The organism is Micromonospora sp. GCM10011542, from assembly GCF_042650685.1.
Classification (GTDB): Bacteria; Actinomycetota; Actinomycetes; order Mycobacteriales; family Micromonosporaceae; genus Micromonospora.
This window is the reverse complement of sequence record NZ_JBHSBO010000032.1, coordinates 1-57,671: the sequence shown is the minus strand read 5'-3', so window position 1 is coordinate 57,671 and position 57,671 is coordinate 1. Positions and strand designations below refer to the sequence as shown.

The window sequence follows — 57,671 nt, the reverse complement described above, 5'->3', positions numbered from 1 at the left end:
GGCGCCTCGCTGATCTCGCCCATGCACCGGGCCAGCTTCGTCCAGTCGTCGTCGGAGAGCTGCCCGCTGCGCAGCACGTGCAGCGGCACCCGCGCCTCGGCGGAGAGCAGTCGCATGACGATCTCGACCTTGCTCATTTCCAGCGAGAAGATGGCGGCCGCCTGGTTGGCCCGGATAGCGGCATTTCGAGCGAAGTCCATGCTTGCGGTGCTCTTACCGAGACCGGGCCTGCCGGCCACGATGATGAGCTGCCCGGGATGCAGGCCGTTGAGCAGCCGGTCGAGGTCGGTGAAGCCGGTCGGGACGCCGGTCATCACCCCACCCTGGGCACCGACCGCCTCGATCTCGTCCAGGGTCGGCTGGAGCATGTCGGCCAGCACCGCGAAGTCCTCGCTGACCCGGCGCTCGGTGACGTCGTAGACCGCCTGCTGGGCCAGGTCGACGACGTCGTCGACGTCGCGGCTGCCGCCGCTCGCGGTGCCGTAGCCGAGCTGCACGATCTTCGTGCCGGCCTCGACCAGTCGTCGCAGCACGGCCCGCTCGCTGACGATCCGTGCGTAGTAGGCGGCGTTGGCGGCGGTGGGCACGCTCGCGATGAGGGTGTGCAGGTAGGGCGCTCCACCGACGCGGACCAGGTCGCCGGAGTCGGCCAGCGCCGCGGCCACGGTGATCGAGTCTGCCGGCTCACCCCGGCCGTAGATCTCCAGGATGATGTCGAAGATGGTGGCGTGCACCGGCCGGTAGAAGTCGTTGGTCTTGAGGATCTCGACGACGTCGGCGATGGCGTCCTTGGAGAGCAGCATGCCGCCGAGGACGCACTGCTCCGCCGCCACGTCCTGCGGCGGGGTCTTGTCGAACCCGCCGTCGCGCTGCGCGGGCGGCTGCCCGCCGGAGCGTGGCTCTGCCCGCATGTCGTCGGTGACCGACACGGGTCCCCCCTCCACTGCGCCGGATCCAGTCCCAGCTCTACCGCCCGGGTGTGACACTTCCGTCCGACCGGGCCGGTCGATCGGGGGTCATCGCGCCGGCGGTCGGGGGCCAACCATACGGACCACGAGGTCAGCGACTCAACAAGGTCGGTGGACGAGCCTCGGGACAACCTGTGGACGCCGGTGGACGAGCATGTGCGCAGCGTGTGCACAGGCTGTGGACAACTCTTGGGGAATTCTCGTCGTTACGCCCCTGAGCTGCGGAAACACGGTCCCCAGCCTGTGGAGGGAAATATTTCGGTCGGGCCGACGACACGATCGTCCCGTACTATCTCCAGCGAACGGCTACACCTGGACAGCGGATTGCGCTTTCGGTTGAGAAGGGTCACGCTCCGGCCGTGAGTTACCGGGACTGGGGACGCGGGGAGGGCAGCCCGCGCGAGCGCCAGCCGATCCCCCCGTGGGGTGATCCCGCTGATCCACTTCCGGTCGACCCGTACGACGGCGGACGCTACCGCCCCTCCGGTCGCCGATCCGCTCTGGACCGGGGGCAGGACGAGCCGGTCGACGCGTACCTGCCCCGCTGGGCCCTCGAGTCGGGAGTGCGGCGCGCGGATGGCGGCGGCCGGCACGCCGCGCCGGACGACGACGAGCCCGACGAGCCGCGTTCCGTCGGCGAATGGCGCAGCACCGCGACGGCGAGCAGCTGGCAAGGGGGCCGCGGGGCCAGTTGGCGGGAGCCGTCGGCGATCGGCGCGGCACCGGAGTCGGAGCACACCCGGGAGTGGACGCTCGACCGCCCGCAGGAGCAGGGGTACGTCGGCAGCCGGCGTGCCGACGCGGTGGAGGAGGAGCCGGTCTCAAGCGCGGCCCCCGACCGCCGTCCCCGTCGCGCGCCGGCGGGGCGTCCACAGGTCGTCTGGTCGGGGGGCGAGCAGGAGTCGGCCGTCGACGAGCCGGTGTCGCGGGCAGCGCAGCGGCCCACCCGGCGCAGCCGCCGGGCGACCGAGGAGTCCCGGTCCTCGCCAGCGGTCGACCCCTGGTCGCGGGGGGCCGAGCCGGAGCCGTCGTACGCGCCCGCGGTGGATCCTTGGGACGCTTCCGGGCTGCACGCGTGGCCGCCGGCACCGGGAGGCGACCGGTGGGACCGGACCGAGGCGAGCGGGCAGTGGACGGCGCCGGAGAGCACCGGCGGTTGGGTGCAGCAGCCGGACCAGACCGGCCAGTGGGACCGGTACGCGGAGGACGACGACCGCTTGGATCGGACGGTGCCGCCGCGTTCGGGGCGGTCCGTAAAGGCGGAGAGCTGGCCGGTCCGGGAGAGCGGGTTCTGGTCCGGCACCCGGCTGGCCGACGACGACCCGCGGTGGATGGACCCACCGTCGGCGGCGCCCCGATCGCCGGTCGTCGCGTACACCGCTCCGCGCCCGCGCAGCACGGCCGCTCCACGGGTCGGGCCGAGCCGTAGGGCCGAGCCGGCGTCGACCGAGGCGGCGCGGCGGCGGCTCGCGACGGTGGGCACCGGCGGCTGGGGACGTCGGCTGGAGGACGATCTCCTCGACCCGGACCCGGGGGGTCCGTTCCGGCCGCTGCTATACACCGCCGCCTGCTACCTCGTGCCGGCGGTGCTGGTGTTCGTCTGGCTGTTGACACTGGACGGCCGGGCACCGGCCGGATGTGTCACCGACATCAGTGGTGGTGGCTGCGAGTCACCCCGGTCGCACGCGCTGGGGTCGCTCCTGGCCGGCGCGCCGCGCTTCGGCCTGGCGCTGGTGAGCAGTCTGGTGGTGGCGGCACTGCTGCGGAGGGTGGGTACCACCTGGCGCTCGGCCACCATCGCACTGGCCGCGGCGGTGGTGGGTGGCGGCCTTTCCACGGTGCTGGTCAGCGCGGTGACCGGTCAGCCGATCGGCTGACCGCATCGGTCGACGGCCCGCGAGGCGGGGGGCGCCGGGCTTCGGCGGTGGCGGCGGGTGCACGAGGGGCCCGCACCGATCGCTCGGTACGGGCCCCTCGTGTTGAAGCGTGGTGGCGTCAGCCCTGAACGACGTTCAGGTTGAACGACGCCGTCACCTCGGGGTGCAGCTTGATCTTCACCGGGTAGGTGCCGGTCGACTTGATGTGACCGGGCACCTCCAGCCGGCGCCGGTCGAGGACCGGACCGCCGGCCGCCTTGACGGCGTCGACGATCTCGGCCGGGGTGACCGAGCCGAAGAGTCGACCACCGTCGCCGGCGCGGGCCTTCAGGTTGACCTTCAGACCCTCGAGCTGACCCTTGACCTCGTTGGCGTGGTCGAGGTCGCGGATCTCACGGGCCGAGCGGGCCCGCTTGATGACCGTGACCTGCTTCTCCGCACCCTTGGTCCAGCTGATCGCGAAGCCCTGCGGCAGCAGGTAATTACGGCCGTAGCCGTTCTTGACCTCGACGATGTCGCCGGGGGCACCGAGACCGGAAACTTCCTGAGTCAGGATGATCTTCATGTCGGTGCCTCCTCTCAGCGGGCCGTGGCGGTGTACGGCAGGAGCGCCATCTCACGGGCGTTCTTGACCGCACGGGCGATCTGCCGCTGCTGCTGCGAGGTGACGCCGGTCACCCGCCGAGCGCGGATCTTGCCGCGGTCGGAGATGAACTTGCGCAGCAGCGCGGTGTCCTTGTAATCGATGTAGGTGATCCCGTCCTTGTCGAGCGGGTTCACCTTCTTCTTCGGCTTGCGAAGTGCCGCAGCCTTGGCCATTGCTCGTGCTCCTGGTTTGCGATCGCGGGCGCTCGGCGCCATTAGAACGGGGGCTCCTCGTCGAAATTGCCGCCCGAACCTGCACGCGCGGGAGAAGGTGCGGCCGAGGCCCACGGGTCGTCGAAGTTGCCTCCGCCGCCCTGGTTGCCACCACCGCCACCGGAACCGAACCCACCGCCAGCCCCGCCGGAGCGGGACATCTTCTGCACCTTCGCCGTGGCGTAGCGCAGCGACGGGCCGATCTCGTCGACCTCGAGCTCGATGACGGTGCGCTTCTCGCCCTCGCGGGTCTCGTAGGACCGCTGACGAAGCCGGCCCGACACGATCACGCGGGCGCCCCGCTGCAGCGACTCGGCGACGTGCTCGGCGGCCTGACGCCAGACCGTGCACGCCAGGAAGAGCGGCTCGCCGTCCTTCCACTCACCGGAGGCCTTGTCCATGAACCGGGGCGTCGAAGCGACCCGGAACTTGGCGACCGCGGCGCCGCTGGGGGTGAACCGCAACTCGGGGTCATCGGTCAGGTTGCCGATGACCGTGATGGTGGTGTCTCCTGCCATGACCATCTCCTCGCGCACTCAGCGTCTCGTCGTACAGGCTCGCAGAGCCGTATGACAGAGCCGCTGAGGCTGATCCGGGCGAACCGGGTTGAATGCTTAGCGCATCTCCGGCCGGATGACCTTGGTGCGCAGCACGGACTCGTTGAGCCGGAGCTGACGGTCCAGCTCGGCCACGGCAGCAGGCGTGGCCTGCAGGTCGACGACGGCGTAGATGCCCTCGGCCTTTTTGTTGATCTCGTACGCGAGGCGCCGGCGGCCCCACACGTCGGTCTTCTCAACCGAGCCACCCGCGGTCCGAATCACGTTCAGGTACGTGTCGAGCGACGGGGCGACGGTGCGCTCCTCGAGGCTGGGGTCGAGGATCACCATGATCTCGTAATGACGCAAGACGTGCTCACCTCCTGTGGGCTAAGCGGCCACGGTCCTTCCGTGGCAGGAGGTCGTGCGTCGCTGCCCGCACGTGCCGGGGGAACCCGGCCGGACGCGGACAACCGGACCAGAATACCCGGTCCGGACGATCATGCCCGCCAGTGGTCCGCCGACCCCTGGTGAGCATGCCGACGGGGGCCCACCGCCCGACCGTCACCGGTCGGTGGTGGGCCCCCGTCAACGAGGCCGCGGGGCGTCCCGTCCGCATTCCTTGGGTGGGACCTGGGGAGGAACGACCACACCGATGAGGTTGGACCGGAGACGCCCCGCGGAGCTTTATCGTGTTGTTACCTGACGATACAACGGCTCTCGTCACTTGTCGGGGGAAATGCCACAATTTTCCGAGATTATTCATCGGCGGGTCCGTTGTCCCGAGGGGCCGCCCCCACCGCGCCGGGCCGCGCGGCGGGGTGCCCTCGCTGTCGGTCCGTCGGCCACCGGCTGCCGTACGCGGCGCTCGCGCCGCCGGCTTACCGGAAGCTGGCCGTCGGTTCCATCCCATCAACGATCGTCGGTGCCTCCGGTGACGCGCGGCCGGCGGCGGGCGTCACCCCGCCCGTCGGGGTCGCGACGTAGGCTCGCTCGCATGCGTATCGGAGCCCACGTCGATTCGACCGACCCGCTGGCGGAGGCGGCCGCCCGGGCCGCGGACACCGTGCAGTTCTTCCTCTCCGACCCGCAGGGGTGGAAGGCGCCCAAGCCACGGGAGGACGCCGAGCGGCTGCGCGCGGCGGAGGTCGACCTCTACGTACACGCGCCGTACGTCATCAACGTCGCCACCCTCAACAACCGCATCCGGATCCCCAGCCGGAAGCTGCTGCTCGGCCACGCGAACGCGGCCGCGGCGATCGGCGCCAAGGGCCTGATCGTCCATGGCGGGCACGTCAACGCCGGCGACGACCCGGCGGTCGGCTTCGACAACTGGCGCAAGACCTTCGCGTACGCGGCCGACTCCGGCGGCTTCGGCGTCCCGGTCCTGATCGAGAACACCGCCGGCGGCGACAACGCGTGCGCCCGTCGGCTCGACGCGCTGGCCCGGCTCTGGGACGCCGTCGGCGACTACGAGGTCGGCTTCTGCCTGGACACCTGCCACGCCCACGCCGGCGGTGAGGACCTGCTCGGCCTGGTCGACCGGGTCAAGGCCATCACCGGTCGGATCGACCTGATCCACGCCAACAACTCCAAGGGCGCGTTCAACTCCGGCCAGGACCGGCACGACAACCTCGGCGGGGGGACGATCGACCCGGAGCTGGTGGTGGCGGTGATCCGGGCCGCCGGGGCACCGGTCGTGGTCGAGACCCCGGGCGGCGTGGCCGGGCAGAGCGCCGACATCGACTTCCTCCGCCACCAGCTCGGGACGGAGACCCCGGCGGCATGACGACCGGACAGCCCGGGACCGGCAGCGCCCGGCCCACCTCCCCCACCGACGAGGCTGACGCACCGCCGGCCACCCGGCCCGCCGTCGACAGCGCGGCCGACGCCGCCGAGGCGGCGGGCACGGACAAGAGCACGGACACGGGTACGGCCAGCGCTGACGCCGGCGCCCCGACCACCGGCGGCGCGGGCGCGGAGAAGGACAACGCCACGGACAGCGGCGGCACCCACGACGACGCCATGGGCGGCAACGCGACGGAGAGCGGGGCCGCACGCGACGGTGCCCGGAACGGCGCCGCAGCCAAGGCTCAGGACGACCCCACAAAGGGTGACCTAGCGAAGGGCGACCAAGCGAAGGCTGAGTCGTCGAAGACTGAGTCAGCCATCAGTGACTCCCCGAAGGCCGAGCGCGCAGTGGACGGCGACGGCACGGCCGACGCAGCGAAGGGCGACGCTGCCAAGGGCGACGCGGCCAAGGGCGACGCGGACGGTGAGCCGTCGGAGCCGGAGCGTTGGAAGGCGTTCGCCTCCACTCCCGAGCCGGCGCCCAGCCAGCTCAGCCGTGCGCTCCGGACGGTCGGCCGGTTCCTGGTCCACGAGTGGACCCTGGCGACGCTCGGGGCGTTGGCGCTGGCCGTGCTGATGACCTGGCCGACACTGCGCTACCCGCGCTACACGCTGCCGCAGGACTACTGGGACCCGAGCCTGCAGGCCTGGCAGATGGCCTGGTCCGGGCACATCCTACTGACCGACCCGGCGCACCTCTGGCAGTCCAACACGTTCTTCCCCGAGCTGTGGAGCTTCGCGTTCTCCGACACGCTCCTCGGCTACGCCCCAGCGGGCATGCTCGGCAACGGCCCCGAGGAAGCGGTGCTGCGCTACAACATCATGTTCGTGCTGGCGCACGCGCTCGCCACCTTTGGGACGTACGCGCTGGCCCGGCAGTTGGGCGCGGGCCGGATCGGCGCGGCGGTGGCCGGAGTGGCCTACACCTACGCGCCCTGGCTGCTGGCCCAGGCCGGCCACCTGCACGTGGTCTCCAACGGCGGCATCCCGCTGGCGCTGGCGATGCTGGCCCGCGGCCATGGCTGGTCGCTGCGGTACGGCTACCGGCCCGAGCGCCGGCACGAGGGCTGGGTCTACGCCGGCTGGCTGGTGGCGGCCTGGCAACTCAGCCTCGGCTTCGGCATCGGGCTGCCGTTCGCGTACTTCCTGGCCGGCGCGGTTATCGTCGCCGCCGTCACCTGGTTCGTGCGGCGGATCCGGACCGGGCAGGCCCGCCCGTTCGGCCGGCGGCTGCTCCTGGCCGACCTGATCGGCGGGGTGCTCTTCGCGGCGGTCGGCGTGCTGATGGCGATCCCCTACTTCAAGGTCACCGAGCTGCACCCGTACGCCGAACGCACGATCGGCGACATCGCCCTCTTCTCGCCGCCGGCGTCCGGCTTCGTGACCGCGCCTGCCGAGTCGCGGATCTGGGGCGGGCTGCACGAAGGGGCGCGGGCGGCCCTGCCGTGGCACCCGGAGATGACCCTGCTGCCCGGCTTCGTGCTGTACGCGCTGGCCGCCGGCGGTCTGTTCTTCTCGGTCTGGCGGTTGCGGCAGCGGCTGCTGCTGCTCGTCGGGGTGCTGGTGACCATGGTCTTCGCGATGGGCACCCGGTTCTTCGACGGCACCTTCACCTACGTCCCGCTCTTCGAGCACGCGCCGGGCTGGAACGCACTGCGTACCCCGGGCCGGCTGATGCTCTGGGCCACGCTGCTGCTCTGCCTGCTCGCCGCCGGCGCGGTAACCGCCCTCACCGACCGGGTACGGGAGCTGGCCGCGCAGCGGATTCCGTCCTGGCCGGGCCCGTGGCTGCGGCTGGCGACCCTGCTCCCGTTGCTGCTGGTCACGGTCGAAGGCCTCAACAGCACGCCGCATCCGGTGGTGCCGACCCAGCCGGCGGCGATGCGAACGGTGGGTGGTCCGATGCTGGTGCTGCCCAGCAACCAGAGCCTGGACCAGCACGTGATGCTCTGGTCGACCAGCCGGTTCCAGGACGTGGTCAACGGCGGCAGCGGTTTCACCCCCCGCCAGCTCGACGACGTCCGTCGGGTGACCCAGACGTTCCCCGACCAGCGCAGCGTCGACTACCTGCGGGTCCTCGGCGTCCGCAGGGTGGTGCTGCTGCGCGGCCAGGTGGCGGGCACGCCGTGGGAGTTCACCATCGACACGCCGGTGGACGCGCTGGGCATCACCCGTGAGGAGATCGACGGGGCAGTGGTCTACCGGCTCTGACGCGGCTGTCGCCGGGCGGGTCCGCGGGGGATCCCGCCCGGCATCAGGTGACGGGGACGGCCTGCTGGGAGGGCGAGGGGCGTCGCCAGCGGTCCAGCCACGGCGCGTCCGGCGCGCGGTCGAGCACGCCACCGTCCGGGTCGTCCGCGTAGGTGGCCCGGACCGCGTCACGCTCGGGGTGCAGGACCTCTCGGACGATCAGCACGCAGAGCACCACCACGGTGGTCAGCCGCAGCGTGGCGGCCAGCACGAACACGCCCTCCGGGAAGACCGGCCGGCTGGTGGCCGCCCCGAGCAGTTCGCCGTAGAAGGCGGCGAAGTAGCAGACCTCGGCGAGCTGCCAGGCGAGGAAGGCGCCCCATTTCGGACGGGCCAGCACCGCGAGGGGCAGCAGCCACAGCACGAACTGCTGGGACCAGACCTTGCTGAAGATGAGGAAGGCGGCGACGACCAGGAAGGCGAGCTGGGCCAGCCGGGGGCGGCGCGGCGCGCGTAGCGCCAGCACGGCCACGCCGAGGCAGGCCAGCCCGAACAGGGCGTACGAGAGCAGGTTGAGCATGCCGATGTTGACGTTCAGCCACTCGAACGGGCCGAGCCGGGTGGGGTCGTTGCCCACCTTGCCGTCGAGGTAGCGCCCGATGTACCAGAGCGTGCCCCAGTCGATGGGGCGGGTGCTGTTCAGCTCGAAGAACCGGTCCCAGTTCTCCGGGTAGCTCCACGCGGCCGGCAGGTTCACCAGCACGACCGTCAGCGCGGCCGCGCCGACCGACACGACGGCGTGCAGGATGCGGCCGGCGCGGATCGCGAGCACCAGGATCGGCCCGAGTATGAACAGTGGCCACATCTTCGCCGCGCCGCCGAGCCCGAGCAGCACCCCGGCCAGGCCGGCCAGCAGGACACCCGCCAGGTCCAGTCGGGTACGCGCCCACGCCAGCAGCCCGAACGCGCCCAGCCCGACGGCGAGCAGGTCCCAGTTGACGGTGGCGGTGAGCAGCAGCGCCGGCGCGAGCGCGAACAGCGCCGCGTCCCAGGGTCGTCGGCGACGGAGTGCCAGGATCACCGCCACCGTGGCCACCGCGAGCGCCCCGAGCACCAGGGCGTTGAGGTTGTAGAACCACTGACCCTGGTTGATTCCCGGGTCGCCGTCGCCGAGGGCGTGCACGGGCAGGCCGAGCGCCCCCATGAAGTACCCGGTCAGCACCGGGTACTCGACCGGGTGGTCGCGGTAGGGCACCTTGCCCTCGTTGAGCCCCTCGGCGTAGTAGAGGGCCAGCACGTCGGTGTAGCAGAACCGGGTGTACTGGACGTTGTTCTGCCAGGCGCCGTCCTGGCAGGGCGACTTCTGCACCCAGTGCAGGGCGATGGTCAGGCAGACCAATGCCAGCACGATCCGGGCCGCGGTCCAGAACCGGCGTTCCCCGCCCGCCGGCCGGTCCAGCGCCACGGCGTGGTCACCAAGCGGGCCGCCGATCACGCCGGAGATGCCGCGGACGAACCCGTCGGAACGCGACGGGTGGTCGGTGGTACCGGCGTCGTCGATGCCGGGCGTCGACTGGGTGCTCATGAAGAGGCATCCTGCCGTACGACCGGGGTGCGCGTCCCGTCCCGGCGCGCGGATCCGGGTACCGAAACGCCGCCGCCGGCCGGACACGTGGTCCAGCCGGCGGCGGCGTCGGGGCGCGGGGGTCAGTCCCGGTAGGTGGTCGGTGGCGTGCTCGGCAGCAGTCCGCCGCCGTTGCCGCCGCCGGGTCGACCTGGGTTGTTACCGCCACCGTTGTCGCCGTCGGTGCGCGGGCAGAACGGGTTGGTCAGCGGGTCGCAGGGCTGCTGGCCCGGCTGACCCGGCTGGCCGCCCGGCTGACCCGGGATCGGGGGTGGCGGAGCCGCCGGCTCCTTGCCGTTACCTGCCGTGGTGTCGCCCTCGCCGGTGACGCTGGGCAGCGGGATCTCGTCCTGGCCCTTGAGGGCGGTGTTCATGTACTTCTCCCAGATGGGACCGGGCAGGGTCGAACCACCGATGTCCTTGCCGCCGGCCAGCCGGATCTCCGGCTTCTTCGGGTCACGGCTGCCGACCCAGACCGCCGTGGCGATCTGCGGGGTGTAGCCGACCATCCAGGCGTGGGCGTTGTCGTCCTTGTCGTACTCCCAGGTGCCGGTCTTGCCGGCGGCCTGCCGGCCGTTGTCCAGCGAGAGCTTGTTCGGGCCGGGAATCTGCTTCAGCACGCCGGCCACCTCGTCGGTGACCTTCTTGTCGATCCGCTGCTGCGGCTTGATGCGCTCGCTGGCGACAACCTTCCACTTGCCAGTGTCCTGGTCCTGCTGCTCGACCTTGATGACGAAGTGGGCCTTGATGTACTTGCCGTCGTTGGCGAGCGTGGCCAGACCGTTGGCGTGGTCCAGCACGGTGATCGGGTACTTGCCGAACGCGACGTACTGGTCGAACGGGTTCTTCTCCTTGCCCGCCTTGGCCAGGTCGAACGCCTGGGGCGGGTCCACCCCCCACATCGTGGTCACGCCGGCCTTCGCAGCCATGCCGACCACCTTGTCCGCACCGATCTTGTCGGCCACGTGGTAGAACGGCACGTTGTACGACTGGATCGTGGACTCCTCGAGGGTGCACCACTTGCCGCACTTGAGGTTGGTGCGGTTGGCGTTGCCGATCTCGTCCCTGGCGTTCTCGGGCTTGAACGGCGTGGGGTCCCAGTGCGACTTGACCGAGATGCCGGCGTCGATCGCCGCGGCGAGAGTGTACACCTTCATCGACGAGCCCGGCGGGTGGCCGCCGGTGAGATCACCGTTCTTGTCGGTGTTCTTACCGGCGTAGTCGAAGTCGGCCCCGCTGTCGCCGCCGTAGTAGGCGAGCACCCGGCCCTTCTTCGGGTCGATGGACACGACGGCCGCCATCAGGTTCTTCGGCTGGTCGTTGAGTTCCGAACCCTTCTTCGACTGCATCGCGATGTTCTCGGCGGCGGTCTGCAGCTTCGGGTCGATGCTGGTCTGGATCCGGTAGCCGCCGTCGCGGAGCGCGTCGACACAGCTGGTCTTGCCCGCCGCGCCGGTGTCCGAGCAGAGGCCCATCTGGTCCATTTCCTGCCGGACATAGTTGACGACGTTGCCGCGGGGGCTCTTCACCCCGAAGCCGACGCCGTCCTTCGACGGGGGTTGAACCTTCGGGTACGCGGTGGGCGACTGAGGCCGGCCCGGGGCGTCCAGCCAGCCCTCCTTCTTCATACCGTCGATCACGTACTGCCACCGGGACTTGGCGTCCGTGGGGTTGACCGCGGGGTCATAGCCACGGTGGGTGTCGCTGGCGACCGGCTGCTTGATCAACGCGGCGAGGACCGCGCCCTCCGCGACCGTCAGTTCCTTCGCCGCATGGCCGAAGTACGTCTGCGCCGCCGCCTCGATGCCGTAGGCGCCCCGGCCGAAGTAGATCACGTTGAGGTAGTGCTGCATGATCGTCGGCTTGTCGTACTTGTCGTTGAGCTTGGAGGCGAGGATCGCCTCCTTCACCTTGCGGCCGTAGGTGTCGTCCTTCAGGTTCTCGAACGCGTTGCGGGCGTACTGCTGGGTGATCGTCGAGGCACCCTGCTTGTCGCCGCCGGAGACGTTGTTCCAGGCGGCCCGGACGATGCCCTTGTAGTCCACACCGGAGTGCCGGTAGAAGTTCCGGTCCTCCGCCGCGGCGACCGCGTCCTGCACGTGCTGCGGAATGTCCTTGATGGTGACGAAGGAACGGTTCTCGCTGCCGAGCTTGGCGAGCGCCGTCTTGTTGTCCTTGGCGTAGACCGTGGTGGACAGCGGCAGCGGCATCTCTTCCGGCATGACCACGTTGGTCGAGTAGTAGGTGAAGCTGACGACGCCCAGGCCCGCGAGCATGATGAAGACGGCGAACCCGGCGATCAGCAGGTTCATCCGCTTGCGCTTCTTGGCCCGCGCCGCCGCGCCCGGATCACCCGGACCGCGACCGCCTCGACCACCGCGCCCGGGGCCGTTCGGGCCACCGGGCCCGCCCGGCCCGCCGGAGACCGGGGACACGCTGGCCCGCGCGACGGCGGCCCGTCCGCCCACCGACGCCGAACCGACGCTCGCCCGCCCGGCCGAGGCCGCACCGACGGCCGCGGCGCCCACCGCGGCCCGGCCCGCCGGACCACCCGGTGCGGGTGACACGGGCACCGAGGCGCGTCCCGCGCCGGCCCGACCCGCGCCCGGAGCCGGCGACACCGGCACCGAGGCTCGCCCGGCACCCGCCCGCCCGGCCGCCGCCGAGCCGACGGAGGCCGAGCCGGCCGCGCCGCCACGCGGGGGGACGGCGGCGGAGCCACCGACCGAGGCGCGACCGCCAGCGGCGGCCCGCGGTGTCACCGAGGCGCGACCGGGGGACGCGGCGCCCGCCGGGGCCGACCAGCCGCTCCCACCGGAGTCACCGCCGGACCGGCGGTACACGTCGTCCGCCCCCGGTCCGGGGTCCCCGCCCGGACCCGGGATCTGGGCCCGCCCGCGCGAAGAACTGGAATCGCCGTACGAGTTCATTCCTCACACCCTGCCGGTCGCGGTGGGGCGCGACCGCGCCGCCACCGGGTTGCCGTGAGCTGGTTCACCCGCCACGCCGGCACGGGGGTGCCGGGGGGCGGGTGTCATTGCCGTATCAATCGGGCCAATCAGACCAACGAGCCGTCGGCCGTTCCGGGTCAGGTACGCGGCCCCGGAGCCGGTCGATCGAGCTGGGATCACCGTTGCGCCTCTCGCCTCCGTCGACCGGCCCCGCCGGTGCCCGCTGCGTCCTGCTCGCCGGTGCCCTCGGCGTCACCGGTGAGCCCGTCCCGGCCGAGCAGGTACTGCTCGACGAGATGGTTCCAGTCACAACCGAGGCACACCTCCACCACGAAGACCTGGAACTCACGCAGCGTCATCGCCAGCACGGGCAGCTCGGCGAGTGTCCGGGCCTGCCCGGCGGACTGCTTGAGTTCGTCGCCGTAAATGTAGTGGACGAGCGTCAGGTTCTCGCTCCGGCAGATCGGGCAGCGCCGTTCGGTCGGCTCGCCGTGGAACCGGGCCGCGTTCTTCAGGTAGGGCGACGCGTCGCAGACGTCGTACGTGCCGACCCGGCCGGCCAGGAGTTCACGCAGCACCGCTCGCTTCTGGAGCGAGTAGTCGACGACCTGGCGCTGCGTACGCATGCGGAGAAGGGTACGCGGTCCGGCCGGGCCAGGCGACCATGGTCACGATCCGTGACGGGAGGAACCCGGAACGGGGGTTTGCCCTGATCCACGCGAACCGCTAACGTGCGATGTATCGGTCCGATACATCGCGGCGGTTACCACTCCGCGCCGGGGGTAAAGAGAGGGCGGCGCAGTGCTCGAGTTCGCCATCCTCGGCCTCCTGCAGGAGTCTCCGATGCACGGCTACGAGCTGCGCAAGGAGCTGACCGCCAAACTCGGCGCGATCCGGGCGGCGATCAGCTACGGCTCGCTCTACCCGACCCTGCGCAGGTTGCAGGCGGCGGGTTGGATCACCGAAGCCGCCGAGACACCCGCCACCGCCGAGGAGGTTCCCGCGCTGACCAGCCGACGAGGTCGGGTGGTCTACAAAATCACCGCGGAGGGCAAGGAACGCTTCGCCCAACTGATCGCACAGGCGGGGCCCGAGACGTACGACGACACGGGCTTCGGTGTGCACTTCGCGTTCTTCGCCCGGACCGACCAGGCGACCCGACTGCGCATCCTGGAGGGTCGCCGCCGCAAGATCGAGGAGCGTCGCGAAGGGCTTCGTGACGTGCTGGGCCGGGCGGCCGAGCGCCTCGACGCTTACACCCTGGAACTGCAGCGCCACGGCCTTGACGCCTGTGAGCGTGAGGTCCGCTGGCTGGAGGAGCTCATCGCCAACGAGCGCTCCGGCCGAGCCCCGACGGTCCCGCACGGGACGGCCGGTGGCCGACGAGAAGACAACAGCCCGCCTCCGCCTGGAGAGACCAGGAAAGAGCGGCCGTGACAGAAAAGAAGGAGGCAGACGCTATGGGCTCCGTCCGCGTCGCCATCGTCGGTGTGGGTAACTGCGCCTCGTCCCTGGTTCAGGGCGTCGAGTACTACCGGAACGCCGACCCGAACGACCGCGTCCCGGGTCTCATGCACGTCGCCTTCGGCGACTACCACGTCTCCGCCGTGGAGTTCGTCGCGGCGTTCGACGTGGACGCCAAGAAGGTGGGCATGGACCTCGCGGAGGCGATCGTCGCCAGCGAGAACAACACCATCAAGCTCTGCGATGTGCCGCCGACCGGCGTCACCGTGCAGCGCGGTCCGACCTTCGACGGTCTGGGCCAGTACTACCGCGAGATCGTCGAGGAGTCCGACGCGACCCCCGTCGACGTGGCGCAGGCGCTGCGCGACGCGCAGGTCGACGTCGTCGTCTGCTACCTGCCGGTCGGTTCCGAGCAGGCCGCCAAGTTCTACGCCCAGGCCGCGATCGACGCCGGTTGCGCGTTCGTGAACGCCCTGCCGGTCTTCATCGCCTCCGACCCCGAGTGGGCGCAGAAGTTCACCGACGCGGGCCTGCCGATCGTCGGTGACGACATCAAGAGCCAGGTCGGCGCCACCATCGTGCACCGCGCGCTCGCGAAGCTCTTCGAGGACCGCGGTGTCGAGCTGCTGCGCACGTACCAGCTCAACTTCGGCGGCAACATGGACTTCATGAACATGCTGGAGCGTAAGCGCCTGGTCTCGAAGAAGATCTCGAAGACCCAGTCGGTCACCTCGCAGATCCCGCACGAGATGAGCAAGAGCGACGTGCACATCGGCCCGTCGGACCACGTGCCGTGGCTCGACGACCGCAAGTGGGCGTACATCCGCCTGGAGGGCCGCTCGTTCGGCGACACCCCGCTCAACGCCGAGCTCAAGCTCGAGGTGTGGGACTCCCCGAACTCGGCCGGCGTTATCATCGACGCGGTCCGGGCCGCGAAGATCGCACTGGACCGGAAGATCGGCGGCCCGATCCTGTCGGCCTCGTCGTACTTCATGAAGTCCCCGCCCGTGCAGTACGCCGACCACGACGCCCACCAGGCCGTGGAGGAGTTCATCGCCGGCGAGGTCGAGCGCTGACGCGCTGACCAGCGACATCGTCGAGGGCCGGGTCCGTTCGGACCCGGCCCTCGCGCGTTCGGCTCGACCCGGTCGACAGGTGCCTCCGGAGCTGCTCCGTCAGCGCCCTGTCCAGGCCTGTCGCAGCGCCACCCCGGCCTCCAGCTCCAGCAGCTTCACCTTGCGGTCCAGGCCCCCGCCGAAGCCGACCAGCTTGCCGCCGGCACCGACGATCCGGTGGCAGGGCACGAGCACCGGGACCGGGTTCCGGTTGCAAGCAACTCCCACCGCCCGAGCCGCCCCGACATCACCGAGGGTCTTCGCCACCTCGCCGTAGGTCGACGTCTCGCCGTACGGGATGCGGGTCATCTCGCGCCAGACGGCCCGCTCGAAGTCGGAGCCCCGCGGGGCCGAGATCGGCACGGTGAACTCGGTCAGCTCGCCGGCGAAGTACGCCCGCAGCTCGCCGACAGCCCGCTCGGCCACCTCGTCGTCCGGCTCCTCGATCGCCGTCCCGATCCGGCCGAAGTGCGCTCCACGGACGCTCTCCCCATCGGTGGCCACGGAGAACTCGCCGATCGGCGAGTCGAGCACGGTCCAGCGCATGGACCCCATTGTCGCTGACCGCGTTGTGGTGCTCGGTGGCCGTCCAGATCCTGCCGGCGCCGATGGTGGAGCCGCTGCCACTGTGTGGCCCGTCGCCGGGCGTCGAGCGTTGCCAATGCCCACTACCGTGCAGATCGTGGCCACGGGGACGCTCATCTTTCTGATCATCGGCGGCGCGGGCGTCGCGGTGCTGGCGCTCGCCCTGCTCGGCACGGAACTGCTCCAGTTCGGGCACGTCGACCTGGACGGCCCGGTGTCGCTGGAGACGGTCGCCGGCTTCGCCGGGGCGTTCGGCTTCGGTGCCGCGATCGTCAACGAACTGCTCGGCGGTGGTACGCCGGGCAGGATCGCGGCCGCGGCGGCCGGCGGCGTGCTCGCCGCGGTGCCCACCGGCTGGCTCGCCTCCCGGCTCAGCCGAGCGGCGCGGAACATGCGTACCGACGCCACGCCGACGCGCGACGACCTGGTCGGCGCGCTCGGCCTCGTGGTCACGCCGGTGCCCCTCAACGGGTACGGCGAGGTCCGGGTACGCGTCGCCGGTCAGCCGGTGAAGCTCAACGCCCGGGCGGACCACCCGATCCCGGTCGGCGCCCAGGTCTTCGTCGTCCAGGCGCTGAGCGAGACCAGCGTGCACGTCGAGACCTACTGACTCCTCCTCGCAGACAGGACACCTCCATGCCCCTGCTCATCGCCATCGGCGGCGCGGTCCTCCTCGTGCTCGTCCTGGTGCTCTTCGTGCTCTCCCGGATCAAGGTGGCCGGGCCGAACGAGGCGTTCATCGTCACCGGCCGCAAGGGCCGCACCACCCAGACCGCCGACGGCGGCCGGTCGACCGACATGTCCGGTCAGAAGGTGGTGCTGGGCGCCTCGGTCTTCGTCCTGCCCGTGGTGCAGAAACTGCAGTCGCTCGACCTGTCCAGCCGCCGGATCGACGTCGGCATCCGGGGTGCGGTGAGCAAGCAGGGCATCCGGACCGACCTGCACGGCGTGGCCATCGTCAAGGTCGGCGGCACCGAGGACGCGATCCGCGCCGCCGCCCAGCGGTTCCTGCATCAGCAGGACGAGATCGACAACTTCACCCGGGAGGTGCTGGCCGGAGCACTGCGCTCGATCGTCGGCCGGCTCACCGTCGAGGAGGTGATCCGGGACCGGGCGGCGTTCGCCAGCGCCGTCGCCGAGGAGGCCGAGCACTCGATGACCAACCAGGGTCTGGTGCTGGACACCTTCCAGCTCCAGGACATCCTCGCCGAGGGCTCGTACCTGCAGGACCTCGGCCGGCCGGAGGCCGCCCGGGTGCTCAAGGACGCCGCGATCGCCGAGGCGCGGGCCCGGCAGCAGGCCGAGCAGGAGCGGCTGCTCGCCGAGGAGGCCATCGCCGAGGCGAACCGGAACCTCTCCCTCAAGCAGGCCGGCATCCAGGCCGAGATCGACGCGGCGAAGGCGAAGTCGGCGGCGGCCGGGCCGCTCGCCCAGGCCGAGCGGGACCAGGCGATCCTCTCCGAGCAGCAGAAGGTGGCCGAGCGCAACGCCGAACTCAAGCAGCGCCAGCTCGACACCGAGGTCCGCAAGCCGGCCGACGCCGCGCGGTACAAGGTCGAGCAGGAGGCCGAGGCGGCCCGCAACGCGGCGGTGCTGCACGCCGACGCGCAGCGGCAGGCGGTCATCGCCGCCGCGCAGGCCGCCGCCGAGCAGGCCCGGCTCACCGGTGAGGGCGAGCGGGCCCGGCGGGCCGCGCTGGCCGAGGCGAACGCCATCGAGGGCGCCAAGGAGGGCGAGGCCGAGCAGCGCCGGCGGTCCGCGATCGCCGAGGCCGTCGAGCGGGAGGGCACGGCCGAGGCCGCGGCGATCCTGGCCCGAGGGCAGGCTGAGGCGGACGCGATGGCGCGCAAGGCCGAGGCGTTCGCCGCGTACGGGGAGGCGGCGGTGCTGGACCTGCTGGTCAAGGTGCTGCCGCAGGTGGTCGAGGCGGCCAGCGCGCCGATCGGCGCGATCGACAAGATGACCGTCATCTCGACCGACGGGGCGTCTTCGCTGACGAAGTCGGTGGCCGGCAACGTGGCGCAGGGCCTTCAGCTCGGCAGCGACCTGACCGGCATCGACCTGGCCGGCCTGCTCGCGCGGCTCGGTTCCGCGTCCACCTCGGGTGGCAACGGCGCGTCGGGCGGCAAGGGCACCCCGGCCATGGACGGAACGGCCGTCGAGACGCGCTGACCGAGACCCTGGAAGGCGTCGTCGCGGAGAAGCCATAGGGATCTTGGAGGGAAAATGCCCCTGGAGGGGCGCGTTTCCTCCAAGATCTTCCGCGGCGTCGTCGAGGGTGACGGCTGGCGGGCTACTCGATCAGGCCCTCGGCGCGGGCCCAGCGCAGCAGCTCGGCCTCGGCCTCGTCGCGGTCCAGCGGGCCGCGTTCCAGGCGCAGCTCCTTGAGGTACTTCCAGGCCCGGCCCACCACCGGCCCCGGCGGTACGCCGAGCAACTCCATGATCGCGTTGCCGTCCAGGTCGGGGCGGACCCGGGCCAGGTCCTCCTCGGCCGCGATCCGGGCGATCCGGTCTTCCAGCGCGTCGTAGTCGGCGGCGAGCTGCGCGGCCTTGCGCCGGTTGCGGGTGGTGCAGTCGGAGCGCGTCAGCTTGTGCAGCCTCGGCAGCAGGTCACCGGCGTCGGCGACGTACCGCCGGACCGCCGAGTCGGTCCACTCGCCCCGGCCGTACCCGTAGAAGCGCAGGTGCAGCGCGACCAGCGCGGTCACCTTCGCGGTGATGTCCTTGGGGTAGCGCAGCGCCTTCATCCGGGCCTTGGTGAGCCGGGCACCGACCACCTCGTGGTGGTGGAAGCTGACCCGGCCGTCCGGGCCGACCGACTTCGTCCCCGGCTTGCCGACGTCGTGCATGAGGGCGGCCATCCGCAGAATGAAGTCGCAGCCCTCCTCCTCGAAGGAGACGGCGTTGTCGACCACGGTGAGCGTGTGCTCGTAGACGTCCTTGTGCTGGGCGTGCTCGTCGATCTCCAGCTTCAGCCCGGTCAGCTCGGGCAGGAATCGCTCGGCCAGCCCGGTCTCCACCAGCAGCCGCAGCCCGGTGATCGGGTCCGCGCCGCAGAGCAGCTTGGTGAACTCGTCGCGGATCCGCTCGGCGGTGATCCGGTCCAGGTCGGCGGCCATCCGGCTCATCGCCGCGTGCACGTCCGGATGGACGGCGAAGCGCAGCTGGGCGGCGAACCGGGCGGCCCGCAGCATCCGCAGCGGGTCGTCGCCGAACGACTGGGCAGGGGTGCCGGGGGTACGGATCACCTTGGCGGCGAGATCGTCCAGCCCGCCGTGCGGGTCGGTGAACCGGTGCTCGGGCAGGCTCACCGCCATCGCGTTGACTGTGAAGTCGCGTCGCTTCAGGTCCTCGTCGAGGCTGGTGCCGTACACCACCACCGGGTTGCGGCTGACCTGGTCGTACGACTCGGCGCGGAAGGTGGTGACCTCCAGCCGGAGCCCGTCGCGCTGGGCGCCGATGGTGCCGAACTCCCGGCCGGTCTCCCAGATCGACTCGGCCCAGCCCTTGAGGATCCGCAGCGTCTGGTCGGGGTGCGCGTCGGTGCAGAAATCCAGGTCGTCACCGAGCCGGCCGAGCAGCGCGTCCCGCACCGAACCGCCCACCAGGTGCAACTCGTGGCCGGCGCGGGCGAACCGGCGGCCCAGCTCGTCGGCGACCGGGGAGACCCGGAGCAGTTCGGCGACGGCGTTGCGCTGCGCGGCGGTGAGTTCGCGGCGGTCGGCGGCGTGGGGAGCGGAGGCTTCGGACATGGGATCGCCAGCCTATCGGGCCGGGCCGGCATCGCGTCCGCCGGGCGCGGGTAACGACCACCGGTTGACTAAGGTCTGTGACGTGCGGGCCGGTGCCCGGCTCGACGTACCCCGGGGAGGCTGGAGATGAGCGGCGGGCTCTACCGCAGCGCGAACGCCGCTGAGGGCGGCGGGGCGGGGGGCGGGGGGCGGCCGGGAGACGGGGCCACCTTCATCTCCGCCGAGCCGCTCAACCAGCCGGCGATGGAGTCGGCCGCCCCGCCGCAGGAGCAGGTGGGTGAGGCGAGCGCCGCGACCAACAGCGCGGTGATGGCGATCGGCAGCCTGGTCAGCCGGGGTACGGGCTTCCTGCGCAATCTGGTGATCGCGGCGGCGCTCGGCGGCGCGCTGGTCGGTGACGCGTACACCACCGCGCAGATCCTGCCCGGGATGGTCTACGAGTTCCTGCTCGGCGGCGTCCTCACCAGCGTGCTGATCCCGGTGCTGGTGCGCCGCCGCAAGACCGACGCGGACGGCGGCCAGGCGTACTCCCAGCGGCTGCTCACCCTGGCGGTGTTGGCGCTGGGCGCGGCGGCCCTGCTGGCAGTGCTGTCGGCATCGTGGTTGACCGTGCTCTACGGCAGCGGCGAGTCGGCCGGCGAATATTCGAAGCTGGTCACGGCGCTGGCCCGACTGATGCTGCCGATGATCTTCTTCTCCGGGCTCAGCGCGCTGATCAGCGCGGTGCTCAACACCCGGGGGCACTTCGCCGCCCCGATGTGGGCGCCGATCCTGAACAACCTGGTGGTGATCGCTACCGCCGGCCTCTACATCGCCGTGTTCGGCGCCGAGATCGTCCGGCCGGACCAGATGACCACCGGGCGGATCCTGCTGATCGGCGGCGGCACGCTGCTCGGCGTGGCGATCCAGGCCGTCGGCCTGCTGCCGGCGCTGCGCAAGGTCGGTTTCCGCTGGAAGCTCCGCTTCGACTTCCGCGAGCTGGGCCTGCGCGAGCTGGGCCGGCTCGGGGCGTGGATGATCTGCTACGTCGCGGTCAGCCAGATCGGCCTGATCGTGCTGTTCAACCTGCTGAACCGGGCCGGCCGGGAGAACGCCGCCGGCCCGCTGATCTACAACAACGTCTTCCTGCTGCTGATGACGGCGCACGGCATCATCGCCGTCTCGATCATCACAGCGCTGATGCCCCGGATGAGCGCGGCCGCCGCCGACGGCCGGCACGCGGATCTCACCGCCGACCTGTCCCGGGGCACCCGGACGGTCACCGCGGTCCTCGCTCCGATCGCGGTCTGCTACGCCGTCCTCGCCACTCCGATCGCGTTCACGCTGTTCCGGTTCGGCGCCTTCAACGAGGACAACGCCACCGCAACGTCCGTGGTGCTGCTCGCCGCCGCGCTCGCGCTGGTTCCGTTCGCGGTCAGCCAGCTGTTCACGTTCGCCTTCTACGCCCTGCCGGACACCCGCACCCCGGCGCTGATCAACATCCCGGTGGTGGCGCTCCGCATCGGAGTGCAGATCATGCTCTACGTGGCCTTCTCGGCGAGCTTCGCCGGCGCCGGCATGATGATCGGCAATGCCGTCTCGTATCTGGCCGCCGCGGTCGCCTCCGCCTGGTTGCTGCGGCCCCGGGTCGGCCGGATCGGTCTCGGCGAGATCATGCGGACCGGCGGGCGGGTAGCGGTTGCGGCCCTCGGTGCGGCGGTGGTCGGCCTGATCGTGGTCAAGCTGCTGCCGGGTGACGACACGCCGACGCGCGCTGAGGCCATCGTGCAGCTCGTGGTGGGCGGCGCGGTGATCTGCGGGACGTACCTGGGGCTGGCCACGGTGCTGCGGATCGGTGAGATCACCGAGGTGATCGGCATGGTCCGCCGCCGCCTCGGTCGCTGATCGGCACCAACCCGACCCACGGTCGGTGCGACACACCGTGACTGCGGATCATCAGCCTGGGGATGCAGCTGTGGATAACTCCGCGATTCGCCGGTCATTCGCTGGATTGGCCTGTGGATAACCAGCCGTACGGCTGAGCGTGGTGGCCCGATCGGTGGGAAATCGCCGGCTCGGCGGGCGCACCACGGGGGTCCGGCCCCTGTGTCGGTCACTTGCGGTGAAGCCGTAGATTGGCTAGTACATGTGCCAGCAACGTGGCTGACAAGGGTCGTAACCGGACGACCTCTCCGACACCCGGCACCCCGGTGGGTACGGCGGGAAGATGACATGTCGGGGAGACGGGCAACCCGGGTAAGGTCGCTCTCGACGGGTACGGCAGGCGCCGGCGCTGGGCGTCGACACCGGTCGGCCGGTTCCTTCGACGGCAGAGCGGGAAGCCACATGCCCAGCAGCGCGGGTCCATCGATCGACACGATCACCGAGGGAGGACGGGTGACCCAGGTCGGCGAGGGTCAGGAGGCGGACGAGAGCGCTCCGCCGGTCATGACCTTCGGTGCTCCCACGGCCGGTGAGATCCTCGCCGAGCGGTACGAACTGGTCGAGCACATCAACAACGACAGCGCGGGTCGGCTGGTCTGGCGCGGGGTCGACGTCATCCTGCGTCGCCCGGTCGCGGTCGTGTTGCGCTACCCGGGTGGCGACTCCGCCACCGAGATGCTCCAGGCCGCCGTCGCGGCCAGCCGGGTCATCCATCCCAACCTGGTCGGTGTCTACGACGCCATCGACGAGGCCGAGCGGGCCTACGTGGTGCGCGAGTGGGTGGACGGCCAGTCCCTGCGCGAGCTGGCCGCCGAGGGTCCGCTGGACCCGGCCCGGGCCACCGCGATCGGCAACGCCGTCGCCAGCGCGCTCGCCGCGGTGCACGCCACCGACATGGTGCACGGCAACGTCCACCCGGGCACGGTGATGATCAGCGACGACGGCCGGGTGGTGCTGGCCGACGCGCGCACCGACGGCGCCGACAGCCAGGAGAACGACATCCGGGCGGTCGGCGGCATCCTCTACTTCGCCCTGACCGGGCACTGGCCGCACGCCGAGGCACCGCTTCACGGCGCCACGGCCGGCCATGGCCGTGCCGCCATCCCGGACGCGGTCCGTGACGCCGGCGGCGCCATCGCGGCGCCCCGTCAGGTTCGAGCCGGCGTGCCCGCGTACCTGGACGACCTGACCATGGACCTGCTGGACGCCGAGATCGCGCCGCCGTCCTCGGACGTGCTCGCCGCCGAGCTGGCGCGGCTGGACGTGCCGGCCGAAGATCACTACCTGGACAACAGCGGGCCGCTGCGCTTCACCGCTGACACCGAGGACGAGCCGTCGCCGCTCGCCGCTGCCGGCGGTCGCAAGGTCGCCATCGGCATCGCCGGCCTGTTGGCGGTGGCTCTGGTCGGGCTGCTGATCGGCATCAGCGCACTGGGCGACGACAAGGATCCGCAGAACTCCCCGGCCGCCGCGCCGACCACCAGCGCGCCGGTCGGTGAGGCCACCCCGGCCGCCGCGACCGTGCGGAAGCTGACCGTGAAGGGCGTCCGGATCATCGACCCGGACAGCAAGAACCGCAGCGAGCTCGACGACGCCGACAAGATCATTGACGGCGACGAGGACAAGGGCTGGGAGACCGAGACCTACAAGGACCGGCCCAACTTCGGCAACCTGAAGAAGGGCATGGGGGTCTGGCTCGACCTCGGCGAGCCGCACAGCGTCAAGTCGGTGCGGGCGGTGCTGTCGGCCACCGGCGCGTCCGCCCAGCTCCTCGCCGGCAGCGTCAACCCGCCGTCGTCCTCCAAGGGTGACAACGATCTGGTCAGGGACTACAAGACCCCCATCGGCCAGCCGTTCGAGGATCACGACGGCACCACCATGACGTTCAACGGCTTCGACGCCGACCAGAAGTACCGGTACCTGCTGTTCTGGATCACCGAGCTGCCCCCGTCCGACGGCGGCTTCAAGCTCGGCGTGCAGGAGATCACGGTCCAGGGGTCGTGAGCCGGGTACCTCCACCAGGGCACCGCATCCGCCGGACGTGGTGATGGACGGGCGCGCCGGCAGGACCGATCTGGAGCTGCTGCGCGCCCATGTCACCGGCGACCGGGACGCCTTCGCCGAGCTGTTCCACCGGCATCGCGACCGGCTCTGGGCGGTCGCTCTGCGTACGCTCGGCGACCGCGAGGAGGCCGCTGACGCGCTCCAGGACGCACTGCTCTCCGCGCACCGGGCCGCCGGCAGGTTCCGTGGCGACTCGGCGGTCACCACCTGGCTGCACCGGATCGTGGTGAACGCGTGCCTGGACCGGATCCGACGCCGGCAGGCGCATCCCACCGTGCCGCTGCCGGACGGCAGCCGAGCGCACGACGGCTCGGGCACCGGGGGCACGGAACCCGCCGCACCGGTCGAGGACCACGACACCGCGCTGGTCGTCCGGGAGGCGCTCGCCGCGCTGCCGATCGACCAGCGGGCCGCGTTGGTGCTGGTCGACCTGCAGGGCTACCCGGTCGCCGAGGTGGCCCGGATCCTCGGCGTCGCCGAGGGCACGGTGAAGAGCCGGTGCGCCCGCGGCCGCGCCCGGCTGGCGGTGCTGCTCGGGCATCTGCGCCCGACGCCGGCCCACCGGGGCGCCACCGCGACGGCCGGTGAGGTGCCGGGCGTCACGTCGGGGAACCCGCGACCGCCCGAAGGCGTCGGATCGGGGTCTGTGCGGTACCGAGGCGACGCCAACCAGGAGGACACGTGACTGCCGGGGGGTTCAGGGAGGTCGACGACGACCTGCTCGCCGACTACCTCGGCGGGGCGCTGGACGGCACGCCGCAGGAGGCGGAGGTCGGCCGGCTGGTCGAGGCGGATCCGGCATGGGCGCAGGCGTACGCGCTGCTGTCGCCGGCGGTGGCCGAGGTACGGGCCGACCTGGCCCGATGGGCGGAGCCGGCGCCGCAACTGCCGCCGGAGCTGGCCGGACGAATCGCGGCCGCGCTGGCCGGAGCCGACCCGGTGCCGACCGAGGATCCGGCCGACGCCATCTCCGACACCGTCGTCTCCGACACCGCCGTCCGCGATCCCGGTGGCCCGGCCGCCGCGGCGGTCGTACCCACGCAGAGCGGCGGCGGTCCCGGGCGCCGGCCAGCCAGCCCGGCCCTGGCGGATCCGGCCCGCGGCACATCCACCGGTCCGGGCCGGCGATCGCGCCGATGGGCCCGGCGGGCCACGCCACTGGCGCTCGCCGTCGCCGTCGCCGTCGCCGTCGTCGGGCTCGGGCTCAACCGGCTGGCGGACAGCAGCACCGGCACCGCGGCCCTGGACCAGCCGGCCAGCGCCCCGGAGGGCGCGTCGGCGGCCGCTCCCGTACGCACCACCGGCCCGTCGCTGCGCAGCGGGACGGACTACACCCCGCAGACGCTGGGGAACGCGTCGGCCGGGCCCACGACGAAGCAGCGGGTCACCAGCTCGTCGGCCGGGCAGCCCGGGGTGGACTCCGAGGGTGGTCGGCGGCCGGCTCCGGGCGGGCTGGACCAACTGGTCCGGTTGACCGACGAGGCCGCGCTGACCGCCTGCCTGGCCGATATCGCGGCGGAGCACGGCGCGGCCCCGCTCGTGATCGAGGTGATCGACTACGCCGCGTTCCGCGGTGAGCAGGCGCTGGTCATCCGGTTCACCGACGCGGAGGGCGCCCGTTGGGCATGGGTGAGCGGTCCCGAGTGTGGTGTGCCCGGGTCCGGCGCGGACACGCGGTATCAGGCGCGGGTAGGGTGAATCCGCGGTCATCGGGCGGTTGTCCGCCCGCGTGACCTGACCCACCGGATGCCCGGCTCGGGAATCCCCGGTTCGTACGATGAGTTCTGGATGTCAGCTGCCGACACCTCTCGGGCGTCGGCACTCGGATCGGCATCGGTACGCGCCGACGCCGAACACACACAACTCGGGAGACGGCAGTGGACGAGGTCCGCAACCTGATCATCATCGGCTCCGGGCCGGCCGGTTACACGGCGGCGGTCTACGCCGCGCGTGCCAACCTGAAGCCGCTGGTCATCGAGGGCGTGCAGTCGGGTGGCGCGCTGATGACCACGACCGAGGTGGAAAACTTCCCCGGCTTCGCCGACGGCATCCTCGGCCCCGAGCTGATGGACAACATGCGTAAGCAGGCCGAGCGGTTCGGCGCCGAGTTCCTCACCGACGACGTGACCCGCGTCGAGCTGAGGGACACCGGCGACATCGGTTCCGGCGCGGTGAGCACGGTCTGGGTCGGCGAGACTGCTTACCGGGCCCGCGCCGTCATCCTCTCCACCGGTTCGGCCTGGCGTCCGCTGGGCGTGCCGGGCGAGCAGGAATATCTCGGCCACGGCGTCTCCTCCTGCGCCACCTGCGACGGGTTCTTCTTCCGCAACCAGCACATCGTGGTCGTCGGCGGTGGCGACTCGGCGATGGAGGAGGCGAGCTTCCTCACCCGCTTCGCCGACTCGGTCACGATCATCCACCGGCGTGACTCGTTCCGGGCCAGCAAGATCATGGCTGACCGGGCGTTGCACAACGACAAGATCAAGGTCGAGTGGAACACCACCGTCGAGGAGGTCCTGGGCGCCGACGGCAAGGTCACCGGCGTACGGGTCCGCAACGTGCACACCGGCCAGACCAAGGTGCTCGACGTGACCGGTGTCTTCGTGGCCATCGGTCACGACCCCCGCAGTGAGCTCTTCCGTGACCAGGTCGAGGTCGACGACGAGGGCTACGTGAAGGTCCAGGCGCCCAGCACCCGGACCAGCGTGCCGGGCGTCTTCGCCGCCGGCGACGTCGTCGACCACACCTACCGTCAGGCGATCACCGCGGCCGGCACCGGCTGTGCCGCCGCGCTGGACGCCGAGCGGTTCATCGCGACCATTCAGGGCTGAACAACCGAACAATCCCGAGGAGGGGCATAGTGGGAGCAACCAAGGCGGTCACCGACAAGAGTTTCGCCGCGGACGTGCTGCAGTCCGACAAGCCGGTGCTGGTGGACTTCTGGGCCGAGTGGTGCGGGCCGTGCCGCAAGGTGTCGCCGCTGCTCGAGGAGATCGCCGGCGAAATGGGTGACCAGGTCACCATCGTCAAGCTGAACATCGACGAGAACCCGGAGACGGCGCGGGCCTACCGGGTGATGTCGGTGCCGACGCTCACCGTCTTCAAGGGCGGCCAGCCGGTGCAGTCGATCGCCGGCGCGAAGCCCAAGGGCGAGCTGGTGAAGCTGATCCAGTCGGCGCTCTGACCGACCGAACCAACACCAAACCCCGTACCCGGCGACCGGGTGCGGGGTTCGGTCTTTTTCCCAGCCCAGCCACCTCGCCGCCGCGGAACGCATAACCTCAGAGGCCGGGGCCGCCCGGCCAGCCAGCGTCGTGCAGAGGGGGTCGTGCGTGCGTCCGATCCGAGCCGGTGACCGGGGACCCGCGGTCACGGAGATCCGTACCGTCCTTACCGGCCTCGACCTGCTCGCCGGCGCCGACGCCGACGCGGACGAGTTCGACGTCGACACCGAGCGCGCCGTCCGGGCGTTCCAGCAGTCCCGCGGGCTCAGCGTGGACGGCCGGGTCGGCGCGGAGACCTGGCGGGCCCTGGACGCCGCCCGCTGGCGGCTCGGCGCCCGCACCCTCTACCACGCGGTGCCCGAACCACTCACCGGCGAGGACGTCCGGTCGCTCCAGGAGCGGCTGCTGGAGATGGGGTACGACGTGGGTCGCGCGGACGCCATCTACGGCATCCGGACCTCCCGCGCGGTGGCCCAGTTCCAGCGCGAGGTCGGGCTCACCCCGGACGGCTCCTGCGGCCCGCACACCATGGGCGCCCTGCGCCGACTCGGCCGCAAGGTGGTCGGTGGCCGCCCGCAGTGGCTGCGTGAGTCCGACGCGATCCGGCAATCCGGCCCGGCCCTGGTCGGCAAGACCGTGGTGATCGACCCCGGTCACGGAGGCACCGACCCGGGCGTGGTGGTGCCCGACGGCTCGCTGCGGTGGACGGAGGCGGACCTGGTGCACGACCTGGCCAGCCGGCTGGAGGGGCGGCTCGCCGCCTCCGGGGTACGGGTGCAGCTCACCCGCGGTCCCGCGCCCGACACCTGCCTGCCGGACACCGACCGGGCCCTGCTGGCCAACTCGCTCGGCGCCGACGTGTTCATCTCGCTGCACCTGGACGGGCACGCCAACCCGGACGCCGAGGGGGTGGCCACCTACCACTACGGCACCGACAACGGCGTGACCTCGGCGACCGGTGAGCGGCTGGCCGGGCTGGTGCAACGGGAGATCGTCGCGCGCACCGGGCTGCGCGACTGCCGTACCCACGCCAAGGCCTGGGACCTGCTCCGGTTGACCCGGATGCCGGCCGTCCGGGTCGAGGTCGGCTACCTCACCTCGCCGGCGGACCGGGCCCGGCTGGTGGACCCCCGGTTCCGGGACCGGGTGGTGGAGGCGATCGTGGCGGCGGTGCAACGCATGTACTTCCCGGTCGAGCGGGACGTGGCGACCGGCTCGATCGACGTCAGCGAGCTGCGTGCCGTGGTGGCCGCCGGCACCGTGGTGGACTGACGGGCGGCTGCCTCCCGCGTGCTCAGCCGCCGGTGGAGCGGGTGGCCGGTGCCGGCCGGACGGGCCGGAGCAGGGTCTCCGGGCTCATCGAGCCGAGCAGCTTCTCCAGCGCGTACTCGACGTCGGACTTCCAGCTCAGCGCCGTACGCAACTCGAGCCGAAGCCGCGGAAACCGTGGGTGCGGACGAACCGTCTTGAAGCCGACGGAGAGGAAGAAGTCGGCCGGAGCGACGCAGCCGCCCGCCGGGTCGTCCGCGTCGCCGAACTTGGCGTCACCGAACGCCTCGATCGCCTTGATACCCCGCTTGGTCAGGTCCCGGGCGACCCCCTGCACCAGCATCCGGCCGAGCCCGCCGCCGGCGAAGGCGGGAACCACGTTGGCGGTCATCAGCAGCGCCGCGTCGGCCGAGACGGGCGACGTGGGGAAGGCCATCGACCGGGGCACGTAGGCGGGCGGGGCGTACATCACGAAGCCGGCCGGCATGCCGTCGACGTACGCCAGCTTGCCGCACGAGCCCCACTCCAGCAGCGTCTGGGAGACCCAGGCCTCCTTCTCCAGCCCTGGATCACCAGCGGCGCAGGCCCGGTCGGCGGAGACCGGATCCAGTTCCCAGTAGACGCACTGCCGGCACGGGCGCGGAAGGTCTTCCAACGTGTCGAGGGTCAGGCTGACCAGACGTCGCGACATATGGCGCATCCCCACAATAGGCTCGGTGGTGAGAACGGCACGGAACGACAGCGCCGCCTTCCTGCCCCCGACGAGCGATCGTACGCCGCCGATCGACGGTACGGGAGGGGACGCGCACACCGGTCACCGGACCGGGGGACCCCGGTCCGGGATGTGGACGCTCGCGGCCGCAGCCTGCCCGGACGGGCGCGGGCGGACTAGGATCGACAATTGGTGTCCCCTCCGCCATGGTCGCCGGTGCGCGGGGTACCCGGGGCGGGAGCCACCCGAGCAGCGATCGAGGTGAGGTCATGACCGGTACGACGCTCGACGACTACACCGACCGGTACGCGCGTCGAGTACGCGGAATGACCGCCTCCGAGATCCGAGCATTGTTCGCGGTGGCCAGTCGACCGGAGGTCGTCTCCCTCGCCGGCGGCGCTCCCTACATCGCCGCCCTGCCACTGGACGCGGTCGGCGAGATGCTCGGTCGGCTCGGCTCCGAGCACGGGGTCACCACCCTCCAGTACGGCATCGGCCAGGGCACCCTGGAACTGCGCGAGCGGATCTGCGAGGTGATGGCGCTCTCCGGCATCGACGCGAGCTGCGGTGCCTCCCCGGAGGACGTGGTGGTCACCGTCGGCGGTCAGCAGGCACTGGACCTGGTGGCGCGGCTCTTCCTCGATCCGGGTGACGTGGTGCTCGCCGAGGGGCCGACCTACGTCGGTGCCCTCGGAGTCTTCCAGGCCGCCCAGGCGCAGGTAGCGCACGTACCGATGGACGCCGACGGGCTGATTCCGGAGGCACTGGAGGCGGCCATCGCCGACCTGGCCCGCGCCGGTCGCCGGGTGAAGTTCCTCTACACGATCCCCACCTACCAGAACCCGACCGGCGTGACGCTGAGCGAGGAGCGCCGGGAGCGGGTCCTCGACATCTGCGAGCGCGCCGGTCTGCTGGTGGTCGAGGACGACCCGTACGGCCAGTTGGGGTTCGAGGGCGAGGCGCCGGCACCGCTGCGCGCCCGCCGCAGAGAGGGCGTCTTCTACCTCAGCACCTTCTCCAAGACCTTCGCCCCCGGCCTGCGGGTCGGCTGGATCCTGGCGCCACACGCCGTCCGCGACAAGCTGGTCATCGCCAGCGAGGCGCAGATCCTCTGCCCCAGCGGCTACGCCCAGGCCGCCGTATCGACCTACCTCGGCACAATGCCGTGGCGCGAGCAGCTCAAGGTCTACCGCGAGGTCTACCGGGAGCGCCGGGACGCCATGCTCGACGCGCTCGCCGATCTGATGCCCACCGGGACCAGCTGGACCAACCCCGCGGGCGGCCTCTTCGTCTGGGCCACCCTGCCCGACGGTTTGGACTCGAAGGCGATGATGCCGCGAGCGGTCGCCGCCCGGGTCGCCTACGTTCCCGGCACCGGCTTCTACGCCGACGGCTCCGGCACCGGCACCATGCGGCTCAATTTCAGCTTCCCGCCCCCGGAGCGGATCCGTGAGGGCGTCCGCCGGCTGGCCGGCGTGATGGAGCAGGAGATCGCCATGCGCCGCGTCTTCGGTGCCGTGGGTGGCGCCAGCGCACGTCGTGGCCGGGCCGGGTCCGACGCGCCGGGGCCCGACTTGGCATGATGCCGGCATGGGTACGACCGTTGCCGAGCACTCCCTCGTGACCGATTCCGCCGTCACGGCCGACCTGCGGGTGCTGGTGCTCGCCGGAGGGCTCTCCTACGAGCGGGACGTCTCCCTGCGCTCCGGCCGCCGGGTGCTCGACGCGCTGCGCGCCGTCGGGGTGGAGGCCGAGCTGCGGGACGCCGACGTGGCACTGCTGCCAGCGCTGGCCGCCGACCCGCCGGACGCCGTGGTGATCGCCCTGCACGGGGCCACCGGCGAGGATGGCTCGCTGCGCGGGGTGCTCGACCTCTGCGGCGTGCCGTACGTCGGCTGCGACGCCCGGGCCTCCCGGCTCGCCTGGGACAAGCCCTCGGCGAAGGCGGTCCTCCGCGAGGCCGGCATTCCCACCCCGGACTGGGTGGCCCTCCCGCACGACCGCTTCTCCGAGCTGGGCGCGGTGGCGGTACTGGACCGGATCGTCGACCGACTGGGCCTGCCGCTGATGGTCAAGCCGGCGCAGGGCGGATCCGGGCTGGGTGCCGCCGTGGTCCGGGACGACGCGTCGCTGCCGGCCGCCATGGTGGGCTGCTTCGCGTACGACTCGACCGCGCTGGTCGAGCGGTACGTGCCCGGGATGGACGTGGCCGTCTCCGTGGTTGACCTGGGCGACGGGCCGCAGGCCCTGCCGCCGGTGGAGATCGTGCCGCGCAACGGTGTGTACGACTACGCCGCCCGCTACACCGCCGGCCGGACCACCTGGCACGCCCCGGCACGACTGGAGCCCGATGTGGCCGCCCACGTTGCCGAGGTGGCCCTCGCGGCACACACCGCGCTCGGCCTCCGGGACCTCTCCCGGGTGGACGTGATCGTGGACGCCGCTGGCCAGCCGCACGTGCTGGAGGTCAACGTCTCGCCCGGGATGACCGAGACGTCGCTGCTGCCGCTCGCGGTGCAGGCGGCCCGTCTGGACTTCGGCCGGGTACTCGGCTCCCTGGTGGCGCGCGCCGTCGCCCGCGCCTGACCGCGCCCGTCTTCACCCGTTCTTCCTCCGCAAGGCCATGAGGTGGCGGGCCGGGGTTCGTCAGCGCCCGCCACCTTCACGATCACCGCGTACGCACGGCTTGCCGCGACCGCCGTAGTCGGCCCTCCCTAGTCGGCCCTCCCTAGTCGGCCCTCCCTAGTCGGCCCTCCCTAGTCGGCCCTCCGTCAGTCGGTGGTCACGGCTCCGGTGGTGCGGCTTCCGGTGGACGTGCCGCCACCGTTGGTAGAGGTGCCGGCCGTCCCGTCAGCGTCGGAACCGCGATTGGCCTGCCGCGGTGTGGCGGCTGGTGTCTCGTTTTCCAGCTCGCTGTGGGCTACCGTTCCGGCTCCGGCTCCGGCTCCGGCTGCTGAGTCTGCTTCCGTTCCGGCGGTGGGATCGCTTGCGGGTCGCGGCTCGTCATCGGTGGTGCCGGTCGGTGATCCGGGTCCGGCTCCGGAACCGGGGAGGTCGGCCTCGGAACCAGTTGCCGGTTCCGGGATCTCCTCGGCCGCCTCGATCACCGAGGCGGCCTCCTCCGCAGCCGCGGCGGCGTCAGCGGCGGCCGACTGGGCCAACAGGCTCGAGGGGGCCTGCCACTGGATACGGGGCGGCTCGGCCAGCGGTCGGCCGCCGAATTCGGCGAGCCACGCTGCGACGAGCGCCAGGTTCTCCCGCCACTGGGCCTCAGAGATCGGCGGCAGGATCGAATCCCACAGCGACAGGAAGGTGCCGCGCAGCTGGAGTCGGCCGTACGGCCGGGCGAGGAACCACATGTGCAGGTGGGCCGAGCCGTCGCCCCACCGGTTGACGTGCACCCGGGCCACCCCGTCCAACGACCGGATGGCCCGCTCCAGCCGTACCGTCATCACGCCGAGTTCGGCGGCGAGCAGATTCGGCAGGTCGCCCAGGTCGAGATGGGACCGGGATTCGAGGATGAGCACCATGGGCAGCCCGGTGGGACGGTCCATGGCGCGGACCCGCCACCGCTCACCGACCCAGATGTAGGCGTCCTCGGGGGCGTTGCACGCGGTGCATTCCCGGAGGCCCTCGCCCTTGCGAGGCGGTTCGACCGGGACCGGATCATCGAGCTGCTTGACGCGGAGGTCGCCCTCGAAGGGAAACGAGGGCCACTGGGTGAAGTCCGGGACTGAGGGAGGGGTGTCGTGCACGACGCTGACCCTAACCGAGTCCGGCACCGCTGTCCCTACCCGTTCCACAGGTCCGCGCCGTCCGGTGCAACGTTGTCCGTCGATCGCTCCGCCCTCCAACGACGTACTGGCGGTGCGATATCCACAGGCTGGCGAGATCCCGAACACGGCCCGTCATCCACAGGTCAGCCCCCTGTTTCACGCTGGGTTTCACGTGAAACAGGGGGTGCCTGTGGAAAACCGCTGTGGATAACTTTTCGGCCCGTCGCTCGTTCATCGCGCGGCACGCCGTAGGCCTGCGGCGTGCCGAGCCCGTGGGCCTGGCCGTCGCCGTTCGGGCGGTGCGACGCCGGGGTTGATTCCTCCACCACTCGTCGCCGGCCGCTGCCTGCCGCCACCCTCAGGTCGACCCGACTCGGCGCCTGCCGCCTACCGTCGACCGCCTGTCCTGCCCCTGCCGAAGCGCTCCGGGCGCGAGCCTCAGTCGACGCCGTGGACGGCAGTCGTCCTCGGCCGGTGGGTGAGAGTCGACCTCGGGCCGATGGACGCCCAGCCGACTCCGGCCAGAGGGCGGCAGCCATTCCCGGCCGGATGAAGGCACCCTGACCTAAGGCCGCGCCGCTGTCCGAGGTGCTGGCCGCCGCCCCACCGGCCGGGACGAGCGCGGGCGCGCGGCCTCAAGTGCCAGAACCACTGCCGCAGATTGCGCACTGGTAACAGCCAGCCCTGCCCCAGAACGTCGCACGGGGTCGGAGCGGGAAACTCAACGGTCGCGATTCGCGTGGCGGGCGCTGCCGCTGCGGCCAGTCGGAGTCAACTCGCGCCCTCTCACCCTCCAGCCGGGAATGGCGCGCACCCATCGGCCAAGGTCGGCTCCCACTCTCCGGCCGAGGAGGCTCTCGCCCTCCGACCGGAGTCGGCGCTCACCCACAGGCCGGAGTCGATCCTCACCCACCAGCCGAAGGCGGCACTCATTCACCCGGCCGAAGTCGGCACGCACCCACCGGCCGGAGGTGGCACACTCACCCACCGGCCGAAGTCGGCACTCACCCATCGGGCGAATTCGGCACTCCTCCGTGGGGCGAGGAGGGCTATCGCCCTCTGGCCGGAGTCGGTTCTCGCCCTCTCACCCTTCGGCCGGGGATGACGACGCTTACCTTCGAGGGCGGCCGGCGTGAGAACACCCGTGGCGACCATGGGCGCTCGCCAGATCGAGCAACGCCGGGTTCGGGTGCGCCGCTGCCGGCGCCGGCCCTTGGAGGCCCCTGCTGCCGGCAGTCGGCCCGGTGCCACCGTGGGGTCGGCGGATCAAGGAAAGAGCCTCCAGGACGCCACCGAGTGCCTTCCCGGCCGTGGCGCGCGGGAGGCTCGCGGCCCGGCGGCTGTTCGCTGGTCTACTCCTACGGCCGCATGGGAAACGGCTGGCGCGCAACGAGCGGCGTCGAATTGAGTATCGCGACCACTTCGGCTCGCGGTAGGTGCGCGCGGACCGGCCCGCGCTGCCGCCCGAGTCAGCGGGAGGCCGAGGCCCGCCGAGCCGCGTTTCACGTGAAACCGAACGATGGCGGCAACGGAAAAGGCCGCGCTCCCCGGGCGGGGAGCGCGGCCTTTTCGCAGGAGGAGAAGCTCAATCCCCGGACTCCTCCTGTGGCACTCCGATGATGCCGACGATCCGCTCCAGGTCGTCCACGGTCGCGAACTCGATCGTGATCTTTCCCTTGCTCCGCCCGATGTCCACCTTCACCCGGGTGTCGAAACGGTCGGACAGCCGATCGGCCAGATCCGTCAGGGCCGGCGCGTGCGGCTTCGGTCGACGCTTCGCGGCCGCGCTCTTCGCCGGGCCGTCGTTCAGCGCCAGGGCCACGATCTCCTCGGTCGCCCGGACGGACAGTCCCTCGGCCACGATCCGCAGCGCCAACTGCTCCTGCGCCTCGGCCTCGTCGAGGCTCAGCAGCGCACGGGCGTGGCCGGCCGACAGGACACCGGCGGCGACCCGGCGTTGCACCTGGGCGGGGAGGTTCAGCAGCCGGATGGTGTTGGAAATCTGCGGCCGGCTCCGGCCGATCCGCCGTGCCAGCTCCTCGTGGGTGGCCCCGAACTCCTCCAGCAGCTGCTGGTACGCGGCCGCCTCTTCGAGCGGGTTGAGATTGGCCCGGTGGATGTTCTCCAGGAGTGCGTCGCGCAGCATGGCGTCATCGCGGGTGTCCCGGACGATGGCGGGAATGCTCTCCCGACCGACCGCCTGAGCGGCCCGCCAACGCCGCTCGCCCATCACCAGCTCGTACTTCTCGTCGTCGAGCTGGCGCACCACGATGGGCTGGAGGAACCCGACCTCCTGGATGGAGGTCTTCAACTCCTCCAGTGCGTCCTCGTCGAAGACCTGGCGGGGCTGCTTCGGGTTCGGCACGATCGCGTCGACCGGGATCTCGGCGAACCGGGCGCCCGGCACCGGGCTGAGCGTAGATTCCGGCGGCGGCGGCGGCGCAGCAGCGGCCACCGTCGGTGCGCCGGCGACAGCCTCCGTGCCCGCGGCCTCGCTCTCCGGCTCGGCCGTCAAGGTGCCGGTGCCCGACACCGGCCCGGTCGGGATGAGCGCCCCCAGGCCCCGACCCAGACCGCCCCGAGGACGGTTCTTCATGCCACGCCTCCCAGCGACTCGTCCGCACTACGCATTCCGGCTCACCGGCTCCATGACGCCCCGCTCGGCGATCTCCTGGGCGGCCTCGAAGTAACTCGTGGCACCCCGCGATCCGGGATCGTAGGTCATCACCGACTGGCCGTAGCTCGGCGCCTCGGAGACCCGGACGTTGCGGGGGATGACCGCCTGGAGGACCTTGTCGCCGAAGTGGTTCCGGACGTCCTGCTCGACCGCGTCCGCCAGCCGGGTACGGCGGTCGTACATGGTCAGCAGGATGGTGGAGACCTCGAGCTTGGGGTTGAGGTGCTGCCGGACCAGGTTGATGTTGTTGATCAGCTGGTTCAGCCCCTCCAGGGCGTAGTACTCGCACTGAATGGGGATCAGCACCTCCTGCGCGGCGACCAACGCGTTGACCGTCAGCAGGCCGAGCGAGGGCGGGCAGTCGATGAAGACGTAGTCGAAGTGCCCCGGGTACGCGGCGATGGCGCGATCGAGGCGCGACTCCCGTGCCACCACGGACACGAGCTCGATCTCCGCACCAGCCAGGTCGATCGTGGCCGGTACGCACCAGAGGTTCGGGATGCCCTCCACCGCCTGCGCCACCTCCGCCAGCGGGACGCTGTTGATCAGGCAGTCGTAGACGTCCGGCACCCCCGTGTGGTGCGGAACGTTGAGCCCGGTCGAGGCGTTGCCCTGCGGGTCGAGGTCCACCACGAGCACCCGGTTGCCGTGCAGGGCGAGCGCCACCGCCAGGTTCACGGTGGTCGTGGTCTTCCCCACGCCGCCCTTCTGGTTCGCGACGCACATGACCCGGGTCCGCTCGGGTCGAGGCATGGTCACCTCGCCGCTGGGATTCAGGATCTGCACGGCGCGCATCGCCTCCATAGCCAAGGGTGGGTCATCCTCTTCGCGCGTCGGGGTTTCACGTGAAACGTACGTGGGATCGGTCATGGCGGTCGCCGGCGACTCGGCCGACGGCGTCGGGGCATCCACGACGGCGTCGCGGACCGCCGCCGGAGTCGGTTGGTGCGGCACCGCCGGCTCGAAGCGGACGCTGGCCGCCGAGTTGCCGCGTCGGGCCGGCGCGGGTCGCACCTCGGCGGCGTTGCCCGGACGGGCCGAGCCGTCCGACGCGCGGCGTGCCGTCGCCGGCTCGGGCGTCTCCGCTCGCGCCGGCTGCCCGGGAGGCGGATCACGTCGGACCATCGGATCACCGCCGGGGGCCGACGGCCCGGACGGACCGCCGGGCGACCAGCTCGGGTAGTCGGTTTCACGTGAAACCGGGTCGCTGGTTGACCCGGTCACGCGTGGATCGTCGTACCTGCCGTCGTCATGCACCTGTCATCCCTGCCCGCTTCGGATGGTCGGTCCGCACCCGGTCAACTGGCCGCACCCGCGCTCGCACCCCGGAGCGTACGGCCCCTCGGGAGCGATCGGAGCCCCGTGTTCGCATCGCCGCCCGCTCCACACTATCGACGCGCGGTCAGCCTACGGCGGACGGGCGCGGCCGGTCCACGTCGGGTTCTCATCCCCTCGTTCCATCCGCACCGGTTCAACGAGGCAACCCACCGGCCGGACGCCGTTACCCCGCCACGAACGGCGGATCGGACGCCCCGGGAGGGGGATTCCGTCAGCGACGGCGGGGCCGCCCACCCCGGGACCGTTTGCTGGCCGCCGGACGGGCCGGACCGACCATCCGCTCGCGCACGATCTCGACCACCGTGGCGGGCGGGTCGATCACCCCAACTCCGCACAGGTGCACGGTCGGCTCGCCGCCGCCGAGCCGGGTGACCACCTCGGCGTGCTCGCTGATCTCCTCGGCGGCAGACGCGCCCTTGAGCGCCACCAGCCGCCCGCCTCGTACGGCCAGCGGCAGGCTCCAGGCTGCGAGTCGGTCCAGCGGGGCGACCGCACGCGCGGTCACCACGTCCCCGCTGATCGGTTCACGCCCGGTCGCTCCACTGGCCGCCTCGTCGGCCCGGCCGCGGAACACCCGGACGGACCGGGTCAGCCCCAGTCGCTCGACCACCTCGATCAGGAATGAGGTTCGTCGGGCCAGCGGCTCGATCAGTGTCACCGTCAGGTCGGGACGGGCGATTGCCAGGACCAGGCCGGGCAGTCCGGCACCGGAGCCGACGTCGAGCACGGTCGCGTCGGTCGGGATCCGTTCCGCGACGGCGGCGCAGTTGAGCAGGTGCCGATCCCAGATGCGGGGCGCCTCACGGGGGCCGATCAGCCCACGGACCACGCCGTCGGTGGCCAGCAGTTCGGCGTACGCCGCGGCCACGTCGAGCCGGTCACCGAACAGGGTGGCCGCGGCCGGGGCCAGATCGGGCGGCAGCGCCGCGTCGGCCGGCGACGGTGGGGACTGGGTCGGATCTTCGGGCCGGACAGCGGACGGCCCGGGCGGCGTGCCGCCCGGGCCGGTCGCGGCGCCAGCCGTGGTGTCGTCGTGGGTCACCCGGTCAGTCCGCCGGCCGGACGATGATGCGCCGGTTCGGCTCGACGCCCTCGGACTCGCTGGCCACTCCGGACATGGCGTTAACCACGTCGTGGACGCACTTGCGCTCGAACGCGGACATCGCCTCCAGCCGGACCGGCTCGCCGTACTCCTTGACCTTCTCCACCGCGTTCTTGGCGACCGCGGCGAGTTCCTTGCGGCGGTTCGCCCGGTAGCCGCCGACGTCGAGCAGCAGGCGGCTCGGCGTCCCGGTCTGGCGGAAGACCGCGAGTCGGGCCAGCTCCTGGAGTGCCTCCAGGGTGGCGCCGCGCTGCCCGACGAGGTTCTGCAGCTGAGCGCCGACCACCTCGACGACCGGACGGCCACCGGCGACCAGCTCGTCGATGTCGCCGTCGTAGTCGAGGATGTCGAGCAGCCCCTCGACGTAGTCGGCCGCGATCTCGCTCTGCCGGAACAGGTCGCCCTCGCTCGCGGGCTTCTTCTCCCGGCCGCCGGCCGCAGCTTCGGTAGCGGTGCCGTCGTCCTCGGTCTCGTCGTCCTCGGTCTCGTCGTCCTCGATGTCGCTGTCGCCGTCCACCGCGAGCTTGACGGTCTCCTCCTCGTCCAGGGACTGGTCAGCGCGGGGGATGCTGGTGTCGGTCACGGTCTCATCTCCGTACTCGCTCGGCCGGACCGTCGGGTCCGCTGGTTTCCCGCGGGCCGGCGGGAGGTCGCCGGTGCCCACGGGCACGTCTGTACGGGCAGTGTCGCCCGTGGCCGCGTCACGCGCGGTGGGTTCCGGCCCGGCGCCGGCCTAACGGCGGCTGCACGGAGTCGGAACGGGCCGTCGTCGGTTGCCCGACGACGGCCCGGGCGAGCTAGCCCTGCCGCTTGGCGGGACGGCTCTTCTTCGGGTTCATCGGCTTCGCACCGGGCTTCGGGGCAGCCACCTTCGGGGCGGTCGCCTTGACCGGCGCCTGCGGGGCGGTCTTGCCGCGGCCGAAGAGGCCGCCCGACTTGGCGGGCTGTACCGGGTTGCGGCTGGCAGCGGTGCTGGCGGCCTTGGTGGCGGTCACCGGCGGCGGGAACTTGCGCAGCACCCACTGCTGCTGCCCGAGAGTGAAGAGGTTGTTGGTGACCCAGTAGATGATCACGCCGATCGGGAAGATCGCACCGGAGATCAGCAGCGACAGCGGGATGCCGTAGAGCATCAGGCGCTGGATCATCCGCTGCTGCGGGTCCTCGGCCCAGCCGGTCTTGAGGATCATCTGACGGCTGGTGAGGTAGGTGGTGGCCATCATCAGCAGCACCAGCACACCGGCAATGATCTTCACGGTGGTGCCGTTGGCGCCGAGGCGGGCCAGCTCGTCGGCGGTGGAGCCGAACTTGCCGGCGATCGGGGCGGTGAAGAGCTTCGCCTGCGAGGCGCTCTCGAACTGGTCGACGGTCCAGCCGTAGAGGGTCTTGCTCTGCTTGGCCGGGTCGAGCCGACGCAGCACGTGGAAGAGGCCGAGGAAGACCGGGATCTGGAGGAACATCGGAAGGCAGCCCATGAGCGGGTTGGCCTTTTCCTTCCGGTAGAGCTCCATCATCTCTTTCTGGAGCGTCTCCCGGTCACCCTTGTGCTTCTCCTGGAGCTCCTTGACCTTGGGCTGGAGCGCCTGCATCGCCCGCTGCGACTTGATCTGCTTGACGAAGACCGGGAAGAGGATCACGCGGACGGTGACCACCAGGAACACGATGGCCAGAATCCAGGCGAAGTTGGTGCCGATCACCGCGTTGACCGGCACCCCGATGGCGTCCCAGGCGGAGTGCCAGGTCAGCAGGATCCACGAAATCGCGTAGTAGATCCAGTCGAGACTCAATTCGGAGCTCCAGTCACATCGGCACGGCGGCGACCGCCCGGCTCCGGTACCGGGTCATGTCCACCAGGGTGGAAGGGGTGGCAGCGCAACAGCCGCCGGACCGCCAGCGCGGCTCCCCGTAGCGCGCCGTGCCGGGCCACCGCCTCCTGGGCGTACGCACTGCACGACGGGTAGAACCGACAGCGGGCCGGCAGTGCCGGACTTATCCACCGACGGTACGCGATGATGGGCGCCGTCAGCACCCTGGCACCGGTCGAGGTCGGGCGCGGGATGCCGGGCCCGGCGCTCATCGGGACCGCCGCCCGCGCGGTGCCCGGGCACCCGCGATCGCGGCCTCCAAGTCGGCGCCGAGACGCGGGTACGACGCCTCGGCCGCTGCCGGCAGGGCCCGGACGACCAGCGTGCTGCCGGCGGGCAGTTCGGGCAACCGCTCCCGGACCAGCGCCCGGAGCCGTCGCTTGACCCGGTTGCGGACGACCGCGTTGCCCACGGCCTTGGACACGACGAAGCCGGCGCGGGCCGGTACGGAGGACTGCTCCGCATCGGTGTCCCGCGCCGGCTCCGGCGAGGTCGATGTCGTGGGGTCCGGGGTCACCGGCACGGTCAGGTGGACCACGACGGCACCCCGTCCGGCCCGTCGGCCACCGCGGACCGCTGCGGCGAAGTCAGTGCTGCGCCGCAGTCGTTGCGCGGCCGTCAGCACGACTGCCCCCGGACCGGACCCGGTCGGCCTCAGGCCGACAGGGTGGTGCGACCCTTGGAGCGACGGCTCGAGAGGATGGCACGGCCGGCACGGGTGCGCATGCGCAGCCGGAAGCCGTGGGTCTTCGCGCGCCGGCGGTTGTTCGGCTGGTAGGTGCGCTTGCTCACGTCAGGCTCTCCGTTTTCGTACGCGCCCCGCGCGACGGGATCGCCGGGGTCGTGTGGTGGTCCAGGCCACCTCGGCGGTGGCCCCCGATCGGTGCTGCCCGGCGGAGCGGAACCTCGGCTAGGCGGGGATGCGACCGCAGGCAGCAAGCACTCATCACCCTAGCAGAGGGCGAGAGAGCAGCCGCTCCAGCCTACGCAGGGGTGCAATGACCGTCAAACACCTCCACCGAGGCGGACAGGAGGACGCGCCCGGACCGAAGGGGCGGTTTTCACTGATGCCGAGAAGGAGTTGCCCGCGTCGCCGGTTGATGGCGCAGGGACAACGCTGTTACCGTGCCCGATTGCGGTGAGCGTCGGAGGGTCCGGTCGCCGCGCGAGGCAAGACCGGACAAGGTAGTGAGTCGTTCGGCACGGTGAACCCGCTTCAGCGCCCGTTCAGGCAGGGGCAGGTCCGACCCGCATCCGGCGGGCGGCCACAATCGGTCGGTACACAGGCTGTGGATAACTTGTGGACGACCACTGGTCGGCCGTCCGGGTGATGTTCCACCCGCGTACGCGGCGGGCCCGGAAAGGCCAGCCGGCAGACAGCCGCGGCCGGGAGCAGAGGCGAGGGGGTGGCACGACGGTGGCCGGTACGACCGACCTTGCCGCGGTGTGGACGGCGACGACCGACGAGCTCGCCGACGAGATCATCTCCGCCCAGCAGCGTGCCTACCTGCGGCTGACCCGGCTGCGGGCGATCGTCGAGGACACCGCGCTGCTCTCCGTCCCGGACGCGTTCACCCGGGACGTGATCGAGTCGCGCCTGCGTCCGGCGATCACCGAGGCGCTCACCCGCCGACTCGGCCGGCCGATCCAGGTGGCGGTCACCGTGCGGGTGGCCGACGACCCCGCCGGCCGCCCCGCGGGAACGGTCTACCGCAGCGCCCCGGAGCCGGGGCCGGTCGACGTCGCGGGTGGGCCGGCTGGGCTGCTCGACGACGACCCCGACGGCTTCGGCCGGCAGCAACCCCGCGAGGCGGTCATTCCCGAGCAGCCGCATCCGCAGCGAGCGCCGGAACCCGGCCCACCCCCGGCACCGGCCGGCCCGCCGCCGGCACCGAGCGTCGAGGACCACCGGCCGGGTCTGATCCCGAGCAGCAGGGACGGGCAGGAGGCGCTGTTCAGCGCCGCGTTCGTGGAACCGCTGCGGGCGCCCCGACCCGGGCCGGACCGGCGCGGCTTCGACGAGCAGGCCGCTCGGCTGGACCCGCCGGGCCCGGACACCCGCCCCTACGAGCCGCGCTACCGCGAGGACGCCGCGTCGCCCCGCGACCAGCACGTGATCCGGGCGCTGCCGCGCGACGGCGGTACGGACAGCGGGCCGGGCCGCGGCGGCGCGGATCACCGCCCGGGGGGCCGCGACGACCGTCGACTGCCCGGTGCGGACGGCGGCGGGAACCGGCTCAACCCGAAGTACATGTTCGAGACGTTCGTCATCGGCTCGTCGAACCGGTTCGCGCACGCCGCGAGCGTCGCGGTGGCCGAGTCGCCGGCGAAGGCGTACAACCCGCTGTTCATCTACGGCAGCTCGGGGCTGGGAAAGACCCACCTGCTGCACGCGATCGGGCACTACGCCACGACGCTCGGCAACGCCCGGTCGGTGCGGTACGTCTCGACCGAGGAGTTCACCAACGACTTCATCAACTCGCTCCGGGACGACAAGACCCAGGCGTTCCAGCGGCGCTACCGCGACGTCGACATCCTGCTGATCGACGACATCCAGTTCCTGGAGAACCGCGAGCGCACCCAGGAGGAGTTCTTCCACACCTTCAACACCCTGCACAACGCCAACAAGCAGATCGTGATCACCTCCGACCGGTCCCCGCGCCAGCTCGCCACGCTGGAGGACCGGATGCGGACGCGGTTCGAGTGGGGGCTGCTGGCCGACATCCAGCCGCCGGACCTGGAAACCCGCATCGCGATCCTGCAGAAGAAGGCGGCGCAGGAGCGGATGTACGCCCCGCCGGACGTGCTGGAGTTCATCGCCTCCCGGGTGTCGAACTCGATCCGGGAACTCGAGGGGGCGCTGATCCGGGTCACGGCGTTCGCGAGCCTGACCCGCTCGACGGTCGAGCTGTCGCTGGCGGAGGAGGTCCTGCGGGACTTCATGCCGGACGGCGGCGGGCCGGAAATCACCGCGGACCAGATCATGGTCTCCACCGCCGACTACTTCGGGGTGAGCCTCGAGGACCTGCGGGGGCACTCCCGGTCCCGGGTGCTGGTCAACGCCCGCCAGGTGGCCATGTACCTCTGCCGGGAGCTGACCGACCTGTCGCTGCCCCGGATCGGGCAGGCGTTCGGCGGTCGCGACCACACCACGGTCATGCACGCCGACCGCAAGATCCGCCAGCAGATGGCGGAGCGGCGCTCGCTCTACAACCAGATCGCCGAGCTGACCAACCGCATCAAGCAGAACACCTGAGGGGTACGCGGCCCACGCCCCCTTCCGAGCACGCCCGACCGGACGACCGGTCGGGCGTTCTTCGTTCCCGGTGAGCCTCCGGCTTGACCCTCGACATGGTGCAGGCCACAGGATCGACGCCGTGTCCGTCCCCAGCGTGGATCGTTGTCCACATCTCGTTGTCCACCGTCGGTGGATAACTACGGTCCGTCCGCCGCCGGTTACCCACAGGCTGTGGAGAAACCCTGGGGACAACGCTGTGGACGGCTGGGGACAACCCGTACGTTGTCCACCGGTGAGGGCGGGCCTGTGCACCGCCTGTTGAAGGTTCTGGGGACAAGCCCAATGATGATCTTCTCGGTCGTCCACAGGGATGGGGAGAAAGTCGGTGGATTACCGGTGGACAACCGGTGGACAACGGTGGACAACCAGCCGCCACGTCCGGGCTGTGGATCGCCGGCCAAGTTAGGCCCCCGGTTCTCCACAGCCAACCCACCGGTGGATAACCTGTCTGACCTGCGCGAACCCGAGTTCTCCACAGTTTGCACAGGTGCGATGAAGACTATGAGTTATCTCTTCTAAGAAAACAAAAACCAATCATCAGCGTTGGGCTTTCTGTGGATCGGGCCGGACGCTGCCGGATCAGCCGTCAGCACCGACACGATCCATGGGGTCGGGCGCACAGCCGATGCCTACGCGCCCTAAGGTGCGATGGGTACCCGCACGGTCGGGCGGGACGGTAGGCAGCGGTCGGCATGAGAGAGTTGTCGCTGACGTCGACGCGGAGGCATTGATGAAGTTCCGAGTAGAGCGCGACGCGCTCGCTGAGGCCGTGGCCTGGACCGCGAAGAGCCTGCCCAACCGGCCATCCGTACCGGTGCTGGCCGGCGTGATGCTCCGCGTCACCGACGGCAACCTGCGGGTCTCCGGGTTCGACTACGAGGTCTCCAGCCAGGTCACCGTCGAGGTGCAGGGCGACGCCGACGGCGCCGCGCTGGTCTCCGGCCGGCTGCTCGCCGAGATCACCAAGGCGCTGCCGGCCAAGCCGGTCGACATCGCCGCGGTCGGCGCCCACCTCGAGCTGGTCTGCGGCAGCGCGCGGTTCACCCTGCCCACCATGCCGGTGGAGGACTACCCCGCGCTGCCCGAGATGCCGCAGAGCGCCGGCACGGTCGACGCCGCCGCGTTCGCCACCGCGGTCGCCCAGGTCGCCATCGCCGCGGGCCGCGACGAGACGCTGCCGATGATGACCGGGGTACGGATCGAGCTCTCCGGCAGCACCCTGTCGATGCTCGCCACCGACCGCTACCGGTTGGCGCTGCGCGAGATCCAGTGGCGCCCGGACGACCCCGACGTGAGCATCAACGCCCTCGTCCCGGCCCGCACCCTCAACGACACCGCCAAGGCCCTCGGTCCGATCGGCGGCGAGGTCACCCTGGCCCTCGCCCAGGGCGCGGCGGGCGAGGGGATGGTCGGTCTCGCCGGCGGCACCCGCCGCACCACCAGCCGGCTGCTCGACGGCGCCAACTACCCACCGGTGCGCTCGCTCTTCCCGGCCACCCACAACGCCGAGGCACGGGTGTCGGTCAGCACCCTGATCGAGGTGGTCAAGCGCGTCGCCCTGGTCGCCGAACGGACCACCCCGGTGCTGCTGAGCTTCAGCGCCGACGGGCTGGTGGTCGAGGCCGGCGGCTCCGAGGAGGCGCGGGCCAGCGAGGCGATGGAGGCCGCCTTCACCGGTGACGCGCTGACCATCGGCTTCAACCCGCAGTACCTCATCGACGGCCTGGCCAACCTGGGCACCCAGACCGCCATGCTCTCGTTCGTCGACGCCTTCAAGCCCGCGGTGATTTCGCCCGCCGGCGAGGATGGCGAGGTCATCCCGGGGTACCGGTACCTCATCATGCCGATCCGCGTGTCCCGCTGATCGCGCCTCAGAAACCCCAGCACGGAGGTAGGAACAGATGCAGCTCGGCCTGGTAGGACTCGGCCGGATGGGCGGCAACATGCGCGAGCGGTTGCGCGCCGCCGGCCACGAGGTGGTCGGCTTCGACCACAACGCGCAGCTGAGCGACGTCGCGACCCTCGGGGATCTGGCGGAGAAGCTCGAGTCGCCGCGTGCGGTCTGGGTGATGGTCCCGGCCGGCGTCACCGACGCGACGATCGACGAGCTCGCCGGCGTGCTCGGCGAGGGCGACATCATCATCGATGGCGGCAACTCGCGGTTCAGCGACGACGCTCCGCGCGCCGAGCGACTGGCCGAGCGCGGCATCGGCTACCTCGACGTCGGCGTCTCCGGCGGCGTCTGGGGCCGGCAGAACGGCTACGCGCTGATGGTCGGCGGCGCCGAGGAGCACGTCGAGCGCCTGATGCCGATCTTCAACGCGCTCAAGCCGGAGGGCGAGTTCGGCTTCGTGCACGCCGGCCCGGTCGGCGCCGGGCACTACGCCAAGATGGTGCACAACGGCATCGAGTACGGCCTGATGCACGCCTACGCCGAGGGCTACGAGCTGCTGGCCGCCTCCGAGCTGGTCACCAACGTGCCGGGCGTGTTCAAGTCCTGGCGCGAGGGCACCGTGGTCCGCTCCTGGCTGCTGGATCTGCTGGACCTGGCCCTCGACGAGGACCCGGAGCTGGCCGAGCTGAGCGGCTACACCGAGGACACCGGCGAGGGCCGGTGGACGGTCGATGAGGCGGTCCGGCTGGCCGTACCGCTGAACGTCATCACCGCCTCGCTGTTCGCCCGCTTCGCGTCGCGGCAGGACGACTCGCCCGCCATGAAGGCCGTCGCCGCGCTGCGCCAGCAGTTCGGCGGTCACGCCGTCCACAAGCGCTGAGCGGTATCCACAGCCTGTGTACGTCCAGCGGCTGGAACTGGTCGACTTCCGTTCGTACGAGCGGGTCGGCGTCGACCTCCAGCCGGGGGCGAACGTCCTGATCGGCGCCAACGGCGTCGGCAAGACGAACCTCGTCGAGGCGCTGGGTTACGTGGCGACCCTGGACTCGCACCGGGTCGCCACGGACGCGCCGCTGGTCCGGATGGGCGCCACCTCGGCGGTGATCCGCTGCGCGGTGGTGCACGAGGGCCGGGAGCTCCTCGTGGGGCTGGAGATCGTGCCCGGTAAGGCCAACCGGGCCCGGCTGGGCCGCTCGCCGGCGCGGCGGGCCCGGGACGTCCTCGGCGCGCTGCGGCTGGTGCTCTTCGCACCGGAGGACCTGGAGCTGGTTCGGGGTGACCCGGCGGAACGCCGCCGCTACCTCGACGACCTGCTGGTCAACCGGCAGCCCCGGTACGCCGGTGTGCGGGCCGACTACGAGCGGGTGGTCAAGCAGCGCAACGCGCTGCTGCGGACGGCGTACCTGGCCCGCAAGACCGGTGGCTCCCGCGGCGGCGACCTGGGCACCCTGGCCGTCTGGGACACCCACCTGGCTCAGCACGGCGCGGAGCTGCTCGCGGGCCGGCTGGAGCTGGTCGCCGCGCTGACCCCGCACGTCGCCAAGGCGTACGACGCGGTGGCCGCCGGGCGCGGTGCGGCGGGCATCGCCTACCGGCCCTCGATCGAGCTGGCCGAGCCGACCACCGATCGGGCCGAGCTGGCCGCGGCGTTGACCGCCGCCCTGGCCGCGTCCCGCACCGCGGAGATCGAACGCGGCACCACCCTGGTCGGCCCGCACCGCGACGAGCTGGCGCTGACCCTGGGCCCGCTGCCCGCCAAGGGATACGCCAGCCACGGCGAGTCCTGGTCGTTCGCGCTCGCGCTGCGGCTGGCCGGGTACGACCTGCTGCGCGCCGACGGCATCGAGCCGGTGCTGGTGCTCGACGACGTCTTCGCGGAGCTGGACACCGGGCGCCGGGAGCGGTTGGCCGAGCTGGTTGGCGGGGCGAGCCAACTGCTGGTCACGTGCGCGGTGGACGACGACGTGCCAGCCGCCCTGCGCGGTTCGCGCTACCAGGTGGGCGAGGGGACGGTGCGTCGTGTCGGATGAACCGCAGCGGCCGAAACGGCCGGCCGGAGACGGTGCGAGCAAGCCCGCAGCCGGTGCCAGCACGGGTGGCGAGGGCGCCGGGCAGGAGGCCGTCGCGGGGCCCGAGCTGGCCCGGGCGGTGCTCGACGCCGCCCTGGCCCGCCGGCAGGCGGCGGCGCGCACCCGGCGTACCTCGGCGGGCGGCGGAAGTGGCGACGGCGCCGGCGGTTCGCAGCGGCGGCTGCGTGGCTACTCCGGCCCGGGGCCTGACCCGCGCGATCCGCAGCCGCTCGGTGCGGTGCTGAACCGGCTGATGAAGGCCCGTGGTTGGCAGCAGCCGGCGGCCGAGGCGACGGTCTTCGGCGCCTGGGAGCGGGTGGTGGGCGCGGAGGTGGCCCAGCACAGCCGTCCGGTCAAGCTGGAGGACGGCGAGCTGACCGTGGAGGCCCGCTCGACCGCCTGGGCCACCCAGCTGCGGCTGCTCGCCGGGTCGCTGCTGCAGCAGATCGGCCGCGAGGTCGGTCACAACGTGGTGCGCAAGCTGCACATCCACGGTCCGGCCGCGCCGTCGTGGTCGAAGGGGCCGCGCCGGGTGCGTGGCCGGGGCCCGCGGGACACCTACGGCTGACGGTCAACGGCCGGCGCGGCGCGCCTCCCGCTCGGCGCGCTTCCGTTCGCGCTGCTCAAGGCTCCACTGCTTGCGCCGCTCCAGGTCCTGCTTCCACCCCTCCCGGGCGTGGGTCGAGCCGCCCTGCACCGCGCCCTGCACCTCGGGAGGGCCTGCCAGGTTGCGGAACGCCCAGGCCATGAGTCGGCCGCCCTCACCGGGGCTTTTGGTGGTCGGCTTCTCGTCACTCATCGCCTCGCCTCTCCCGCACTGGCGGTTGGTGTGCAAAGAATTGGTACACCAATCATTGGTACGCTCGCAACACGCACAGGGAGGTCGACATTGTCCGAACAGCTCGGCGGGGATCCCCTCGCGCTGGAGCAGCAGGTGTGCTTCGCGCTCTCCGTGGCGGCGCGCAGTGTCGTCGCCGTCTACCGTCCGCTGTTGGAGCCGATGGGGCTGACTCATCCGCAGTACCTGGTCATGCTGGCGCTCTGGCAGCACGCGCCGTTGTCCGGCCGCGATCTCAGCCGCCTGTTGCAGCTCGACCCCGGCACGCTTTCGCCGCTGCTCAAGCGGTTGGAGGCCGCCGGCTACCTGCTCCGCGAGCGCGACGCCGCCGACGAGCGGAGCCTCGCGGTCACCCTCACGGCGAGCGGGACGGCCCTGCGCGCCCGCGCCGAGCAGATCCCGGCCGCGATCGTGCGGCGGCTCGGGCTGCCGGTGGAGGACCTGCAGCACCTGCACACCGTGCTGACCCGGGTGATCGCGGCAGCCAACCGGCCCGACGCGGGCCCGGCCCACCTGGCCGGATCGGCCACCGACCGGCCGCCCGGCCTCGACGACGTGCCCGGTCAGGCGTCGGCGTAGACGGCGAAGCCGCGGTCGGCGCAGCGCCGGTAGAAGGCGGCCAGCACGCCCAGCTCGGGGCAGGTGAAGTTCCACTGCGGCGGATCGCCGCTTTCGTCGCGCAGTGCGTCCAGTCGGCTGTCCAGCCAGCGCAACTGCTGCTCGGCGAGCCGGCCGTCGGCCATCAGCGACCGCAGCACCGTGCCCACCGACTCGAAGGTCACCGCCTCGCCGTACGAGCGGTGTCCGGCCACGAACCGCTCGATGCCGCCGGCGATCCAGGCGCAGCCGTCCGGGTCGATCACCGGGTCCTCGTCCTCCGCCGCAGCGTCTGTGGCGTAGAGCACACCCTCCAGGCCGAGCAGCAGGTCGACCAGCTCGGTGTACGCGGTGGCCCGGACCGTGCCGGTCTTCGCGATCAACTCGGCCAGCGCTGCGGTCGGCGCGGAGATCCGCGGCAGGTCGACGATCTCGCCGAAGTCGACGAACTCGGCCGGCGCGACCGGATCGTAGAAGCGGCCGGTCCGCGGCCAGTGCACCGCGACGTTGTCCAGCCCCATCTCGCGTCACCTCTTAAGAGCACGTGTCGGTTAGATCGGGTCGATCGTCCGGTTCCGGCCGACAAAGATCAAGCCCGCCGCCGGGGCGCCGCAAACGTACGGCACTCCCGGCCCGACGGCGACCCCCGACCCGCCCGAGCGCGGGTCGACCCGTCGGGCGGTGCCGCGTCCGAACACAGCCTGGCGTGTGGGGGGAGTCGCGGGCAGCGGGGTTCTGCCGGCTATGGAGTTCTCAGCCGCCCCGCGAGGGTGCCGAGTGGTGGTTCTGTCCCCCGCGCACAGTAGTATTGACAGCGAGACGAAGACCCGGTGCGGAGCGAGAGACGGGGCCCGGTGGGCCCACATCATTCTCCACGTCGGGTCGAGCCGATCGCGATCCGCGGGCAACCGCGGCGACCGGCGCGTTCGACCCGTCGCCCGGAGGTCTCCGGTGCCGGTCCGCGCGCCGACGTCGCGTCCTGTCCGCCGAACCCGCGCCCGAGCGCGCCCACCCGGCGCGCACGGCGCGAGAAAGTGGCCGAGGGTGGCAGCGCAGGAAAAGCAGGAGTACGGCGCAGAGTCGATCACCGTTCTCGAGGGGCTGGAGGCGGTCCGCAAGCGGCCCGGTATGTACATCGGGTCGACCGGCGAGCGCGGTCTGCACCACCTCGTTTGGGAGGTCGTCGACAACGCCGTCGACGAGGCGCTGGCCGGTTACTGCGACACCATCGACGTGGTGCTGCTCGCCGACGGCGGAGTCCGGGTCACCGACAACGGCCGTGGCTTCCCGGTCGACCTGCACCCCAAGCTGAAGAAGCCGGGCGTCGAGGTGGCGCTGACCGTGCTGCACGCCGGCGGCAAGTTCGACGGCAAGGCGTACGCGGTCTCCGGCGGTCTGCACGGCGTCGGCGTTTCCGTGGTCAACGCGCTCTCCACCCGGATGGCCGTCGAGATCCACAAGTCCGGCTTCGTGTGGCGGCAGCAGTACCACAACTCCAAGCCCGGCCCACTGGACAAGGGCGAGACCACCGACCGCACCGGCTCGGCGGTTTCCTTCTGGCCCGACCCCGACGTCTTCGAGACCGTCGACTTCGACTTCCAGACCATTTACCGGCGTCTGCAGGAGATGGCCTTCCTCAACCGTGCCCTGCGCATCCACCTGCTCGACGAGCGGGTGGCCGAGGAGGAGGACGGCCGGCAGCGCGAGGTGACCTTCCTCTACGAGGGCGGCATCGCCGACTTCGTCCGGCACCTCAACGCCTCCAAGAACCCGATCCACAAAACGGTGGTCGAGTTCGGGGCCGAGGAGGAGGGCATGTCGGTCGAGATCGCCATGCAGTGGAACGAGTCGTACGGCGAGTCGGTCTACACCTTCGCCAACACGATCAACACGCACGAGGGCGGCACCCACGAGGAGGGCTTCCGGTCCGCGCTGACCAGCGTGGTCAACCGGTACGGCACCGACAAGAAGCTGCTCAAGGGCGACGAGAAGCTCTCCGGCGAGGACATCCGGGAAGGGCTCGCGGCGATCATCTCGGTCAAGCTGGCCAACCCGCAGTTCGAGGGTCAGACCAAGACCAAGCTGGGCAACACCCCGGTCAAGAGCTTCGTGCAGCGGGTCTGCAACGAGTGGCTGGTCGACTGGTTCGACCGCAACCCGGCCGAGGCCAAGATGATCATTCAGAAGGCCTCCCAGGCGGCCCGGGCCCGCATCGCCGCGCAGCAGGCGCGCAAGCTGGCCCGCCGCAAGTCGCTGCTGGAGTCCGGCTCGATGCCGGGCAAGCTGGCCGACTGCCAGTCGACCGACCCGCGCGAGTCCGAGGTGTTCATCGTCGAGGGTGACTCGGCCGGTGGCTCCGCGAAGCAGGGCCGCGACCCGCGGACCCAGGCGATCCTGCCGATCCGCGGCAAGATCCTCAACGTGGAGAAGGCCCGGATCGACCGGGTCCTGAAGAACAACGAGGTCCAGGCGCTGATCACCGCGCTGGGCACCGGCATCCACGACGACTTCGACATGGAGAAGCTGCGGTACCACAAGGTGGTGCTGATGGCCGACGCCGACGTCGACGGCCAGCACATCCAGACGTTGCTGCTCACCCTGCTGTTCCGCTTCATGCGTCCGCTGGTGGAGCTGGGCCACGTCTACCTGGCCGCCCCGCCGCTCTACAAGATCAAGTGGAACAAGAAGGGCGACGACGCGCAGTACGCGTACTCCGACCGCGAGCGGGACGGGCTGATCGCACTGCGCCAGCAGAAGAAGCCGAACGCCAAGCCGGACGACATCCAGCGCTTCAAGGGCCTCGGCGAGATGAACTATCCCGAGCTGTGGGAAACCACGATGAACCCGGCGACGCGTACGCTGCGTCAGGTCACGCTCGACGACGCGGCCACGGCCGACGAGTTGTTCAGCGTGCTGATGGGTGAGGACGTCGAGGCGCGCCGGTCGTTCATCCAGCGCAACGCCAAGGACGTCCGGTTCCTGGATATCTGACGGATCGCGGCGGGTCGGCCGGTCAACCACCGGTCGGCCCGCCGATCCACAGAGTTATCCACAGCTTGGCCGGTATCCACAGCCGTTATCCACAGCACGAAAACGACTCTGAGTCTGATAAGGGTATACAGTGACCGATTCCCCCGAGTCCACACCGAATGAGCCTGAGGTCCCCGCCGAGGCCATCGCCGCCGTGGTGGCGCACGACCGGATCGAGCCGGTCGGGCTCGAGGTGGAGATGCAGCGCTCCTACCTCGACTACGCGATGAGCGTCATCGTGGGGCGGGCGCTGCCGGATGTCCGGGACGGGCTCAAGCCGGTCCACCGCAAGATCCTCTACGCCATGTTCGACTCCGGCTACCGGCCGGACCGCGGTTACGTGAAGTGCTCCCGAGTTGTCGGCGACGTGATGGGTCAGTTCCACCCGCACGGAGACTCGGCGATCTACGACGCGCTGGTCCGGATGGCGCAGCCGTGGTCGCTGCGCTACCCGCTGGTCGACGGCAACGGCAACTTCGGCTCTCCGGGCAACGACCCGGCCGCCGCCATGCGATACACCGAGTGCAAGCTCGACCCGCTGGCGATGGAGATGCTGCGGGACATCGACGAGGACACCGTCGACCTGCAGGACAACTACGACGGCCGGGCCAAGGAGCCCACCATCCTGCCGTCGCGGATCCCGAACCTGCTGGTGAACGGCTCCGAGGGCATCGCGGTCGGCATGGCCACCAAGATCCCGCCGCACAACCTGCGCGAGATCGGCGCGGCGGTGCAGTGGTGCCTGGAGCACCCGGAGGAGAACGAGGAGACCACCCTCGAAGCCCTGCTCGGCATCGTCAAGGGGCCCGACTTCCCGACCCACGGTCTGATCGTCGGCACCACGGCGATCCAGGACGCCTACCGGACCGGGCGCGGTTCGATCCGCATGCGGGCCGTGGTCGAGGTCGAGGAGGACAAGCGCGGCCGTCCGTGCCTGGTCGTCAGCGAGCTGCCCTACCAGGTCAACCCGGACAACCTGGCCGAGCGGATCGCCGAGCTGATCAAGGAGGGCAAGCTCGCCGGCATCGCCGACATCCGCGACGAGTCCTCCGGCCGTACCGGCATGCGGATCGTGCTCGTGCTCAAGCGCGACGCGGTCGCCAAGGTGGTGCTGAACAACCTCTACAAGCACACCCAGCTCCAGGAGACCTTCGGCGCCAACATGCTGGCGCTGGTCGACGGGGTGCCGCGCACGCTCAACCTGGCCCAGTTCATCCGCTACTACGTCGAGCACCAGATCGACGTGATCCGGCGGCGGACCGCGTTCCGGCTGCGCAAGGCCGAGGAGCGGGCGCACATCCTGCGCGGTCTGGCCAAGGCGCTCGACGCGCTGGACGAGGTGATCGCCCTGATCCGGCGCTCGCCCACCGTCGACGACGCCCGCCAGGGCCTGATCCGGCTGCTGGAGATCGACGAGATCCAGGCCACCGCGATCCTGGACATGCAGCTGCGCCGCCTGGCCGCCTTGGAGCGGCAGCGGATCGTCGACGACCTCACCAAGCTCGAGATCGAGATCGCCGACCTCAAGGACATCCTCGCCAAGCCGGAGCGGCAGCGGCGGATCGTCTCCGAGGAGCTCGGCGAGATCGTCGCCAAGTGGGGCGACGACCGGCGGACGCAGATCATCCCGTTCGACGGCGAGGTCTCCATGGAGGACCTCATCGCCCGCGAGGACGTGGTCGTCACGATCACCCGCACCGGGTACGCCAAGCGGACCAAGGTCGATCTGTACCGCTCCCAGCGGCGCGGCGGCAAGGGCGTCAGCGGCGCCACGCTGCGGCAGGACGACATCGTCAGCCACTTCTTCGTATGCTCCACTCACGACTGGATCCTGTTCTTCACGAACAAGGGCCGTGTGTACCGGGCCAAGGCATACGAGTTGCCGGAGGCCAGTAGGGTAGCCAAGGGCCAGCACGTGGCCAATCTGCTCGCCTTCCTACCGGACGAGCAGATCGCGCAGATCATTGAAATCCCGAACTACCAGGTGGCTCCCTATCTGGTACTGGCCACGAAGAACGGCCTGGTGAAGAAGACGCGGCTCGAGGAGTTCGACTCCAACCGTTCCGGCGGAATCATCGCGATCAACCTGCGCGATGAGGACGAGCTGGTCGGTGCTGCGCTGGTGGGGCCGGAGGACGACCTGCTGCTGGTCTCCAAGAAGGCGCAGGCGATCCGGTTCAACGCCTCGGACGAGGCGCTGCGGCCGATGGGTCGGGCCACCTCCGGCGTGATCGGCATGCGCTTCACCGACGACGACGTCCTGCTGGCCATGGAGGTCGTTCGGGAAGGTCTGGACGTTCTGGTCGCCACGAACGGGGGATACGCGAAACGTACCCCGATCGAGGAATACCCGGTCCAGGGCCGGGGAGGTAAGGGCGTGCTGACTGCGAAGATCACCGAGCGACGCGGTGGTCTGGTCGGCGCGGTGGTGATCGACCCGGACGACGAGTTGTTCGCGATCACCAGCAACGGTGGTGTCATCCGGACTCCGGTGAAGCCTGTACGCCGTACGCGTGACCGGAACACAATGGGGGTCAAGCTGATGGACCTCCCGGACGGCGTGACTATCGTGGCGATTGCTCGCAATGCCGACGAGCCTGACGAACAGGACTAGTTGAATGACGGAGACACAGGCGAAGTCGGGGAACACGGGGACCTCGGCCAACCCGGTCGACGAGGAGGCCGCCAAGGGCGGCACACCAGCGACCGGCCGCGCGGCCGTGGGCCGGGCAACCGTCCCCGCCGACGCGCCTGCCCCGAAATTCACCCGGGCTCCCGGCATGACACCCCCGCCGGACAAACCCGGCGAGGACGGTGAGTCGGAAGACAAGACCGAGACGTCCGGCATCGAGGCGCCGGCGGCCGCTGGCGCGTCCCCTGCGCCGCCGCCCGCCGCGCGTCCCACCACCACACAGCCGATCAACGTCCGGGCGAACCAGGCGCCGGCGACCGGTACGACCGGCACCCAGCCGCGGATCGTGCCCGGTGCGCCGCAGCCGGACGGTGGACGCCAGAACGCCGGTCGTCCGGCCAACGGTGGGGGCCTGCCGCCGGGCATCGGCGGTACGGCCGCCGTCGGGGCCGCGCGGGTCGGGGACGCCGTACGCGCCGCGCGATCCTCGGTCAGCTCGGCCGCGTCGCGCGGGCCGCGTCGGGCACGGCTGAACCTGAAGCGGATCGACCCGTGGTCGGTGATGAAGTTCGCATTCGCCGTCTCGGTGGTGCTCTTCATCGTCGTGGTGGTCGCCACCTCGGTGCTCTACCTGGCGTTGGACGCGATGGGCGTCTTCCAGAGCGTCAACGACAGCTTGACCGACCTGGTCAACGCTGGCGCGGGGCAGAGCAGCAGCGGCTTCCAGATCACGGCCAAGGGCGTGATCCTCAGCTCGGCGCTGATCGGCTTGGTCAACGTGGTGCTGTTCACCGCGCTGGCCACGCTGGGAGCGTTCGTCTACAACGTCTGCGCGGACCTAGTGGGCGGCATCGAGCTGACCCTCGCCGAGCGGGACTGAACGACCCGGGACGCCGGGGCACCGTGGTTGAGCGGTCGCCCCGGCGTTTCGTACTCGGGTAGGTTGTGGGGGCGACGACGGCCCGGCTCGCCGGCCGGACCCCGATTTGGGGCCGGGAGAGCGGATGGGTTAACCTTGCTCGTCGCAATGCGGGGCTATAGCTCAGTCGGTTAGAGCGCAGAGCTGATAACTCTGAGGTCGCTGGTTCGATTCCAGCTAGCCCCACCGCATGTCGTCCGACGGTAGTCGAGCGCGAGGGGTCGCCCCAATGTTCAAGAAGCTGCTGATTCTGGCCGGCGTCGTCGGCGTGGCCGCCGTCGTGTTCAACAAGGTCAAGGCCTCCAACGACGAGCGCGCCCTGTGGCACGAGGCGACCACCGCGCCCGACCTGCGCTGACGTCCGACCGGGCGGCGGGCATTCCGCGCCGGTCACCCACGGGGCCCTAGCTCAACTGGCAGAGCACTGCCTTTGCAAGGCAGGGGTTAGGGGTTCAAGTCCCCTGGGCTCCACCAATACTGCCTCTGACCTGCGGCGGGACACGCCGCAAGATCGTCGGGACCACATCGGGACCACGTTACCGATGGTCCCGGCGGCCGAGGGCGGCCCGCAGCACGTCACCCACGACACCGCGCCGACGCTCTCGGCGTGGCCAGAAGTGGACGTAGGTCTCCAGGGTGATTTGCAGCGTGCTGTGCCGAAGAGCCCGCTGAACTTCCTTCGGGTCCACGTGGTTGGTGATCAGCGTCGTGGCGAAGAAGTGCCGCAGGGCGTGGAAGCCGCCGTGCTCCTTGGGCCAGCCAGCCTTGTCCCGCCACTTGACCCACTCGGTCGACCAGGTGCGGTCAGTGAACGGGTTCTTGTGGGTGGTGGTGAAAAGCAGCGGGACGCGACGGCGCACCGGATTACCCGAGGTCACGTCGACTACGTCGACCTCGGTCGGTGGGTACTCCTGCACGTGGCGGCGCAGCGCGGAAGCGACCATCGGGTCCAGGTCCACGGTGCCGACCGAGCCACCCTTGGGGGTGCTCAGGTAGAAGCCGCCCTGGTACTCCTGCGGCGCGTACCGCAACTGCTGGACGATGTGCAGCTCGCCGTGTTCCGCGTCCAAGCAGCGCGGCCCATCCTCGAAACCGAGCGCCTCACTGATCCGCAGACCCGCGCCCGCCCCGAGCCACAGCAGCCCGTGATAGCGGTCGGGCACGGCATCGAACAGGCGGAGCACATCACTTTCATCCGGCACCCATTTCGGCGCGCGGCTGAGCCCGCGGAACACCTGCGACAGCTTGATCCCATCACACGGATTGTTCGGGATCACCTTGTCCGTGACCCGCCGCACCCATGATCGCGTCGAATAGCTCGAAGTACAGACGCAGACTGGACTGAGGCACACCCGCGCCTAGACGCTGGGCCAGCCACAGCAACACATCGGTCTGAGTAATCGAGCGGACGAGCCTGTTGCCGAACTCCGGGACCAAGTGCCGCCGCACGTTCGACTCAATGCGCCGCCGAGTCTCCAACGCCCATCCGATATTCCGGGCCAGACGCCAACGTTCCACGTACACGGCGAAGGTGACGTTCCGCTCGCCCTGGTCCAGCTTCACCTCAGGGGCAAGGCCGGTACGGGCAGCAAGGTCGAAGTCCTCGGCATCCTTCTTGCGCTGGAACACCTTGTCCCGCGTCTCACCAGCGGCATCGACGTACCGGACCCGCCACCGCTTGCCCCGGCCATGCTTCCCAGACTTAACCCTCTCACCGTCCGGACCAGGAGTGCTCAGGTACCACAGATCGTGGACCGCCACGTCAGCCCTCCCGTTCCGTGACCCACGCCCGGACCGCAGCCGGGTCGTAGCGCAGGTGACGCCCGACACGCGAAGCACGCGGCCCAGTGCGGCGGTGACGCCACTGATAGAGCGTGCCGACCGGGACACCAAGGAACGCCGACACGTCCTGAACAGTCCACAGCGGCTCGATCGTCGGCGCGGTCATCGATCCTCCAAAGGGGTCGCAGTTGCCGAAACGTCGGGCGGGTCGGCGGCGCGTCTGGCGGCGTCGAGCTGGGTGCGCCATTGGATCCGTTCGGATATCGCCCGCAGGACTCGGTGGCCGAGGGGCGGCACGTCGGGATCAGTCGGCTTGGCGAGTTCCCAGGCGTGCCGGAAGGCGTCGGAGCCGGCCGGGGCGGTGTCGGCGTCGGTGGTAACACCGAGCAGCGCCTTAACCCATTCGCGGCGGTCGGCCCGATGGTCGGCGAGGGTCTTGCCGGACCACTGGCGGGAGATGAGGACGCGTCGGCCGCCGATGCCGAGGGTTTCCCGCTTGTGAACCTTGTTCTTGCAGCTGCCCGGCTTCAACCCAGGCCGGGCCTTCTTCGGCTGGATGCCGTAGAGCAGCCAGTTGGCGCACCGCTCCGAGCACGGCGTGTGCCGTAGTTCCTGCCAGAGCCGTTCGAGGTGCGCTCGCTGCCGGCCGGTGGCGACCTCGTGGCAGTCGGCGGCCTGCTTGGTCAGGTACTTGGTGATGTAGCCGACGCACCGGTCGGCGTCCTGTACTGACCGAGCCGCTCGACAAGATCCGTGCCGGGCTACTCACGCCCGAGTCCGTTACCGTTCGCATCCTGCTCCCGGACACGGGAGAGCCCATGGCCCTGCCATGCCTGGCTGAGACGCAGGCCGACGATCCCGGCGTGCGCGAGCGCGCCGAGCGGATCACCCG

The 57,671-nt window shown here is 71.0% G+C and carries 51 protein-coding genes, 2 tRNA genes and 2 pseudogenes (1 of these 55 running past the window's edge); 29 read left to right on the top strand and 26 right to left on the bottom strand.

From position 1 onward, the window contains the following. Positions 1-929, bottom strand: partial view of a replicative DNA helicase gene (gene dnaB, locus ACFOW4_RS11365; RefSeq protein WP_377526903.1) — the 5' portion only. It extends 472 nt beyond the left edge of the window; 929 of the gene's 1,401 nt are visible here — the first part of the coding sequence; its start codon is at positions 927-929; its stop codon lies off the left edge, out of view. Positions 930-1,327: 398 nt separating this feature from the next. Between dnaB and ACFOW4_RS11360 the strand changes: the two genes are divergently transcribed. Further along, positions 1,328-2,845: a hypothetical protein gene (locus ACFOW4_RS11360; RefSeq protein ID WP_377526902.1), complete on the top strand. Its 1,518-nt coding sequence runs from the start codon at positions 1,328-1,330 to the stop codon at positions 2,843-2,845. 118 nt (positions 2,846-2,963) lie between these two features. On the opposite strand, the gene rplI is transcribed toward ACFOW4_RS11360, so the two are convergent. The 4 genes from rplI to rpsF all read right to left on the bottom strand — a co-directional run bounded on the left by rplI (position 2,964) and on the right by rpsF (position 4,608). Continuing rightward, entirely contained in the window at positions 2,964-3,410 is a 447-nt protein-coding gene (gene rplI / locus ACFOW4_RS11355; protein WP_377526901.1) for a 50S ribosomal protein L9, read from the bottom strand. 14 nt (positions 3,411-3,424) lie between these two features. After that, positions 3,425-3,664, bottom strand: coding sequence for a 30S ribosomal protein S18 (rpsR, locus tag ACFOW4_RS11350; protein ID WP_007073789.1), 240 nt, complete (start codon positions 3,662-3,664; stop codon positions 3,425-3,427). Positions 3,665-3,705: 41 nt separating this feature from the next. Next, positions 3,706-4,239, bottom strand: a complete 534-nt coding sequence (locus ACFOW4_RS11345; RefSeq protein WP_377526899.1) for a single-stranded DNA-binding protein — start codon at positions 4,237-4,239, stop codon at positions 3,706-3,708. 78 nt (positions 4,240-4,317) lie between these two features. Beyond that, on the bottom strand, positions 4,318-4,608 hold the full coding sequence (rpsF, locus tag ACFOW4_RS11340) for a 30S ribosomal protein S6 (protein WP_007073791.1): 291 nt from the start codon (positions 4,606-4,608) through the stop codon (positions 4,318-4,320). A gap of 628 nt (positions 4,609-5,236) precedes the next feature. On the opposite strand from rpsF, the gene ACFOW4_RS11335 reads away from it, so the two are divergent. Beyond that, positions 5,237-6,028 (top strand): deoxyribonuclease IV, encoded by a 792-nt coding sequence (locus tag ACFOW4_RS11335; protein WP_377526898.1) that lies wholly within the window; start codon positions 5,237-5,239, stop codon positions 6,026-6,028. Beyond that, positions 6,025-8,301, top strand: coding sequence for a hypothetical protein (locus ACFOW4_RS11330; protein WP_377526895.1), 2,277 nt, complete (start codon positions 6,025-6,027; stop codon positions 8,299-8,301). The genes ACFOW4_RS11335 and ACFOW4_RS11330 overlap by 4 nt, the downstream gene beginning before the upstream one ends. Before the next feature lie 43 nt (positions 8,302-8,344). Here ACFOW4_RS11330 and ACFOW4_RS11325 read toward each other — a convergent pair whose 3' ends face one another. The 3 genes from ACFOW4_RS11325 to ACFOW4_RS11315 form a co-directional block, all read right to left on the bottom strand. Beyond that, the gene (locus tag ACFOW4_RS11325) at positions 8,345-9,865 is read right to left on the bottom strand and encodes a glycosyltransferase family 87 protein (protein WP_377526894.1); all 1,521 of its coding nucleotides are present in this window, start codon (positions 9,863-9,865) and stop codon (positions 8,345-8,347) included. A 122-nt stretch (positions 9,866-9,987) separates the two neighbouring features. Further along, the gene (locus ACFOW4_RS11320) at positions 9,988-12,834 is read right to left on the bottom strand and encodes a transglycosylase domain-containing protein (RefSeq protein WP_377526892.1); all 2,847 of its coding nucleotides are present in this window, start codon (positions 12,832-12,834) and stop codon (positions 9,988-9,990) included. Between the two features lie 197 nt (positions 12,835-13,031). Further along, complete coding sequence (locus tag ACFOW4_RS11315) at positions 13,032-13,481, bottom strand: DUF5318 domain-containing protein (RefSeq protein ID WP_377526891.1); 450 nt, start codon at positions 13,479-13,481, stop codon at positions 13,032-13,034. 175 nt (positions 13,482-13,656) lie between these two features. Between ACFOW4_RS11315 and ACFOW4_RS11310 the strand changes: the two genes are divergently transcribed. Next, complete coding sequence (locus tag ACFOW4_RS11310; RefSeq protein ID WP_354862695.1) at positions 13,657-14,292, top strand: PadR family transcriptional regulator; 636 nt, start codon at positions 13,657-13,659, stop codon at positions 14,290-14,292. Between the two features lie 23 nt (positions 14,293-14,315). Then, a complete protein-coding gene (locus ACFOW4_RS11305) occupies positions 14,316-15,395 on the top strand; it encodes an inositol-3-phosphate synthase (RefSeq protein ID WP_377526889.1) in 1,080 nt (359 codons plus the stop codon). 99 nt (positions 15,396-15,494) lie between these two features. On the opposite strand, the gene ACFOW4_RS11300 is transcribed toward ACFOW4_RS11305, so the two are convergent. Further along, entirely contained in the window at positions 15,495-15,980 is a 486-nt protein-coding gene (locus tag ACFOW4_RS11300; RefSeq protein WP_377526887.1) for a methylated-DNA--[protein]-cysteine S-methyltransferase, read from the bottom strand. 115 nt (positions 15,981-16,095) lie between these two features. Between ACFOW4_RS11300 and ACFOW4_RS11295 the strand changes: the two genes are divergently transcribed. Continuing rightward, positions 16,096-16,629 (top strand): hypothetical protein, encoded by a 534-nt coding sequence (locus tag ACFOW4_RS11295; RefSeq protein WP_377526886.1) that lies wholly within the window; start codon positions 16,096-16,098, stop codon positions 16,627-16,629. 26 nt (positions 16,630-16,655) lie between these two features. Next, entirely contained in the window at positions 16,656-18,191 is a 1,536-nt protein-coding gene (locus ACFOW4_RS11290) for a flotillin family protein (RefSeq protein WP_377526884.1), read from the top strand. 121 nt (positions 18,192-18,312) lie between these two features. Here the strand turns inward: ACFOW4_RS11290 and ACFOW4_RS11285 are convergent, their stop codons facing one another. Further along, positions 18,313-19,773 (bottom strand): CCA tRNA nucleotidyltransferase, encoded by a 1,461-nt coding sequence (locus tag ACFOW4_RS11285; protein WP_377526883.1) that lies wholly within the window; start codon positions 19,771-19,773, stop codon positions 18,313-18,315. Positions 19,774-19,899: 126 nt separating this feature from the next. On the opposite strand from ACFOW4_RS11285, the gene murJ reads away from it, so the two are divergent. The 7 genes from murJ (at position 19,900) to ACFOW4_RS11250 (ending at position 28,256) form a co-directional block, all read left to right on the top strand. After that, complete coding sequence (murJ, locus tag ACFOW4_RS11280; RefSeq protein ID WP_377526881.1) at positions 19,900-21,657, top strand: murein biosynthesis integral membrane protein MurJ; 1,758 nt, start codon at positions 19,900-19,902, stop codon at positions 21,655-21,657. A 441-nt stretch (positions 21,658-22,098) separates the two neighbouring features. Continuing rightward, positions 22,099-23,700: a protein kinase family protein gene (locus ACFOW4_RS11275; protein ID WP_377526880.1), complete on the top strand. Its 1,602-nt coding sequence runs from the start codon at positions 22,099-22,101 to the stop codon at positions 23,698-23,700. Positions 23,701-23,743: 43 nt separating this feature from the next. Further along, positions 23,744-24,445 carry an RNA polymerase sigma factor SigM gene (gene sigM, locus ACFOW4_RS11270; protein WP_377526878.1) on the top strand — a complete coding sequence of 234 codons (702 nt, stop codon included), beginning with the start codon at positions 23,744-23,746 and terminating at the stop codon, positions 24,443-24,445. Further along, positions 24,442-25,458: a hypothetical protein gene (locus tag ACFOW4_RS11265; RefSeq protein WP_377526877.1), complete on the top strand. Its 1,017-nt coding sequence runs from the start codon at positions 24,442-24,444 to the stop codon at positions 25,456-25,458. Before sigM ends, ACFOW4_RS11265 begins: the two co-directional genes overlap by 4 nt. Before the next feature lie 179 nt (positions 25,459-25,637). Then, on the top strand, positions 25,638-26,591 hold the full coding sequence (gene trxB, locus ACFOW4_RS11260; protein ID WP_377526875.1) for a thioredoxin-disulfide reductase: 954 nt from the start codon (positions 25,638-25,640) through the stop codon (positions 26,589-26,591). Positions 26,592-26,620: 29 nt separating this feature from the next. Continuing rightward, complete coding sequence (gene trxA / locus ACFOW4_RS11255) at positions 26,621-26,944, top strand: thioredoxin (RefSeq protein WP_377526874.1); 324 nt, start codon at positions 26,621-26,623, stop codon at positions 26,942-26,944. Positions 26,945-27,092: 148 nt separating this feature from the next. Further along, entirely contained in the window at positions 27,093-28,256 is a 1,164-nt protein-coding gene (locus ACFOW4_RS11250) for an N-acetylmuramoyl-L-alanine amidase (RefSeq protein WP_377526872.1), read from the top strand. 22 nt (positions 28,257-28,278) lie between these two features. Here the strand turns inward: ACFOW4_RS11250 and ACFOW4_RS11245 are convergent, their stop codons facing one another. Then, the gene (locus ACFOW4_RS11245) at positions 28,279-28,944 is read right to left on the bottom strand and encodes a GNAT family N-acetyltransferase (RefSeq protein WP_377526871.1); all 666 of its coding nucleotides are present in this window, start codon (positions 28,942-28,944) and stop codon (positions 28,279-28,281) included. A 290-nt stretch (positions 28,945-29,234) separates the two neighbouring features. On the opposite strand from ACFOW4_RS11245, the gene ACFOW4_RS11240 reads away from it, so the two are divergent. Together ACFOW4_RS11240 and ACFOW4_RS11235 are read left to right on the top strand one after the other, a co-directional pair. Further along, positions 29,235-30,548, top strand: a complete 1,314-nt coding sequence (locus ACFOW4_RS11240) for a PLP-dependent aminotransferase family protein (RefSeq protein ID WP_377526870.1) — start codon at positions 29,235-29,237, stop codon at positions 30,546-30,548. A 7-nt stretch (positions 30,549-30,555) separates the two neighbouring features. Next, positions 30,556-31,551, top strand: a complete 996-nt coding sequence (locus ACFOW4_RS11235) for a D-alanine--D-alanine ligase (RefSeq protein ID WP_377526868.1) — start codon at positions 30,556-30,558, stop codon at positions 31,549-31,551. A 185-nt stretch (positions 31,552-31,736) separates the two neighbouring features. Here the strand turns inward: ACFOW4_RS11235 and ACFOW4_RS11230 are convergent, their stop codons facing one another. From ACFOW4_RS11230 to rpmH, 9 genes and pseudogenes are all read right to left on the bottom strand, one after another. Then, positions 31,737-32,720, bottom strand: coding sequence for a hypothetical protein (locus tag ACFOW4_RS11230; protein WP_377527079.1), 984 nt, complete (start codon positions 32,718-32,720; stop codon positions 31,737-31,739). A 1,606-nt stretch (positions 32,721-34,326) separates the two neighbouring features. Next, a pseudogene (locus tag ACFOW4_RS11225) lies at positions 34,327-35,163 on the bottom strand (ParB/RepB/Spo0J family partition protein); the annotation flags it as partial. 201 nt (positions 35,164-35,364) lie between these two features. Then, positions 35,365-36,675, bottom strand: coding sequence for an AAA family ATPase (locus tag ACFOW4_RS11220; protein WP_377526867.1), 1,311 nt, complete (start codon positions 36,673-36,675; stop codon positions 35,365-35,367). Between the two features lie 292 nt (positions 36,676-36,967). Then, positions 36,968-37,666, bottom strand: coding sequence for a 16S rRNA (guanine(527)-N(7))-methyltransferase RsmG (gene rsmG / locus ACFOW4_RS11215; protein ID WP_377527077.1), 699 nt, complete (start codon positions 37,664-37,666; stop codon positions 36,968-36,970). 136 nt (positions 37,667-37,802) lie between these two features. After that, a complete protein-coding gene (locus ACFOW4_RS11210) occupies positions 37,803-38,441 on the bottom strand; it encodes a protein jag (protein ID WP_377526865.1) in 639 nt (212 codons plus the stop codon). Positions 38,442-38,655: 214 nt separating this feature from the next. Continuing rightward, entirely contained in the window at positions 38,656-39,642 is a 987-nt protein-coding gene (gene yidC / locus ACFOW4_RS11205) for a membrane protein insertase YidC (RefSeq protein WP_377526864.1), read from the bottom strand. Further along, positions 39,639-39,932 carry a membrane protein insertion efficiency factor YidD gene (gene yidD, locus ACFOW4_RS11200; protein WP_377526862.1) on the bottom strand — a complete coding sequence of 98 codons (294 nt, stop codon included), beginning with the start codon at positions 39,930-39,932 and terminating at the stop codon, positions 39,639-39,641. The genes yidC and yidD overlap by 4 nt, the downstream gene beginning before the upstream one ends. Continuing rightward, complete coding sequence (rnpA, locus tag ACFOW4_RS11195) at positions 39,929-40,345, bottom strand: ribonuclease P protein component (RefSeq protein WP_377526861.1); 417 nt, start codon at positions 40,343-40,345, stop codon at positions 39,929-39,931. Before rnpA ends, yidD begins: the two co-directional genes overlap by 4 nt. Before the next feature lie 29 nt (positions 40,346-40,374). Continuing rightward, on the bottom strand, positions 40,375-40,512 hold the full coding sequence (gene rpmH / locus ACFOW4_RS11190) for a 50S ribosomal protein L34 (protein WP_377526858.1): 138 nt from the start codon (positions 40,510-40,512) through the stop codon (positions 40,375-40,377). A gap of 625 nt (positions 40,513-41,137) precedes the next feature. On the opposite strand from rpmH, the gene dnaA reads away from it, so the two are divergent. The 5 genes from dnaA (at position 41,138) to ACFOW4_RS11165 (ending at position 47,549) form a co-directional block, all read left to right on the top strand. After that, complete coding sequence (dnaA, locus tag ACFOW4_RS11185; RefSeq protein ID WP_377526856.1) at positions 41,138-42,976, top strand: chromosomal replication initiator protein DnaA; 1,839 nt, start codon at positions 41,138-41,140, stop codon at positions 42,974-42,976. Between the two features lie 772 nt (positions 42,977-43,748). Beyond that, positions 43,749-44,882 carry a DNA polymerase III subunit beta gene (gene dnaN / locus ACFOW4_RS11180; RefSeq protein WP_377526853.1) on the top strand — a complete coding sequence of 378 codons (1,134 nt, stop codon included), beginning with the start codon at positions 43,749-43,751 and terminating at the stop codon, positions 44,880-44,882. Between the two features lie 37 nt (positions 44,883-44,919). Beyond that, entirely contained in the window at positions 44,920-45,792 is an 873-nt protein-coding gene (gene gnd, locus ACFOW4_RS11175) for a phosphogluconate dehydrogenase (NAD(+)-dependent, decarboxylating) (RefSeq protein WP_377526851.1), read from the top strand. A 16-nt stretch (positions 45,793-45,808) separates the two neighbouring features. Next, the gene (recF, locus tag ACFOW4_RS11170) at positions 45,809-46,942 is read left to right on the top strand and encodes a DNA replication/repair protein RecF (protein ID WP_377526848.1); all 1,134 of its coding nucleotides are present in this window, start codon (positions 45,809-45,811) and stop codon (positions 46,940-46,942) included. Next, positions 46,932-47,549 carry a DUF721 domain-containing protein gene (locus ACFOW4_RS11165; RefSeq protein WP_377526847.1) on the top strand — a complete coding sequence of 206 codons (618 nt, stop codon included), beginning with the start codon at positions 46,932-46,934 and terminating at the stop codon, positions 47,547-47,549. Before recF ends, ACFOW4_RS11165 begins: the two co-directional genes overlap by 11 nt. Before the next feature lie 3 nt (positions 47,550-47,552). Here ACFOW4_RS11165 and ACFOW4_RS11160 read toward each other — a convergent pair whose 3' ends face one another. Beyond that, the gene (locus tag ACFOW4_RS11160; RefSeq protein WP_377526844.1) at positions 47,553-47,780 is read right to left on the bottom strand and encodes a hypothetical protein; all 228 of its coding nucleotides are present in this window, start codon (positions 47,778-47,780) and stop codon (positions 47,553-47,555) included. 90 nt (positions 47,781-47,870) lie between these two features. On the opposite strand from ACFOW4_RS11160, the gene ACFOW4_RS11155 reads away from it, so the two are divergent. Beyond that, complete coding sequence (locus tag ACFOW4_RS11155; protein ID WP_377526842.1) at positions 47,871-48,398, top strand: MarR family winged helix-turn-helix transcriptional regulator; 528 nt, start codon at positions 47,871-47,873, stop codon at positions 48,396-48,398. On the opposite strand, the gene ACFOW4_RS11150 is transcribed toward ACFOW4_RS11155, so the two are convergent. Continuing rightward, positions 48,383-48,937 carry a hypothetical protein gene (locus ACFOW4_RS11150; RefSeq protein ID WP_377526839.1) on the bottom strand — a complete coding sequence of 185 codons (555 nt, stop codon included), beginning with the start codon at positions 48,935-48,937 and terminating at the stop codon, positions 48,383-48,385. The two genes, ACFOW4_RS11155 and ACFOW4_RS11150, sit on opposite strands and share 16 nt — an antisense overlap. Positions 48,938-49,460: 523 nt before the next feature. Between ACFOW4_RS11150 and gyrB the strand changes: the two genes are divergently transcribed. The 6 genes from gyrB to ACFOW4_RS11120 all read left to right on the top strand — a co-directional run bounded on the left by gyrB (position 49,461) and on the right by ACFOW4_RS11120 (position 55,471). After that, positions 49,461-51,407, top strand: coding sequence for a DNA topoisomerase (ATP-hydrolyzing) subunit B (gyrB, locus tag ACFOW4_RS11145; protein WP_377526837.1), 1,947 nt, complete (start codon positions 49,461-49,463; stop codon positions 51,405-51,407). Positions 51,408-51,537: 130 nt separating this feature from the next. Further along, on the top strand, positions 51,538-54,060 hold the full coding sequence (gyrA, locus tag ACFOW4_RS11140) for a DNA gyrase subunit A (protein WP_377526834.1): 2,523 nt from the start codon (positions 51,538-51,540) through the stop codon (positions 54,058-54,060). Between the two features lie 4 nt (positions 54,061-54,064). After that, the gene (locus ACFOW4_RS11135) at positions 54,065-54,958 is read left to right on the top strand and encodes a DUF3566 domain-containing protein (protein WP_377526832.1); all 894 of its coding nucleotides are present in this window, start codon (positions 54,065-54,067) and stop codon (positions 54,956-54,958) included. Between the two features lie 151 nt (positions 54,959-55,109). Further along, positions 55,110-55,183, top strand: a tRNA-Ile gene (locus ACFOW4_RS11130). A 43-nt stretch (positions 55,184-55,226) separates the two neighbouring features. Then, positions 55,227-55,355, top strand: coding sequence for a DLW-39 family protein (locus ACFOW4_RS11125; RefSeq protein WP_208869723.1), 129 nt, complete (start codon positions 55,227-55,229; stop codon positions 55,353-55,355). A gap of 40 nt (positions 55,356-55,395) precedes the next feature. Continuing rightward, positions 55,396-55,471 (top strand) — tRNA-Ala (locus ACFOW4_RS11120). Positions 55,472-55,533: 62 nt separating this feature from the next. Here ACFOW4_RS11120 and ACFOW4_RS11115 read toward each other — a convergent pair. From ACFOW4_RS11115 to ACFOW4_RS11100, 4 genes are all read right to left on the bottom strand, one after another. After that, complete coding sequence (locus ACFOW4_RS11115; RefSeq protein ID WP_377526829.1) at positions 55,534-56,181, bottom strand: tyrosine-type recombinase/integrase; 648 nt, start codon at positions 56,179-56,181, stop codon at positions 55,534-55,536. Positions 56,182-56,251: 70 nt separating this feature from the next. Further along, positions 56,252-56,626, bottom strand: coding sequence for a hypothetical protein (locus ACFOW4_RS11110; RefSeq protein WP_377526827.1), 375 nt, complete (start codon positions 56,624-56,626; stop codon positions 56,252-56,254). A 133-nt stretch (positions 56,627-56,759) separates the two neighbouring features. Then, positions 56,760-56,945, bottom strand: a complete 186-nt coding sequence (locus tag ACFOW4_RS11105) for a helix-turn-helix domain-containing protein (protein WP_346125208.1) — start codon at positions 56,943-56,945, stop codon at positions 56,760-56,762. Then, the gene (locus tag ACFOW4_RS11100) at positions 56,942-57,466 is read right to left on the bottom strand and encodes a replication initiator (protein ID WP_377527076.1); all 525 of its coding nucleotides are present in this window, start codon (positions 57,464-57,466) and stop codon (positions 56,942-56,944) included. The genes ACFOW4_RS11105 and ACFOW4_RS11100 overlap by 4 nt, the downstream gene beginning before the upstream one ends. A gap of 32 nt (positions 57,467-57,498) precedes the next feature. Between ACFOW4_RS11100 and ACFOW4_RS11095 the strand changes: the two are divergent. Then, positions 57,499-57,671 (top strand): annotated as a pseudogene (locus ACFOW4_RS11095) (GntR family transcriptional regulator); the annotation flags it as partial.

Coding starts and splice junctions, on each gene's coding strand:
- ACFOW4_RS11125 (WP_208869723.1), top strand. CDS start 55,227: ATGTTCAAGAAGCTGCTGATTCTGGCCGGCGTCGTCGGCGTGGCCGCC.
- ACFOW4_RS11150 (WP_377526839.1), bottom strand. CDS start 48,937: ATGGGGCTGGACAACGTCGCGGTGCACTGGCCGCGGACCGGCCGCTTC.
- ACFOW4_RS11105 (WP_346125208.1), bottom strand. CDS start 56,945: ATGACCGCGCCGACGATCGAGCCGCTGTGGACTGTTCAGGACGTGTCG.
- ACFOW4_RS11320 (WP_377526892.1), bottom strand. CDS start 12,834: ATGAACTCGTACGGCGATTCCAGTTCTTCGCGCGGGCGGGCCCAGATC.
- ACFOW4_RS11275 (WP_377526880.1), top strand. CDS start 22,099: ATGCCCAGCAGCGCGGGTCCATCGATCGACACGATCACCGAGGGAGGA.
- ACFOW4_RS11245 (WP_377526871.1), bottom strand. CDS start 28,944: ATGTCGCGACGTCTGGTCAGCCTGACCCTCGACACGTTGGAAGACCTT.
- yidD (WP_377526862.1), bottom strand. CDS start 39,932: ATGAGCGCCGGGCCCGGCATCCCGCGCCCGACCTCGACCGGTGCCAGG.
- rpsR (WP_007073789.1), bottom strand. CDS start 3,664: ATGGCCAAGGCTGCGGCACTTCGCAAGCCGAAGAAGAAGGTGAACCCG.
- ACFOW4_RS11330 (WP_377526895.1), top strand. CDS start 6,025: ATGACGACCGGACAGCCCGGGACCGGCAGCGCCCGGCCCACCTCCCCC.
- ACFOW4_RS11160 (WP_377526844.1), bottom strand. CDS start 47,780: ATGAGTGACGAGAAGCCGACCACCAAAAGCCCCGGTGAGGGCGGCCGA.
- ACFOW4_RS11295 (WP_377526886.1), top strand. CDS start 16,096: ATGCCCACTACCGTGCAGATCGTGGCCACGGGGACGCTCATCTTTCTG.
- ACFOW4_RS11325 (WP_377526894.1), bottom strand. CDS start 9,865: ATGAGCACCCAGTCGACGCCCGGCATCGACGACGCCGGTACCACCGAC.
- rplI (WP_377526901.1), bottom strand. CDS start 3,410: ATGAAGATCATCCTGACTCAGGAAGTTTCCGGTCTCGGTGCCCCCGGC.
- dnaN (WP_377526853.1), top strand. CDS start 43,749: ATGAAGTTCCGAGTAGAGCGCGACGCGCTCGCTGAGGCCGTGGCCTGG.
- ACFOW4_RS11335 (WP_377526898.1), top strand. CDS start 5,237: ATGCGTATCGGAGCCCACGTCGATTCGACCGACCCGCTGGCGGAGGCG.
- ACFOW4_RS11305 (WP_377526889.1), top strand. CDS start 14,316: ATGGGCTCCGTCCGCGTCGCCATCGTCGGTGTGGGTAACTGCGCCTCG.
- sigM (WP_377526878.1), top strand. CDS start 23,744: ATGGACGGGCGCGCCGGCAGGACCGATCTGGAGCTGCTGCGCGCCCAT.
- murJ (WP_377526881.1), top strand. CDS start 19,900: ATGAGCGGCGGGCTCTACCGCAGCGCGAACGCCGCTGAGGGCGGCGGG.
- gnd (WP_377526851.1), top strand. CDS start 44,920: ATGCAGCTCGGCCTGGTAGGACTCGGCCGGATGGGCGGCAACATGCGC.
- ACFOW4_RS11285 (WP_377526883.1), bottom strand. CDS start 19,773: ATGTCCGAAGCCTCCGCTCCCCACGCCGCCGACCGCCGCGAACTCACC.
- ACFOW4_RS11135 (WP_377526832.1), top strand. CDS start 54,065: ATGACGGAGACACAGGCGAAGTCGGGGAACACGGGGACCTCGGCCAAC.
- ACFOW4_RS11240 (WP_377526870.1), top strand. CDS start 29,235: ATGACCGGTACGACGCTCGACGACTACACCGACCGGTACGCGCGTCGA.
- ACFOW4_RS11300 (WP_377526887.1), bottom strand. CDS start 15,980: ATGCGCTGGACCGTGCTCGACTCGCCGATCGGCGAGTTCTCCGTGGCC.
- ACFOW4_RS11235 (WP_377526868.1), top strand. CDS start 30,556: ATGGGTACGACCGTTGCCGAGCACTCCCTCGTGACCGATTCCGCCGTC.
- ACFOW4_RS11315 (WP_377526891.1), bottom strand. CDS start 13,481: ATGCGTACGCAGCGCCAGGTCGTCGACTACTCGCTCCAGAAGCGAGCG.
- ACFOW4_RS11290 (WP_377526884.1), top strand. CDS start 16,656: ATGCCCCTGCTCATCGCCATCGGCGGCGCGGTCCTCCTCGTGCTCGTC.